The organism is Rhodococcus sp. P4_B6 (genome assembly GCF_056402215.1).
Window position 1 is genome coordinate 113,158 of sequence record NZ_JBFUHV010000020.1, and the last position, 51,604, is coordinate 164,761.

The 51,604-nt window shown below is 66.5% G+C and carries 48 protein-coding genes (1 of these 48 cut by a window edge); 34 read left to right on the forward strand and 14 right to left on the reverse strand.

Going from position 1 to position 51,604, the window contains the following annotated elements; genetic code table 11:
- Positions 1-729: the 5' portion of a 2-hydroxyacyl-CoA dehydratase subunit D gene (locus AC1DWT_RS12895; protein WP_477920837.1), read on the reverse strand. The gene continues 444 nt to the left of window position 1, outside the view; 729 of the gene's 1,173 nt are visible here — the first part of the coding sequence; it begins with the start codon at positions 727-729; its stop codon lies beyond the left edge, outside the window.
- Positions 730-890: 161 nt separating this feature from the next.
- On the opposite strand from AC1DWT_RS12895, the gene AC1DWT_RS12900 reads away from it, so the two are divergent.
- From AC1DWT_RS12900 to AC1DWT_RS12950, 11 genes are all read left to right on the forward strand, one after another.
- On the forward strand, positions 891-1,988 hold the full coding sequence (locus AC1DWT_RS12900) for a CaiB/BaiF CoA transferase family protein (protein ID WP_477920839.1): 1,098 nt from the start codon (positions 891-893) through the stop codon (positions 1,986-1,988).
- A 59-nt stretch (positions 1,989-2,047) separates the two neighbouring features.
- The gene (locus tag AC1DWT_RS12905; RefSeq protein WP_072937078.1) at positions 2,048-2,938 is read left to right on the forward strand and encodes a PaaX family transcriptional regulator; all 891 of its coding nucleotides are present in this window, start codon (positions 2,048-2,050) and stop codon (positions 2,936-2,938) included.
- 51 nt (positions 2,939-2,989) lie between these two features.
- Entirely contained in the window at positions 2,990-4,336 is a 1,347-nt protein-coding gene (locus AC1DWT_RS12910) for a PucR family transcriptional regulator (protein ID WP_477920842.1), read from the forward strand.
- Between the two features lie 216 nt (positions 4,337-4,552).
- Positions 4,553-5,662, forward strand: a complete 1,110-nt coding sequence (locus AC1DWT_RS12915) for an ABC transporter substrate-binding protein (RefSeq protein ID WP_072937080.1) — start codon at positions 4,553-4,555, stop codon at positions 5,660-5,662.
- A gap of 4 nt (positions 5,663-5,666) precedes the next feature.
- Positions 5,667-6,557 carry a branched-chain amino acid ABC transporter permease gene (locus AC1DWT_RS12920; RefSeq protein ID WP_072937081.1) on the forward strand — a complete coding sequence of 297 codons (891 nt, stop codon included), beginning with the start codon at positions 5,667-5,669 and terminating at the stop codon, positions 6,555-6,557.
- A 7-nt stretch (positions 6,558-6,564) separates the two neighbouring features.
- The gene (locus tag AC1DWT_RS12925) at positions 6,565-8,211 is read left to right on the forward strand and encodes a branched-chain amino acid ABC transporter ATP-binding protein/permease (RefSeq protein ID WP_387491210.1); all 1,647 of its coding nucleotides are present in this window, start codon (positions 6,565-6,567) and stop codon (positions 8,209-8,211) included.
- Positions 8,180-8,938: an ABC transporter ATP-binding protein gene (locus tag AC1DWT_RS12930; RefSeq protein WP_477920846.1), complete on the forward strand. Its 759-nt coding sequence runs from the start codon at positions 8,180-8,182 to the stop codon at positions 8,936-8,938. The genes AC1DWT_RS12925 and AC1DWT_RS12930 overlap by 32 nt, the downstream gene beginning before the upstream one ends.
- 47 nt (positions 8,939-8,985) lie before the next feature.
- Positions 8,986-9,984, forward strand: a complete 999-nt coding sequence (locus AC1DWT_RS12935) for a DUF7064 domain-containing protein (protein ID WP_477920848.1) — start codon at positions 8,986-8,988, stop codon at positions 9,982-9,984.
- A complete protein-coding gene (locus AC1DWT_RS12940; RefSeq protein ID WP_477920850.1) occupies positions 9,981-11,213 on the forward strand; it encodes a phosphotransferase family protein in 1,233 nt (410 codons plus the stop codon). The genes AC1DWT_RS12935 and AC1DWT_RS12940 overlap by 4 nt, the downstream gene beginning before the upstream one ends.
- A complete protein-coding gene (locus tag AC1DWT_RS12945; RefSeq protein WP_378676446.1) occupies positions 11,210-11,755 on the forward strand; it encodes a hypothetical protein in 546 nt (181 codons plus the stop codon). Before AC1DWT_RS12940 ends, AC1DWT_RS12945 begins: the two co-directional genes overlap by 4 nt.
- A complete protein-coding gene (locus AC1DWT_RS12950; protein ID WP_477920852.1) occupies positions 11,752-12,582 on the forward strand; it encodes a 5'/3'-nucleotidase SurE in 831 nt (276 codons plus the stop codon). The genes AC1DWT_RS12945 and AC1DWT_RS12950 overlap by 4 nt, the downstream gene beginning before the upstream one ends.
- Positions 12,583-12,739: 157 nt before the next feature.
- Here the strand turns inward: AC1DWT_RS12950 and AC1DWT_RS12955 are convergent, their stop codons facing one another.
- From AC1DWT_RS12955 to AC1DWT_RS12970, 4 genes are read right to left on the reverse strand one after another with little or no spacing between them, the layout of a single operon-like run.
- Positions 12,740-14,176 (reverse strand): aldehyde dehydrogenase, encoded by a 1,437-nt coding sequence (locus tag AC1DWT_RS12955; RefSeq protein ID WP_095862120.1) that lies wholly within the window; start codon positions 14,174-14,176, stop codon positions 12,740-12,742.
- A 38-nt stretch (positions 14,177-14,214) separates the two neighbouring features.
- The gene (locus AC1DWT_RS12960) at positions 14,215-15,321 is read right to left on the reverse strand and encodes an NAD(P)-dependent alcohol dehydrogenase (RefSeq protein WP_206013595.1); all 1,107 of its coding nucleotides are present in this window, start codon (positions 15,319-15,321) and stop codon (positions 14,215-14,217) included.
- A gap of 59 nt (positions 15,322-15,380) precedes the next feature.
- On the reverse strand, positions 15,381-16,610 hold the full coding sequence (locus AC1DWT_RS12965; RefSeq protein ID WP_477920855.1) for an NAD(P)/FAD-dependent oxidoreductase: 1,230 nt from the start codon (positions 16,608-16,610) through the stop codon (positions 15,381-15,383).
- Positions 16,611-16,614: 4 nt separating this feature from the next.
- Positions 16,615-17,937: a cytochrome P450 gene (locus tag AC1DWT_RS12970; RefSeq protein WP_095862123.1), complete on the reverse strand. Its 1,323-nt coding sequence runs from the start codon at positions 17,935-17,937 to the stop codon at positions 16,615-16,617.
- A gap of 345 nt (positions 17,938-18,282) precedes the next feature.
- On the opposite strand from AC1DWT_RS12970, the gene AC1DWT_RS12975 reads away from it, so the two are divergent.
- A complete protein-coding gene (locus tag AC1DWT_RS12975; RefSeq protein ID WP_072937091.1) occupies positions 18,283-18,603 on the forward strand; it encodes a 2Fe-2S iron-sulfur cluster-binding protein in 321 nt (106 codons plus the stop codon).
- A 20-nt stretch (positions 18,604-18,623) separates the two neighbouring features.
- Here the strand turns inward: AC1DWT_RS12975 and AC1DWT_RS12980 are convergent, their stop codons facing one another.
- Positions 18,624-19,595 (reverse strand): helix-turn-helix transcriptional regulator, encoded by a 972-nt coding sequence (locus AC1DWT_RS12980; protein WP_477920858.1) that lies wholly within the window; start codon positions 19,593-19,595, stop codon positions 18,624-18,626.
- Positions 19,588-20,712: a LuxR C-terminal-related transcriptional regulator gene (locus tag AC1DWT_RS12985; protein ID WP_477920860.1), complete on the reverse strand. Its 1,125-nt coding sequence runs from the start codon at positions 20,710-20,712 to the stop codon at positions 19,588-19,590. The genes AC1DWT_RS12980 and AC1DWT_RS12985 overlap by 8 nt, the downstream gene beginning before the upstream one ends.
- A 249-nt stretch (positions 20,713-20,961) precedes the next feature.
- Here AC1DWT_RS12985 and AC1DWT_RS12990 point away from each other — a divergent pair, with 249 nt between their 5' ends.
- Together AC1DWT_RS12990 and AC1DWT_RS12995 are read left to right on the forward strand one after the other, a co-directional pair.
- Entirely contained in the window at positions 20,962-21,741 is a 780-nt protein-coding gene (locus AC1DWT_RS12990; RefSeq protein ID WP_477920862.1) for an enoyl-CoA hydratase/isomerase family protein, read from the forward strand.
- 108 nt (positions 21,742-21,849) lie between these two features.
- The gene (locus tag AC1DWT_RS12995; protein ID WP_477920863.1) at positions 21,850-23,532 is read left to right on the forward strand and encodes an AMP-binding protein; all 1,683 of its coding nucleotides are present in this window, start codon (positions 21,850-21,852) and stop codon (positions 23,530-23,532) included.
- Positions 23,533-23,596: 64 nt separating this feature from the next.
- On the opposite strand, the gene AC1DWT_RS13000 is transcribed toward AC1DWT_RS12995, so the two are convergent.
- Together AC1DWT_RS13000 and AC1DWT_RS13005 are read right to left on the reverse strand one after the other, a co-directional pair.
- Positions 23,597-24,013 (reverse strand): MaoC family dehydratase, encoded by a 417-nt coding sequence (locus AC1DWT_RS13000; protein ID WP_072937095.1) that lies wholly within the window; start codon positions 24,011-24,013, stop codon positions 23,597-23,599.
- Positions 24,010-24,462 (reverse strand): FAS1-like dehydratase domain-containing protein, encoded by a 453-nt coding sequence (locus tag AC1DWT_RS13005; protein ID WP_095862128.1) that lies wholly within the window; start codon positions 24,460-24,462, stop codon positions 24,010-24,012. Before AC1DWT_RS13005 ends, AC1DWT_RS13000 begins: the two co-directional genes overlap by 4 nt.
- Before the next feature lie 62 nt (positions 24,463-24,524).
- On the opposite strand from AC1DWT_RS13005, the gene AC1DWT_RS13010 reads away from it, so the two are divergent.
- The gene (locus tag AC1DWT_RS13010) at positions 24,525-25,700 is read left to right on the forward strand and encodes an acyl-CoA dehydrogenase family protein (RefSeq protein WP_378442073.1); all 1,176 of its coding nucleotides are present in this window, start codon (positions 24,525-24,527) and stop codon (positions 25,698-25,700) included.
- 2 nt (positions 25,701-25,702) lie between these two features.
- Positions 25,703-27,658: an AMP-binding protein gene (locus tag AC1DWT_RS13015; protein WP_477920866.1), complete on the forward strand. Its 1,956-nt coding sequence runs from the start codon at positions 25,703-25,705 to the stop codon at positions 27,656-27,658.
- A 75-nt stretch (positions 27,659-27,733) separates the two neighbouring features.
- Here AC1DWT_RS13015 and AC1DWT_RS13020 read toward each other — a convergent pair whose 3' ends face one another.
- Positions 27,734-28,495, reverse strand: coding sequence for a FadR/GntR family transcriptional regulator (locus tag AC1DWT_RS13020; protein ID WP_174705440.1), 762 nt, complete (start codon positions 28,493-28,495; stop codon positions 27,734-27,736).
- 117 nt (positions 28,496-28,612) lie between these two features.
- Between AC1DWT_RS13020 and AC1DWT_RS13025 the strand changes: the two genes are divergently transcribed.
- The 15 genes from AC1DWT_RS13025 (at position 28,613) to AC1DWT_RS13095 (ending at position 44,303) form a co-directional block, all read left to right on the forward strand.
- Positions 28,613-29,692, forward strand: a complete 1,080-nt coding sequence (locus tag AC1DWT_RS13025) for an acyl-CoA dehydrogenase family protein (RefSeq protein ID WP_477920868.1) — start codon at positions 28,613-28,615, stop codon at positions 29,690-29,692.
- A 72-nt stretch (positions 29,693-29,764) separates the two neighbouring features.
- A complete protein-coding gene (locus AC1DWT_RS13030) occupies positions 29,765-30,931 on the forward strand; it encodes an acyl-CoA dehydrogenase family protein (RefSeq protein ID WP_005250871.1) in 1,167 nt (388 codons plus the stop codon).
- The gene (locus tag AC1DWT_RS13035; protein ID WP_072937101.1) at positions 30,931-31,680 is read left to right on the forward strand and encodes an SDR family NAD(P)-dependent oxidoreductase; all 750 of its coding nucleotides are present in this window, start codon (positions 30,931-30,933) and stop codon (positions 31,678-31,680) included. The genes AC1DWT_RS13030 and AC1DWT_RS13035 overlap by 1 nt, the downstream gene beginning before the upstream one ends.
- On the forward strand, positions 31,680-32,873 hold the full coding sequence (locus AC1DWT_RS13040) for a thiolase family protein (protein WP_206013585.1): 1,194 nt from the start codon (positions 31,680-31,682) through the stop codon (positions 32,871-32,873). Before AC1DWT_RS13035 ends, AC1DWT_RS13040 begins: the two co-directional genes overlap by 1 nt.
- Complete coding sequence (locus tag AC1DWT_RS13045) at positions 32,873-34,111, forward strand: acetyl-CoA hydrolase/transferase family protein (RefSeq protein WP_477920871.1); 1,239 nt, start codon at positions 32,873-32,875, stop codon at positions 34,109-34,111. The genes AC1DWT_RS13040 and AC1DWT_RS13045 overlap by 1 nt, the downstream gene beginning before the upstream one ends.
- A 19-nt stretch (positions 34,112-34,130) precedes the next feature.
- The gene (locus AC1DWT_RS13050; protein ID WP_477920873.1) at positions 34,131-35,054 is read left to right on the forward strand and encodes a hydroxymethylglutaryl-CoA lyase; all 924 of its coding nucleotides are present in this window, start codon (positions 34,131-34,133) and stop codon (positions 35,052-35,054) included.
- A 38-nt stretch (positions 35,055-35,092) separates the two neighbouring features.
- Positions 35,093-35,851: an SDR family NAD(P)-dependent oxidoreductase gene (locus AC1DWT_RS13055; RefSeq protein WP_072937269.1), complete on the forward strand. Its 759-nt coding sequence runs from the start codon at positions 35,093-35,095 to the stop codon at positions 35,849-35,851.
- Positions 35,852-35,955: 104 nt separating this feature from the next.
- Entirely contained in the window at positions 35,956-36,813 is an 858-nt protein-coding gene (gene menB / locus AC1DWT_RS13060; RefSeq protein WP_072937105.1) for a 1,4-dihydroxy-2-naphthoyl-CoA synthase, read from the forward strand.
- Positions 36,814-36,929: 116 nt separating this feature from the next.
- Positions 36,930-37,715 (forward strand): enoyl-CoA hydratase-related protein, encoded by a 786-nt coding sequence (locus AC1DWT_RS13065; RefSeq protein WP_477920876.1) that lies wholly within the window; start codon positions 36,930-36,932, stop codon positions 37,713-37,715.
- Between the two features lie 5 nt (positions 37,716-37,720).
- Positions 37,721-38,692 (forward strand): EamA family transporter, encoded by a 972-nt coding sequence (locus tag AC1DWT_RS13070; RefSeq protein WP_072937106.1) that lies wholly within the window; start codon positions 37,721-37,723, stop codon positions 38,690-38,692.
- Positions 38,693-39,883 (forward strand): CaiB/BaiF CoA transferase family protein, encoded by a 1,191-nt coding sequence (locus AC1DWT_RS13075; protein WP_477920878.1) that lies wholly within the window; start codon positions 38,693-38,695, stop codon positions 39,881-39,883.
- 84 nt (positions 39,884-39,967) lie between these two features.
- Positions 39,968-40,777 (forward strand): enoyl-CoA hydratase/isomerase family protein, encoded by an 810-nt coding sequence (locus AC1DWT_RS13080; RefSeq protein WP_095862145.1) that lies wholly within the window; start codon positions 39,968-39,970, stop codon positions 40,775-40,777.
- Positions 40,778-40,782: 5 nt separating this feature from the next.
- A complete protein-coding gene (locus AC1DWT_RS13085) occupies positions 40,783-41,634 on the forward strand; it encodes an enoyl-CoA hydratase/isomerase family protein (RefSeq protein WP_072937109.1) in 852 nt (283 codons plus the stop codon).
- A gap of 36 nt (positions 41,635-41,670) precedes the next feature.
- The gene (locus AC1DWT_RS13090; RefSeq protein WP_477920880.1) at positions 41,671-42,705 is read left to right on the forward strand and encodes a phosphotransferase family protein; all 1,035 of its coding nucleotides are present in this window, start codon (positions 41,671-41,673) and stop codon (positions 42,703-42,705) included.
- 68 nt (positions 42,706-42,773) lie between these two features.
- On the forward strand, positions 42,774-44,303 hold the full coding sequence (locus tag AC1DWT_RS13095) for a long-chain-fatty-acid--CoA ligase (protein ID WP_477920897.1): 1,530 nt from the start codon (positions 42,774-42,776) through the stop codon (positions 44,301-44,303).
- Positions 44,304-44,319: 16 nt separating this feature from the next.
- Here AC1DWT_RS13095 and AC1DWT_RS13100 read toward each other — a convergent pair whose 3' ends face one another.
- From AC1DWT_RS13100 to AC1DWT_RS13115, 4 genes are all read right to left on the reverse strand, one after another.
- Positions 44,320-45,129 carry a PaaI family thioesterase gene (locus tag AC1DWT_RS13100; protein ID WP_477920882.1) on the reverse strand — a complete coding sequence of 270 codons (810 nt, stop codon included), beginning with the start codon at positions 45,127-45,129 and terminating at the stop codon, positions 44,320-44,322.
- A gap of 100 nt (positions 45,130-45,229) precedes the next feature.
- Positions 45,230-46,126 (reverse strand): SDR family oxidoreductase, encoded by an 897-nt coding sequence (locus AC1DWT_RS13105; RefSeq protein ID WP_095862155.1) that lies wholly within the window; start codon positions 46,124-46,126, stop codon positions 45,230-45,232.
- Positions 46,127-46,155: 29 nt separating this feature from the next.
- Entirely contained in the window at positions 46,156-47,292 is a 1,137-nt protein-coding gene (locus tag AC1DWT_RS13110; protein WP_477920884.1) for an acyl-CoA dehydrogenase family protein, read from the reverse strand.
- An 89-nt stretch (positions 47,293-47,381) separates the two neighbouring features.
- Positions 47,382-48,176, reverse strand: coding sequence for an enoyl-CoA hydratase-related protein (locus AC1DWT_RS13115; protein WP_072937114.1), 795 nt, complete (start codon positions 48,174-48,176; stop codon positions 47,382-47,384).
- A 352-nt stretch (positions 48,177-48,528) separates the two neighbouring features.
- On the opposite strand from AC1DWT_RS13115, the gene AC1DWT_RS13120 reads away from it, so the two are divergent.
- From AC1DWT_RS13120 to AC1DWT_RS13130, 3 genes are all read left to right on the forward strand, one after another.
- Positions 48,529-49,773, forward strand: a complete 1,245-nt coding sequence (locus AC1DWT_RS13120; RefSeq protein WP_206013578.1) for a phosphotransferase family protein — start codon at positions 48,529-48,531, stop codon at positions 49,771-49,773.
- Positions 49,773-50,318 (forward strand): hypothetical protein, encoded by a 546-nt coding sequence (locus tag AC1DWT_RS13125; RefSeq protein WP_477920887.1) that lies wholly within the window; start codon positions 49,773-49,775, stop codon positions 50,316-50,318. The genes AC1DWT_RS13120 and AC1DWT_RS13125 overlap by 1 nt, the downstream gene beginning before the upstream one ends.
- 36 nt (positions 50,319-50,354) lie before the next feature.
- On the forward strand, positions 50,355-51,604 hold a 1,250-nt coding region (locus AC1DWT_RS13130; RefSeq protein ID WP_477920889.1), incomplete at its 3' end, for an MFS transporter.

Consider the following 51,604-nt stretch of genomic DNA (forward strand, 5'->3'; position numbering starts at 1 on the left):
GCAGAAGTGACCGGAGAGATGCAACCGCACCAGATCGCCGGGTGCGTCGGCATTCGGATCGAGTCGGACGAGAAGACCGTTCAGGGCGGCGTTGTGTTCATCGATGTCCATCACCATGCTCGACTTCACCAATACCTGCATGTCGCTCGCGGTGATACGCGCACGGCCGGTGCGCCGCAGGTCGTAGAGTTCCCGGAGCAGGCGACGATTCGTGTTGAACAGCCGAATGCTCTCGGCGAGCGACTCGTCCGTGATCGTCGTCCCGACGACCGCCTCGATCTCGTGCTTGAGTTCGTGCACACGGCCCGCGACCCGCGGCTTGGTCCACGGATCGTCCATCGCGCTGGTGAACTGCGCGAAGTGCACCGGTTTCTCCGGCCGCGCCCAGCGGATCACGTCGACGGCGCCGAGGAGTTGCACGCAGTGATCGGCGGCGACGAAGCCGTCGAAGACGTCGAGTTCACCGACTGCGGCCTGATCGGCGACGCTCCGCGTGTAGCCGCAGTAGAACTCGGCAAGCAGGTTGCGGCCCTCCGTGATCGGGGTGCGGCTTTCCTGGACGATCACCGGCAACGCACCGGCGGCGTGCACGATCTCGGAAGGAAAGTTCATCGGAAAGGAACCGATCACGCGGTTTCCGTTCTTCGTTTTCCATGCCTGCGCGTAAGTGACCGGGTCATCGGCCGCCGCTCGCAGCGACGACATGACGGTCGGATCCAGTTCGTTCACATCCAGCCCTTCGACTTGGTGGACGGATACACCGCGGCGACTGACGAACTGCGCCGCGGCGACCTGACTTGAGATATTACGTTATTGGATAGATAGTATCCATAGTTGTCAAACATTGGTTGTGGGGAGAACCCACGCCGTCCGTTGTTCGGAGGCTCCTGATGAAACATGTGCTCGATGGATTGCGGGTCGTCGAACTCGCCGGGATCGGCCCGTCGCCCCACGCCGCGATGCAGCTCGCGGACCTCGGCGCCGAGGTCGTGCGAATCGAGCGTCCGGGGGGTGTGACGCAGTTGCTGCCCGTGGACAAGGATGCGGGACTGCGTAATCGGCGCTCGGTGAGTGCCGACCTGAAGGATCCCGCCGACCTGGCAAGGATCCTGAAGCTCGTCGACAAGGCCGACGTCCTCATCGAGGGCTACCGGCCGGGTGCGGCGGAGCGACTGGGCATCGGTCCCGACGTGTGCCGTCAGCGGAACCCTCGGCTCGTGTACGCCAGGATCACCGGGTGGGGCCAGGACGGCCCGCTCGCGCCCTATGCCGGGCACGACATCAACTACCTCGCGCTCACCGGTGCGCTGAACGCCATCGGACGGGACGGTGAGAGGCCACTCGCACCGCTCAACCTGGTCGCCGACCTGGGCGGCGGTTCGATGCCGGCGGTCACCGGCATTCTCGGCGCCCTCTACGCGAGGGAACAGACCGGTGTCGGAGACGTGGTCGATGTCGCGATGGTCGACGGGGTGAGTGCGCTCATGACGATGTTCTGGACACTCACCGAGAACGGGCTCTGGTCCGATCGGCGCGGGACCAACGTCATCGACGGCGGGGCGCCCTTCTACGACACGTACGAGTGCGCCGACGGTCGGTACATCGCGGTCGGCGCAGTCGAGCCGGTCTTCTACGCGCAGCTACTGACGGGACTCGAACTCGACCCCGCGGGTCTGCCGGACCAGTACGACGAGTCGGCATGGTCGGCGCTCCGGAACACCTTCGCCGACGTCTTCGTCACGCGGAGCCGAGAGGAGTGGGTGCAGGCGTTCGCGCACCTCGACGCGTGCGTGACGCCGGTGCTGGCCCTCGCCGAGGTGCCGGATCACCCGCACATCGCCGCGCGCAACACGGTCGTGACCGCGTTCGGTCAGCGTCAGCCGGCGGCGGCGCCACGCTTCGCCGAGGCACCACCCGCAACCTATGCGTCGCCCCGCACACCCGGCGCCGACACCGAGGCGGTTTTCCGGGACTGGGGTGTCGAATGACGATCGCTGACCGGGGCCTCGAGGGGTGTTGTGGCAACGGGCTGACGTGATGCGCGACGATGGCACTTATGTCTGACTCGAAGCCGTCCGACTCGAAACCGGAGTCCACCCCCGACAAGGAAGTGGCGTCGACCGGAAGCGCGCGGTCGGTCCTCGTCACCGTGCTCGGCGAACTCGTCGAACCGTACGGACAGCCGGTGCGGACGGCCGCGCTTCTCTACGTCCTCAAAGGGCTCGGGTACGGGGAGCATGCCGCCCGGCAGGCGATCGCGCGCACAGGTTCCGCAGGTCTGATCGCCGCCGGCCGGAACGGACGCGAAACGCAATGGACGTTGACGGACAAGGCGCATCGGCTCTTCACCGAGGGTGAACTTCGTGTCTTCTCCACCGACGTGGACACCACGCAGTGGGACGGCAGGTGGCTCGTCGTGAACGTGCCGATTCCGGAGTCTCACCGCTCGACCCGCAAGAAGCTCTATGCCGCGCTGCGGTGGGCCGGGTTCGGGAATCCGACACCCGGCGTCTGGGTCACTCCCCACGTCGACCGTGCCGCGGAAGCGGAACGAACCATCGAGTCTCTCGGATTGACCGCCAATACGGTCTCGTTCGTCGGGACGCTCGCCGTGCCCGGGATTCCCGAGAGCGAACTCGTCCGCCGTTCATGGGACCTGGAGGCCGCCGAGAAGGAGTACGACGAACTGCTCGACCGCTTCGATGCGCGAACCTTCCAACCGGGCGACGAGTTGCTGTTCGCGCACCTCCAACTCGCGGACGCGCTACGGCGCATGCCCTATATGGACCCCCGTCTGCCCGAGGTGCTGCTGCCCGACTGGCGCGGGCTGAAGGCCGCGCGGCGGCTGCGAGACCTGCGCGCGGAGTGGACCCCCACCGCGCACGCGCAGTGGCGTCGGATCGCCGGTCTCGACGTACCCGCCGCTCAGGTGCCGTAGGCGGTTTCGGGGACCTTCCCATGTTCGGTCCAATAATTTACAGTGTGGTCTGTGACACACAGGGCGAAGCAGGCAGGGAACGGGTCGTCCGCATTACGGCCGGGCGGCGAGCCGGAGTCGGCCGCCGATTCCCGAGAGGAGACGCCGGCCTCGTTGTCCTGGAAACTGAGACTGGAAACCACGCTTGCCGACCGCGCGGCAGCGGTCGGGACACTGTCCTGCCTGATCAGCGCTCTGTCCGACATGCTGGAGGCAACGGTATTCCTGATAGGTCCCGCCGGGCAGGTGATCAGCCGGGCCGTCCCTCCGGGTGCTTCGTCTACCGCGATCCCCACGCTGGAGCGGCTCGAGTCGCCGGAAGGACCGGTAGCCGCCGGCGCGGCTGCCGGCGTTGTGCGAGTGGATGGTGGGCGGACGGGTGGCCGCGACTACATGCTCGGTTCGGTTGTCGACGGCGACCACCTCTTCGGATGGGTAGTCACCCCGATCGAAGGATCCGTGTCCGTTGCACATGTGCAGTGGGCCGTGGACCGGGCAGTGGTCCACCTGACGGCCGAGTTCGTCTCCCAGCGGCGGATCGCCCGCGTGGCCTGGAATGCACGTGCGAACCTGGCGCGGCAGATGGTTCGGTCGACTACCTACGATGCAGATCTTCGGGCTTGCGCGGAGTACCTCGGCGTCGATCTGGCCGCGGACCGGGTCATCGCGTTCGTCCTGGAGCGGGGCCGGTCGTCGGGTTCGGCAGTCGATGCGGGCCGCCTCGGTGATCTGATCGCCGAAGATCTCGACGTCGACATCCTCACGATTCGTGGCACCGAGGGCGTCATCCTCTCGATCGAGGCGCCGGCAGGGGTCGGGAATGCGACGGTGATCGCGCGCTGCAAGGCGGCAGTCAACAAGGGCCTCGACCGGATGGGTGACCGATTTGCCGTTGCGGGCATCTCGTCGGTGACCCGGCCCGGTCAGCTCCGACGGGCATACCGGGAGGCATTCGAGGCTGCCCGGTGCCTTGACCGATACCCCTCGGAATCGAACCGCGCCATCGCCTGTGACGAACTCGGGCCTGCACGATTACTCGTAGCGAACAGCAACGAACAGTCCGTTCGGATGTACGTGTACGACGTTCTCGGGGATTTACTTGCGGGGGGAGTGTCGAACAACGACCTTCTCCGTACCCTGCAGGAGTTCTTCGACAGTGGACGGAGTGTGCGTGACACCGCAGTGCGGTTGGATGTGCACGAAAATACTGTGCGACACCGACTGGGGCGGGTGCACGACATCACCGGTCTCGACGTGGCCGCAAACTCGAACGATCAGCTCAGTGCCCAGACTGCACTGTTGATTCTCCGACTGCAGGGTCACCACGCGGTGCCGGGCTTCGACCGGGTAGCGCGTTGAACGTGAGGCAGATTCGAGGGAGCTGAACCCCTCCTTGTCGACTTCTCCAATGCGGCGACGTGAATCCGGGCCGAAGTTCTTGACCTTCGAATCGACGACGGCTTTAACTGGCGCCCAGCGTGTTCCAACTCACATGCTTCGGAGTACGAATAGCAAGGAGTCCCTATGCGATCCGTCAACTGGACGAGAAAGCGACGACTAGCGGGTGCAGCCGCGATGGTTGCTGCGCTTCTGGCACTCACCGGATGTGGCGGCCCGGCTGGTGACAACTCTGGTGCCGTCCGGATTGGGCTCCTCGCCAATCTCACCGGTGACGCGGCGATGTCGTTCGGCAAGCCCTTCGAGCGAGGATTCGAACTCGCTCTGCACGAGGCCGAACCGATACTGGACGAGTCCGGTGTATCGATAGAGGTCCTCACCGAGGATGCCAAATCGGCCGTACCATCGGCGGTAACCGGGTACAACAAACTCCGTCAACAGAGTGTGCCGCTCGTTGTCCAGGACTCGCAGAGCCCACTCGGTCAAGCGGTGGCGCCCCTGGCGAACGAAGACCGGATCACCCTGGTCAGCGGGGCCGGGAGCGCATTGGAGAACTCGGGCGGGTACTCATTCCGATTCACCGATCTGAGCACCCCCACGATGTCGGTCGGCAGTCGCCTGGCCGAGGAGGGCCACACCCGTATCGGTCTGGTTGTGGCCGGCGACAATCCATCCTTCACCACTCTGGCGGAGGCAACCGAGAAGGGGCTACCGGCCGGATTTGCATCTCGGCAGGAGGTTTCGTCCCAGGACACCGACTTCTCCGCTGTGCTGGCGAATCTCAGGCGGGATCGCCTCGATGCCGTGGTTCTGTCGGTCCTCCCGGCCCAGGCCGGAAATCTCATCCTCCAGATGAAGAACGCCGGTGAATTCGAGCACGTGAAACTGATCGGAACGGTTGCGATCAGCGGTGAAACCTACACGGTGGCCCGGGACTCGGCCCGAGGCTTCGAGTTTCCGCAGGTGTGGGCTCCTGGCGGAACCAATCCCACCGCCTTCGAACGACGGTACACGGAGAAGTACGGTGAGGTCCCCACTGCCTACGGTGCCCTGGGTTATCAGGTCGGCTGGACGACAGTGGCTGCCGTGATCCAGGCAGAGAAGAGTGGAACCGTGGACGGTAGTGCTCTGCGTGATCTCCTTCCCGCTGCCTCGACTTCGGACCTGGTACGAGAACACGGGATTCTCGGGCTCGAAATGACTGCGGACGGTCTCGCGATCTCGAGCGGGGTCATGGCCACGTTCGCAGACGGAGGAGCCATGGTCCTCGCCGGATCGGACGGGTGAATCCATGGACTTCCTGCTTCAGCAAACCGTCAACGGGATCGTTCTCGGCAGCGTATATGCCCTCTATGCATCGGGTTTCGGTCTGGTGATGGCAAACCTCCGGATCTTCCACGTCGCGCATGCAGCGGTGTTCACCTGGGGAGCAATCTTCGCCTGGGAGCTCACATCACGACTCGGCTGGTCCCTCCTGGTGGCCTTGCCGGTCGTCGCGGTGCTGGCGGGATTACTCAACGTGCTGGCCTACTTCCTGCTGATCCGCCGTGTCCTTCATCGCCGGGGCGGCGAGATGGCCGCCTTCATCTCCTCGATGGGCGGCCTCATCGTGCTCGTCGAGCTGGCACACCACCACCTCGACGGTGCCGTCGTGCGAATGAACGCCGACGCGTTCACCAGTGCACCTCTGTCGATCGGCCCGGTTCGGATCACCACCCTGCACCTGATCATGGTGTGCCTGGTGCTCGTCATCGTCGCCGTGACGAGTTGGCTACTCGCCCGAACGGAGCTCGGCCGGGAGATCCGCACCGTTGCTTTCGACAAGGACACCGCCGCGATTCTCGGCGTCAACGTGGATCGCGTCAGCGCCGGAGTGTTCTTCGCGTCAGGCGCCATGGCAGGTGTCGCCGCGTCGTTCGTCGCCATCGCGTTCAACGTCATCGATGCCGGACTCGGCTCGACCTACCTGGTGATCGCGCTCGGAGCCATGGTGGTCGGCGGCTTCGGCAGTGTCGGCGGCATGCTCGTCGGCGGTCTGGTCATCGGGATCGCGTCCACCTATGCGACGGGGTACCTGTCGAGCACCTATCGCGATCTCGTCGTCTTCGTCTTGATGCTCCTCTTCCTCGCTCTGAGGCCCGAAGGTCTGTTCCGGACCCGCGCAGAACTGACAAGGGTGTGACCCGACCATGACAGAGTTCTTTTCGATCTTCGGTGCGTACGACTTCGTGATCAGGGACGGAATCGTCCTCTCACTCGTTGCCCTGTCGCTCTATGTTGTGCTCAGCGCCGGAATCTTCGCTGTGCCCCAAGTCGGTTTGATGGCTGTCGGGGCGTACGTCTCGGCTGTACTTTCCGTCGACGCAGGGGCCCCGTTCGTGGTCTCTCTCATCGGGGGGACGCTCGCATCCGGATTCGTCGCCCTGCTGCTGGCCGGTCTGTTGCACCGGCTCAACGGCATCTACCTGGCCATCGCGAGCATCGCGTTCGCGGAAATCGTGCGGGTGGCGGTGCTGAATCTGCCACTGACCGGGGGCGCACAGGGCAAGGTGGGCATCCCACGGACCACGACCGATCTCGTGATCTGCATCGTGGTCGTCGTCGCCGTTGCGGGTCTCATCGCACTGAAGCGTTCGCGATTCGGGCTCGCGATCAGTGCCATGCGGGAGGACTCCCTCATGGCGAGCCACCAGGGAATCGACGTCGTCCGCTACCGGACCGCGTTGTTTGCGCTCTCGGGGATCCTTGCGGGAGCCGCCGGCGCCCTCCACGTCCATATGTCGGGCTTCGTGGAGCCGGGCCAGTTCAGCTTCGAACTACTCACCCAGCTACTTGCAATAGTGGTCATCGGAGGGACGGTGTTCGTCACCGGCTCGCTCGTCGGCGCCCTCGTCATCATCGGCCTGCCCGTCGCCTTGACCGGTCTTGCCTCGTATGAGGCACTGGTCAACGGCGTGCTGATCGTGCTGATCGTCGCCTTTGCGCCGAGCGGAATCCTCGGGAGTCTCCGCTCGTGGTGGCCGGTCCGCAGCAGTCCCTCCCCACCGGACAGCGCGGACGAGACATCCGCGGAGCGGGTGCTCCCACTCGTGCGAGACGACGGGCCCGCAGGCGACACCGTCCTCGAGGTGCGAGATGTGGTCATGTCATTCGGGGGTCTGCGCGCGCTGGACGCTGTCAGTGTCGAAGCACGATCCGGGGAGGTACTCGGCATCATCGGCCCGAACGGGTCGGGAAAGACGACTCTCCTGAACGTGTTGTCCGGCGTCTATCGTCCGGAGAGCGGAACCGGCACCTTGCTCGAGCACGACTTCTCCGAACTCTGGGGTCACCCACACGTCACGGCTCAGTCCGGGCTCGCCAGGACTTTCCAGAACATCCGACTGATGGACGAGGAGACTGTGTCGACCAACGTCCGGCTGGGCATCGCGCGGCGTCCGGGCGTCGATGTGCACGAGCGGACCCGAAATCTGCTCACCGAAAATCGTCTCGACTGGGCCGCCGACATCCCGGTGGGCAGCCTGCCGTACGGGGTGCGACGACGGGTGGAGATCGCGCGTGCCCTTGCGCGAGAGCCCCGCGTACTACTGCTCGACGAACCAACTGCAGGTATGAATCCCACTGAGCGGCAAGACGTGTTCGACACGATCTCGGACATCAGATCGGGTGGCGTCGCTGTGATCGTGGTGGAGCACGACGTGGCGATGATGCGTTCCTTCTGCGATCGGCTCGTCGTATTGGACTTCGGCAGGAAAATCGCCGAAGGCAAACCCGACAACGTACTCGATTCCAAGGAGGTCATCCGTGCCTACATCGGATCCGGTTCTCTCGCTTGAGGATGTCAGCATCTCCTACGGGCACGTATCTGCGGTCACGGATGTGACGCTGACACTGTACGCGGGGGAGACCCTCGCTCTCATAGGTCCGAACGGGGCAGGCAAGTCGACGTTGCTCCGCGGAATCACCAATCAGGCCCGTAAGGGCAACGGCAAGATTCGCTTCGGCGGACGGGACATCTCCTCCACTCCGACGCACCGGATCACCCGCGCCGGGATCGTCCATGTCCCCGAGGGCCGCCAGGTCGTGGCGCCACTGACCGTCCGGGAGAACCTGCAGCTCGCGGCACATGCAGCGGGACGCTGCCCCCGACGGGAAATCGAAGCCTCGATAGACCGTGTCCACGAACTCTTCCCGCCCCTCGCGCGCTTGCGCAATACTCCCTCCGGCCTACTCAGCGGCGGCGAACAGCAGATGGTTGCGATCGGACGGGCGCTGATGGCGCGACCCGCGGTGCTGCTGCTCGACGAGCCCAGCATGGGGCTGGCCCCGGTCATGGTCGAGGTGATCTACGAATTCCTCGGCGAACACCGGGACGCACTCGGTGGGGCAGCCGTCCTCCTCGCCGAGCAGAGCCAGATCGCGCTCCGAGTCGCCGACCGCGCAGCGGTCCTGTCCCGTGGCCGGCTGGGCTTCGTCGGGCCGAGCTCCCAGATAGACGAATCCTTGATCGCCGAAGCGTATCTCGGCACCGGCCGGACTGCCGGTGTGCCGGAAACGGCCTAGTTCCAACACTGTCCATTCCACAACCGCACCTATCGAGGAGAACCACGATGATCACAGATGCAGACTCCGAGTTTCATCCCAGGGACCCGGACGATCGGACCTGGACCGAGACGATGTTCCTGCCATTCGCCATCCCCGACGAGGGCATCTTCGGCAATGTGTACGTTCTCGCCCGCCCGAATGTCGGAATTGCCACGTCGTCGATCCTCATCGGCAAGGGATTCTGCACACAGCCGTACGAGATCGCATTCACCGATCCGCAGGTGCACCTGCCCTGTCCCGAATCCTTCGCCAAATTCACGCTGGGGAACGGGCTCAGCGTGAACGCTCCGACACCCAAGGAGTACGACGTCAGCTACGAGAACACACTGGGTGCGTGCTCACTGGACCTGTCGTTCCGGGCATTGCACGAGCCGTTCGATCCGGGCGATCCCGAGCAGAATCCGCTCCTCGCGGCGGACCGGAGTACGGGGGACAGTCGACACGGTGACGAATGGGAGAACGGCCATTTCGAGGTGAAGGGGCACATCACCGGAAACCTCGAGCTGCGCGGCAAGAAATACAAGGTTGATTGCTACGACGGGATGGACCACAGCTGGGGCCCCCGTACGGAGACAGGTACCCGCTCGGTGGCGTGGGTATCGGTGAACTTCGGGCCCGAACTGGCCGTTCACCTCGCCGTCCTGATCGACCTGCGGGACGGTCAGGTCAGATACGAGAAACTCCGGTTCGGTTTCGTCGTGGAGAACGGTGAGGTCCATCCCGTGGTGGACGCCGACATCCGAGCCGAACACACGCAACTCCTGGCAATCAACAATCACATCCGGATCACCGATGCGCGAGGAAAGGAGTACGAGTTCTTCGGCACGGCGATCTCGAGCCACCCCTGGTACAACTTCAACCCCTCCCACGTCAGTTATCAGGGGGTCTTCCGCTACCACTGGGGTGACAAGGTGGGATACGGGGAGATGGCCGACATCTACGGGTTGGACTATCTGGCAGAGCGGATGTCCAGCCACGGCCGTGCACGGGGGCTGAACGCATGAACGATCACGACCTGACGTGGGGTCTCGACTTCGACGACCGCGACGACCCCTCACCGGATTTCATCGACGCAGTCCGTCGGGAGTACCCGACGGAGCGTGAGGTCGACACGATGCTCACACGCAAGATGAGCCGCCGCAAAGGCCCGTCGTATCGCCGCCCGGATCTCGCCGAGATGGCCAAGATCCTCGACGAGTTTCTCGGCCACGAACTCGGTTCGTCCAACTTCGAGATACGAGATCTGCACTGGTTCACCGGGGGAGTGTCGAAGATCCAGATCGGTTTCACACTCGACCGTGACGATCCCGCGGGGCGCCGTCGGTCGGAACATCTCGTGCTTCGGATGGACCCCAGTGAGGGATCGAATGCGACGAGCCGCGCTCGAGAGCACGAATTGTTGACTCTCATGAACGGTGTGATCCCGGTGCCGAGACCGCATTTCCTCGACGCCGAGGGGGAATGGTTTCCGGAACCGGCGCTGATCTACGAGTTCGTGGAAGGGGTCACCAAACCTCGGGCCACGGGGACCGGGCGGATCAGTGGTCTCGGTACGGATTTCGGGCCGGACCACCGGAGGGTGCTGGCACCTCAGTACCTCGACCACCTGTCCAAGATCCACAACACCGATGTCTCGGACCGGTCGTTCACTCATCTGCAGGTTCCCCGCACCGGTTCCACCGAGTCGGCGGAATGGATTGTCCACCATGCGCTGCGCTGTTGGGAAGAGGACCGGGGCGAGGATTCCCCGCTCATGGAGATCACGGCGAACTGGTTGCTGAGCAATCTTCCCACCCTGGATGTCGCCGGTGTCGTCCACGGCGACTTCCGCAGCGGTAACTTCCTTTTCGACGAGGAATCCGGTCGGATCCTGGGATGGCTGGACTGGGAGCGTGGCCTCATCGGTGACCGGCACCGTGACCTGGCGTGGATCACTCTCCCCACGATGGGCCATTACGACGCCGACGGCCGCTATTTCGTGTGTGGCCTCATCCCTCTGGACGAGTTCTTCGATCGATACACCGAGGTCTCCGGTCTCACCGTCGATCCGGAGCGGCTGCGGTTCTACCAGATCCTGAACTGCTTCACCATCATCGTGTCGACGATGGCGTCCTCCTACCGCATCGCCCGGCTGGGGAAGTCACACCAGGACATCCTGCTCACCCGTGTGGAGGGACTGGTCCCGGTGATCTCTCGCCAACTCATCACGCTTCTGAAGGGGAAGAACACATGATGGACCACAGTGAGAACACCCTCCGTGCTGCGATCAAGTCGCTGCGTGACACCGTCGCGCCGGCGGTCGACCCGCTGGATCCGCAGGCAGTCGAGCAGCTTCGACTGACGATCGATTTCCTCGAATTTCTGCGGACCCGCGTGTACGACATCCATGCCCGGCAACGCTACGAACTGGGCCGCCAGATGGACATCGCACAGGCCCTTCTCGACGACGCCGCRCTGATCTCCCCGGATGTCGGCGACCGACTCACCCGCGCCGTATCCGATGCGCGATCCGTCCACGCCGATGCGGACGCACATACCCAGGATCTGCGCGCGTCCTCGCAGAAACTCTGGGCGGTCGTGCGCGGTGTCCTCAGAACCGCCCGGCAGGCGCCTGAAGACGTCCGCGAACGAATCAGCACCAGAGTGATCGGGGGAATCGAGCCTCTGGTCGAGATGGAAAGTGCGTGGTATCTCCCGTTCGGGTTCGAACCCGATCCCGGATCGGTTCCGCAGTTGGAGGAACTCCTCGGCCGTGCCTCCTCTGACGCCCGATGAGAATCCTCGTCACAAATGACGACGGCATAGAGGCCGCCGGACTCGCGGCACTCGCTGCCGCAGCTGGGGGCGGCGGCCGCGAACTCGTGGTCGTCGCTCCCAGCGCCGAGTCCAGCGGCAGCGCGGCCAGCCTCGGCGTGATCCGGGACAGGAATCGCGTGACGGTGTCGGTGCCCGGCGACGAATGTTTCGCTGGAATCGAAGCCTATTCCGTGGACGCGCCACCTGCGCTCGGGGTCCGGGCCGCCTGCAGCGGGGCATTCGGGTGGAAGCCGAATCTAGTTGTGTCGGGGATTAATCCAGGCTTCAACACCGGCCGGCTCGTACTGCATTCGGGGACGGTCGGCGCCGTGCTCACGGCCGCATCCCTCGACGTCTGTGCTGCGGCATTCAGCACCGAAGCGCACTCGGTGCTCGGCCTTGACACGACCCGTCGGGTAGCCACAAGTGTCATCGGCGGACTGGTCGATGCCGGGCTGCCACCGGTCGCGGTGAACGTGAACGTGCCCGCGCTTCCGTTCCAGGAACTGAGAGGCCTGCGTTTCGCCGATCCAGGCACCGTGAGTTGCGATGACGTCGCCTTCGACTTCGAAGGCAATAGTCTCGCGCTGCGCAGGCGGCGGAATCCGCCGCCTTACGACGACCGATCGGACGCTGACCTCGTCGCCTGTGGCCTGATTTCGGTTACGGTGCTCGCACTCCCCTGGAGGACGGACACGAATGCCGAAAGCCGTGTCGTGGCAGCCATCGAGCGGCGTTGGATCCTCGCTAGTGCATCGTGCGAACGCGCGAATACGACCTCCGCCTGTCGGGGCGCGCGGGTGTGAGTTTCACGGTGCACAGTTCGTCGAGCCGCCGCCGAAGGGTGCCCATGTGACCGCGAAGTCGAGCATGGCGAGTTCTTCGTTGGTCACCGGCGTCTTCCGCTCTCTCGTGTGGAAGTGGGTGCGGCCGTGCGTGGTGTCGCACGGCCGCACCCGGGGGTCATCGCACGTCGAGGTAGATGCTCTTGAGCTGCTGGTAGCTCGCGAGGCCCTCGGGTCCGAGTTCGCGGCCGAGGCCGCTGTTCTTGATGCCGCCGAAGGGGGCGGTCGGATCGTTGGAGTAGCCGTTGATTCCGACTGTTCCGCTGGCGATGCCCCGGGCGAATTGGGCGCCGCGTTCGGGGTCGGCGGTCCAGATGGAGCCGCCGAGGCCGTAGTCGGAGTGGTTGGCGATCGTGACGGCTTCGGTCTCGTCGGTGTAGGGGATGACCGACAGGACGGGCCCGAAGATTTCCTCCTGGGCGATCGTGTGGCCGGTCTCGACGTCGGCGAAGACGGTGGGTTCGACGAACCACCCGTATTCGGCGTCGGCGGGTCTGCGGCCGCCGGTGGTGACGCGGCCGCCGTCCGAGCGGCCCTTCTCGATGTATCCCTCCACCCGGTCGCGTTGCCGGGACGACACGAGCGGTCCCATCTGGGTCGTGTCGGACAGCGGGTCGCCGACCGACAGGCCCTTGGCGAGGTCGGTGATGGTGTCGACGATCTCGTCGTAGCGGGAGCGGGGTGCGAGGACGCGGGTGCCGAGCCAGCAGATCTGCCCGTTGTTGAGCAGGGTGGCGGCGTAGAACGATTCGATGTTCGCGGCGAGGTCGGCGTCGTCGAGGACGACGGCGGCGGACTTTCCGCCGAGTTCGAGGGTGACGGGGCGCAGCAGTTCGCCGCAGGTGCGGCCGATGGCGCGTCCGGCGCCGGTGGAGCCGGTGAAGGAGACCTTGTCGATCCCGGGGTGGGCGACGAGGTAGGCGCCGAGGTCGCGTCCACCGGGGACGATGTTGACCACACCGGCGGGGAGTCCGGCGGCGATGGCGGCTTCGGCCATCAGGAACGCGTCGAGCACGGTTTCGGGGGACGGTTTGAGGACGACGGTGCAGCCGGCGGCGAGGGCGGGGGCGAGTTTGAGGAATGTGATGGCCTGCGGCACGTTCCACGGGACGATGGCGCCGACCACACCGATCGGGGAGCGGGTGACGAGTGTGGAGCCGCCGAGCATGCCGGGCCGGATCTCGTCTTCCTGCTTCGCCGCCATGTCGGCGTAGTAGCGCAGCAGGACGGGTGGGAACCCGCCCTCGAACTGCCGGGCGAGGGTGATGGGCATGCCGTTCTGGCTGCTGACCCGGGTGGAGGTGTCCTCGGCGCGGGATTCGAGTTCGTCGGCGAACCGGTTCAGCACCTCGGCGCGTTGGGCCGCGGTCCACGACGCCCACTCGGTGAGCGCGGCGCGGGCGGCGTCGACGGCGTCGTCGATGTCGGTTTCGGTGCCCTCCGGCACGGAGCCGATGCGCTGCTCGGTGGTGGGGGAGATGACCGGGATCGTCGAGTCGCCGGCGGGCCGGGTCCATCCGCCGCGGATGTAGAGATCGGGGTAGTCGATCGTCATCGGGGTGTCCTTCTCAGAAAGGTTCGGTGGTGGGGTCGTCAGTCGTGCAGGAGCACGGGTTTGAGGACTTCGCCGCGGTGCTGGGCGTCGATCGCGTCGTTGATCTTCGCGAAGGGGAAGGTGGTGACGAGTTTGTCGAGCGGGAACTTCCCGGCCTTGTACAGCTCGACGAGTTCGGGGATGAACTCGTCGGGGACGCTGTCGCCCTCGATGATTCCGGTGATCGTCAGCCCCATGGCGAGGGAGTTGATGATGTTGAGCGGCACCGAGGCTGCGGGGTCGGCGGGGACGCCGATGAGGCCGATCTTGCCGTGGAAGGTCATGGCGCCGACGAGTGATTCGATGACGGCGGGGACGCCGGAGGTGTCGATCGCGTAGTCGACGCCGGCGGGGATGATCGCGCGGACCTGCTCGGCCAGCGGACCGGCACCGGGGTCGATGACGTGGGTGGCGCCGAGTTCGAGGGCGAGGTCGCGGCGCGACTGGTGCGGTTCGACGGCGATGATCGTGGCGGCGCCCTGCACGACGGCACCCATGACGGCGGCCAGTCCGACCGATCCGGCGCCGGCGACGAGGATCGCGGATCCGGGTCGGCAGTCGAGGGAGCGCATGACGGCGCCGGCGCCGGTCTGGATTCCGCAGCCGAGCGGAGCCAGAAGTTCGGCGGGAACGTCGACGGGAACCTTCACGACGTTGCGTTCGAACGCGAGGCTGTAGGTGGCGAACGAGGACTGCCCGAAGAACAGGCCGGTCAGGGACTCGCCGTCGGTGGTCGACAGCGGACCGGTACCGTCTTCGCGGACTCCGTCGTAGGCGAGGTGCATGAACTGGTGGCAGTAGGAAGGGGCCCCGGTGGTGCAGGAGGGGCAGGTTCCGCAGCTGTTGAAGGTGATGGCGACGCGATCGCCGGCGGCGACCTTGGTGACACCGTCGCCGACTGCGCGGACGAAGCCGCAGCCTTCGTGGCCGAGGACGGCGGGCAGCGCGGTCGGGAGGGCGCCGTCGCGTGCGGCGAGGTCGGTGTGGCAGATGCCGACCGCTTCGATTTCGACGAGTACCTCGCCGGCCTTCGGTCCGTCGATGGTGATCGTTTCGAGCGAGAACTCGGTGTGGGGTTCTCTCGCGACTGCTGCGAGTGCTTCCATCGTCAATGACTCCATGTCTGTGGGGGCCGGCCCGAGAAGGACCGGCGTGGATCGAATGCTCAGAGAGCGGCTTCCCGCAACGGCGTCGCGGGATCGGCGAGGGCGGTGCGGTCGACCTTGGTGCGATTTCCGATGAACTTCTTTCCGGCCATGAATTCGCCTGCGGCATTCACGGTCTCGACGGCCACCGGTATCCCGTCGCTGTCGAGATGGAACAGTGCGAACGAGGTGGCGGAGGCGTCGCCACGCAGGATCGGCTGCGTGTCCGGCCCGATCATGCCCGCCATCTTCATCTTCAGATCGAACTGATCCGACCAGAACCACGGCACCTCGTGCGGTGGGAGCGGGGCGCCCATGATGACCGCCGCCGCCTGCTTCGCCTGCTCGACCGCACTCGGAATGCTTTCCAGCCGCACCATCTTCCCGAGCGTGTCGTGCAGCCGATAGGTCACGTCCCCGATCGCGAGAACGTGCGGATCGCTGGTGTGGGCCGACCCGTCGACGACGATTCCGGCGAGGCACTCGAGGCCGGACTCGCGTGCCAGCGCGTCGTTCGGGATGGCACCGACCCCGACCAGGACGACGTCGCAGGCGATTTCGGTTCCATCACCGAGTTCGATCCCGGCGACGCGGCCGTCGGAGCGGGTGATTCCCCGGACCTCGGCCCCGGTGAGAATGCGGGTGCCGCGGTTCCGGTGGAAGTCGGTGAGTGCCGTCGACAGTTCCCGGCTCGCCACCCGGGCCAGCACCCGGTCCTCCCGTTCGATCACCGTGACGTCGCATCCGCGGGCGCGGGCCGACGCCGCGACCTCGAGTCCCACGTACCCACCGCCGATGATGGCGAGCGCCGATCCGGAGTGCACGGCCTCGCGGAGCATCGTGGCGTCGGCGAGGGTGCGGAGGCTGAGCACACCCTCGAGATCGCTTCCCGGGAGCGACAGCGTCCGCGGCGCGGCGCCCGTCGCGAGCACGAGTGTCGTGTACTCCAGCACCGTTCCGGATACGGTCGTCGCGGTTCGCGCGTCCCGGTCGATGCGGCTGACCGGATCACCGAGCAGCGTGTCGATCTCGTTGTCGGCGTAGAACGATTCCGGTTTGAGCCACTGCACGAACTCGTCGTCGGCGTATTTCTTCGACAGCGGCGGGCGGTGATAGGGCGGATGGGTCTCGTCCCCGCACAGGACGATGCGACCGCCGAACTTCTGCTGCCGCAGCATGCCGGCGAGAGTGCCGCCGGCGTGACCGGCCCCGACGATCACCACGGTGGGTGACGCATGTGACGTGACCATGGTGTTACCGGGTGAACGCGATCTGGACGGGCATGTTCTTGAGCCCGCCGACGAAGTTGGTCTGGATCATCTTCGTGTCGTCGGCGAGTTCGAGGGACTCGATGTGGGGGAGCAGTTCCTCGAACATGATCCGCAGTTCGAGCTTCGCCAGGTGCTGGCCGATGCACATGTGCGGGCCGTAACCGAAGGCGATGTGCTTGTTGGGCCTGCGGGTGATGTCGAAGGTGTCGGGGTCCGGGATGACGTCCGCGTCGCGGTTGCCCGACTGGTACAGCAGCATGAAGCGGTCGCCCTTCTTGATGTCGCGGCCGCGGAGTGTGTAGTCCTGCGTCGCCTGACGCATGAAGTGCTTCACCGGCGAGGCCCAGCGCAGCGATTCGTTGACGATGTGCGGGGCGAGCGCCGGATCGGCCTTGGCCTTCGCGAGGAGCTCCGGGTTGCGGCCGAGTTCGAGCATGCCGCCGGCGAGGGTGCTCGAGGTGGTGTCGTGACCCGCGGTGGCGATGGCGATGAAATAGCCGTAGGCCACCTCGTTCGGGTAGTACTCGCCACTCTCGTTGCGTGCCACCGAGATGATGGTCGCGAGATCGTCGCGGGGGTTGGCCCGCCGGTCCTGCAGCAGCCTTTCGAAGTAGGCGTAGAAGTCCTGAATCGTGGCCACCCACTGCTTCGCGGCGGCGTCCGGGGTGAGCGGTTCGACGTCCTCCCGCGCGGCATCGGGATCGGCCGTGCCGAAGAACTCCTGCGTGAGGGCCATCATGCGGGGCTCGTCCGATTCCGGCACCCCGAACAGGCTCATGATGACGTGCAGGGGGTAGTGGAGGGCGAAGTCCTTGACGAAGTCGATCCGGCCGTCCGTCTTCAGAAGCCGGGCGACGGCAGCCTTCGCGAGGTCGCGGATGGTCGCTTCCCACTGGGCGAGGTTGGTGGGCCGGAACCAGTCCAGCGCGATGTCCTTGATCGCGGTGTGCTCCGGCGGGTCGAGGTAGGTGAGAGTCTCGAGGATGCGGAGGCTGCCGTTGTTGATGCTCTTGGTGAACTGATCGCCGGCCTGGTTCGCCAGGATCGGGTTGACGGAGCCCTTGTCCTCGGCGCCCGCACTGGTGAAGATGTCGGGCTGACGCTCGATCTCCATGATGTCGGCGTGCTTGCTCACCAGCCAGATGGGGTCGTACCCCTCCACCACGGCACGGCCGAGGGGATTGTTCTCGCGCAGCCAGCGGTAGGCCTCGAACAGTGCGTCGTTGTCCCGGTGTCCTTCGGGTAGAACGATCTGACGGGCGACGGTGTCCGGAATAAGTTCCGTGACCTGCTCTGTAGTGCTCATCGATTCCCCTTCGTGGTGCAGTGTGGTGCGGCGCCGAACGTCGCGGCGCCCTCGCCGACTGGAGTGACTTCAGCCTGTCAGCCGCGGGAGTGAGGGGCATCACACCATCGATCGAAAGTTGTCCACCTAACGGGGTATGTGTGCTGGGTCACGCGGTCGCCGGACGACTCCTGCCGCGCAACTTCACCCCACCGGAGGGGGGTAATCCGTCGAAGTGGTGATGCGCCAGATGAGTGACCCGCGACACAATTTTCGTACAGAACGCGGCCGGGATCGCAGGGACTGCAACCCGCTCGGCGAGACGGTCCGCGCAGATGTTCACCGGTCAACCTGAAGGAGATCACCATGCCCACCGTCGTGTACCAGCTTCCGGACGGCTCGACGTCGTCCGTCGACGTTCCCGCCGGCCAGAGCGTGATGGACGGGTCGGTCCGCAACAACCTTCCCGGCATCGTCGCCGAATGCGGCGGTAGCTGCTCGTGCGCCACCTGCCACGTGTACCTGGACGACGATTCCAGTGCGGCATTCGGCGAACCGACGTTGGAGGAACAGGACCTCCTCGAATTCCTCGACGGAGTCCAGCCGTGCTCGCGTCTCGCCTGCCAGCTCGTGCTCACGCCGGACGTGGACACCGTCACCGTGACCGTGCCGTCCTCGGACGCCTGAGGGGCCTTCCACCGGCCGCGTCACCGGGTGCCGGACTGATACTTCGCGATCAGTTCGGCACGGTTGGTGGCACCGAGTTTCCGGAGGATGCGTTTCACGTGCGACTTGACCGTGTCGACGGTGATGACCAGTTCCTCGGCGATCGCCGAGTTCGACGCCCCGGTGAGAATCAATCGGACGACGTCGGATTCGCGGTCGGTCAGGGGGTCGAGCAGGCGCTGCTCGGCGGCGTCGCGGTCGGCCTGCGCCGGGGCGAGTTCGGATGCGCCGCGGGGAGGCGCCGTGTCGACGTCGGTGTCGCCGGCCCATCGCCGGGCGCTGTCGTGCAGGAGCGCGTTATGGCGCTCACGGCGGGATTCCAGGCCGACTCGCTCGAAGCACCCGCCGAGCACTTCGGTGAACACCCCCAGTGCGCGGCGGCGGGTGTCGTCCACAGGTGTGTCGATGTGCACGAGCGCGGCGGCGCCGCCACCGACCACGACCGGAACGGTGGTGAAACCGTTGGCGCCCAGCAGTTCTTGCAGTGCGGCGGGGACGTGGGTGCCGACTCTGACCGTGTTCGTCGCGAGCGCCTGTTCCTCCGGCGAACCGTCCGCGACGTCGAATTCGGCCGGTGGTGACGGCATCGTGCCGCGGTCTGCGCTGAACCAGGTCACGGGAACGATCCGGTCCCCGTCGAGGCGGGACAGGACAAGGCTTTTCGCAGAGCACAATTCCGCGACCCGTTCGCACGCGCGCCGCATCAGTTCCGGGCTCGAGGCGGCGTCGTCGAGTGCTCGGACGGCGCGATCGATGCCCGTCGCGATCGCACCGATCTCGGCTGTCCGGTTCGCGTCGGCGGCGTTTCTGCGGTCGAGGAGGTCGACGAGGCGTCTCCCGAGTTCGGTCGACTGTGCCGGGCCGGCCACCCGCATCTCGGTCAGGACGTCCGCGATGGCGCGATCGAGTTCGGTGTCCGTGGTGTTCTCGTCGAGGTGGGGCGCGTCAGCCACCGGACACCGTCTTGGCGTTGGCGCACAGCGCCGCCACCTCGGCCCGCGTCGAGACGCCGAGTTTCTTGAAGATCCGCTGGACATGGGATTTGACGGTGCCGTCGGAAATGCACAGGCGACGGGAGATGGCCGCATTGGTCGCTCCCGTCGCCATCAGGGTGAGCACCTCGCGCTCGCGAGCGGTCAAGGTGTGCGCGCGGGGCACGACCGGCGCCTGCGACGTGTCTTCCCCGCTGTGCGCGCCGGAGCGGGGGAGGTCGCACGTGGTGAGTTCCGGCATCGTCAGGGGCTGCTCGAGGTGTCGCAGTGCCTGGGTGAGCCGCTGGATCTCGGCGTCGACGTGCTCGTTGCGGGTGTGGATCTGGCGACGCAGGTCGGCGCGTTCCTTCGACGAGGCGCACGCGCCCGCCAGTACTCCGACGATGTGGACGTCGGTGTCGGACAGGCTGTCGCTCTGGCGGTCGACGTGGATCATCGCCACCGCGCGGGCGTCGACGACGATGGGAACCGCGAGGTATCCGGCGGGCCGCGACAGGTCGATGAGGGGTCGGTACGTATGCCGGTAGGTGTCGGCGGCGTCCACCGCGTAGGGCCGGCGGCGCCGGACGAGTTCGGCCTCGCGGGGGGCCTCGCGCAGCGAGATCTCGCGTCCGTCAATGGCCGTGATGAGTTCGTGGAAGTCCCCTGTCAGTTCGGGGTTGACGGCTAGCGCGACGGGAGACCAGGTGGATCCGCGGACCACGGAGAACATCGCCTTGCCGTATCCCAGGCTCGTGCACAGTTCCTGTGTCACGACTTCGGCGATGCGGTCCGAGCCGGTGTCGAGCGCACGCACGACCCGCTGTAATGCCTCGAACTGGGCAGTGTGCACGCGCAGTCGGCGCGCGATGTCGTCGCGGCTCGCGGCGTCGAGTCGCGTCACGAGTTCCGCGAGGCGCAGCGTGTGCTCGGGGGAGGCGACACCTTCACGCAGCTTCCGGGCCGCGAACGCACGGATCACGGTGAGGTCGGGTTCGCCGTCCGCCAGCCGGATCAGGTTCGGCTCGCTCCCGAGAAGCTCCTGCAACTCTGCGACTGCCTGCTCGGCAAGCTCGAACGAACTCGTCGAAATGACCACTCACCACTCCTTGCGCCGCGGCCGCCGCACGGATGACGACGACACCGTCGCCCATTCCTGTGACGTACCGCACAGTATAGGAGGTGCCACCTGGGACGTTTCCGCGCCGTCGGCGACCTCACTCCAATGTATATGGTCAGTCCAAATACGTCACGCGTTCCGCGAAAGTGATGCGGACAGGTTCTTGTCGCGGATACCGTCGTCGTACTAGGGTCGAATGGTAAGACCAAAATTGAAAGGATCGGCCCTATGGCGCACCCCGTGCGATACGACGTCGACGAGCACATCGCCGTCCTCACTCTCGATCGCCCCGAAACCCGCAACGCGCTGTCCGACGACGTGCTCGACGAGCTGCTCGCCGCACTCGAACGTGCGCGCGGGGACGGCGACGTGCGGGTTGTCGTGCTCGCGTCCTCGCACGAGAAGATCTTCTCGGCGGGCGGCGACCTCAAGGCGTTCGCGAGCGAGACGCCCACGATCGTCAAATACGCCGGTCTGGATCGCTTCCCGCGGCTGTATCAGCTCATCGGCGGTCTCGGGAAGCCGGTGATCTGCGCGGCGGGCGGCGACGTGCTGGCCGGTGCGTTCGGTCTCGCGCTGGCGTGCGATTTCGTGCTCGCCAAGGAGTCGGTCCGGTTCGGGTGCCCGGAAATCAACGTCGGCGTCTTCCCGTTCATGATTTCCGCCCTCATCTACCGGAACGTCGGGCGACTCAAGGCGAACGAGCTGATGATGTACGGCGAGCTCATCACGGCCACGGACGCACTCGAACTGGGGCTGGTGAACCGCGTGATCCCGGACGACGACTTCGAGACGGAGGTCCGCGCGTGGGCGCGGCGGCTCGCGGGCAAATCGCCGCTGCTCATGCGGCTGGGCAAGGAGGCGATCAACAACACCCGGGACATGTCGCTGCCGGATGCACTCACGGCGCTGCAGTCTCAGCTCGCTCTCGCGTTCACGACCGAGGACATCGTCGAGGGCGTCACCGCGTTTCGCGAAAAGCGTTCTCCCGTATGGAGCATGCGGTGATCGCCGGCCCGGGAGCTCGTTGCGGTTTCGGTCCAACCATTATATTGTGAGGGCCAACACAGAGTTTTCTATTCCCTCTTCACATCTGCGCACAGAGGAAGGCTTCCCATGGCGTTCGCATCGGTCACCGATCGCTATTCGGACGAACAGATCCGAGAGTTCTATGCCACCGGGCAGTGGCACCGCGACACCTTCTTCGACATGCTCGAGGCTCAGGTCGCCGAGCGGGGCGACCGTGTCTTCCTGACCGACGACACCAGCGGCGGCATCACCTTCCGGGAGTTGCGCGACAAGGCGCTGAGTCTTGCGGTGGGCCTTCGGCGCCACGGCATCGCTGCCGGCGACCGTGTGTCCGTGCAGGTTCCGAACTGGATCGAATTCGCGATCATCGCCGTCGCGTTGTCGCGACTGGGCGCCGTCCTGGTGCCGATCATGCCGATCTACCGCCGCGACGACGTCGAGTACATTCTCGGTAACGCCGGTGTGCGGCTGGCGATTACGCCGCAGAGTTTCAAGAAGTTCGACTACGCCGGCATGTACACCGACATCGTGGGTGCCGTCGAGTCGCTCGACGATGTCGTGGTCGTCCGCGGGAGCGGCGAACTCCCGCATCGTGCGGTGTCGTTCGAGTCGCTGTTCGCGGACATCGGCCCCGACGAGGCGATCGACGAACTCGGGCCCGGTGTCGGTCCGGACGAGCCGTTCGTCATCGTCTACAGCAGCGGCACCACGTCCCGTCCCAAGGGCTGCATCCACACGTTCAACACGTTCGCCTGCGGATCCCGTCTGCTGGCCAAGGGGTTCGCGTACACGCCCGACGACGTGCAGTTCGGCCCCTCGCCGATCACCCACACCACCGGCCTGGTCACCAGCATCGTCCTCCCGCTCATGCACGGGGCGGCGTCGCATCTCATCGAGGTGTGGGAGCCGGTCCGGGGCATGGAACAGATCAAGGAACGCGGCTGCACGGTCGCGGTGAGTGCCACGACGTTCCTGCAGATGGTCATGGACGTCTACGACCCCGCCGTGCACGACATCGGCAGCATGCGGTTGTGGGTGGCGGCCGGCGCCCCGATTCCCGCCAGCTTCGTCACCAAGGCGGCCGAATTGTTCCCCGGCCTGCAGGTGCTCAGCCTGTACGGCCGTTCCGAGAATGTCACGACCACCATGTGCACGGTTGACGACGAGCCCGAGCGGTCGCTCACCTCGGACGGTCGTCCGCTTCCGATGCAGTCGGTCAAGATCGTCGACGAACTCGGTAACGAGGTTCCGCGCGGCGAGGAGGGCGACGTCGCCTACAAGGGCGCCATGCACATGCTCGGGTATCTCCACAATCCCGAGGAGACGGCCAAGCTGTTCACCCCCGACGGCTACTCCCTCTCCGGGGATCTCGGCCGGATGGACGAGGACGGCTACGTGCGGGTCACCGGCCGGACCAAGGACATCGTGATCCGCGGCGGCATGAACATCAGTGTGCGTCAGGTCGAAGACCTCCTGGCCGCTCATCCCGCCGTCCGCGGTGTCGCGGCGGTCGCGATGCCGGACGAGCGCCTCGGGGAGGCGGTGTGCCTCTACCTCGTCGCCGCGCCCGGGTACGGCGACGTCACGCTCGAGAAGATCAAGGCCTACCTGCTCGAGCAGGGGGTGGCGATCCAGAAGGTTCCGGAGCGGCTGGAGATCGTCGAGGCGCTGCCGACGACGGCCACGGGCAAGATCCAGAAGAACGTGTTGCGCGCCCAGATCGCGGCGAAGATCGAGGCCGACCGGGAACGGGCACAGGCCGTCAGCTGATCGAACAAGGAAGGGGGCGAAGCCGATCGGCTTCGCCCCCTTTCGCATTGTTCGACAAGGGTGATCAGGTCGAGGCCACCACGACCGTCGCCGATCCGGTGACCACCGGGCCCTTGTCTCCGGAGGCGACGAGATCGAGCGTTGCGAGCGACTCGCCCTCGGTCTCGTCGATCGACACCACCGTGCCACCCAGGGTCAGTGTGTCGCCGAGGAAGACCGGAGCGACGAACCGGACTCCGAAGGAGCGCACATGCTCGACACCGAACGTGTCGGACAGCCATCCGGCCAGGATCCCGGCCTGCATCTGACCCATCGCGATGACGCCCGGAAAGCCCGACGTGGCCACGAAGCCGGGATCGTGGTGCAAGGGGTTGAAATCGCCTCCCGCCCCGGCGAACCGGACGATGTCGGTCTGGGTCACCGGACCGACCACCCGGACGTCCGGAGTATCGCCGACGCGTACCTTCGCCGGTGTTCTCATCGCTGCTCTCCTCGTTCGATCAGGACTTCCTCGAGCCGGACCACGGGCTCGCCGCCGGTGTCGACGTACTCGGTCTCGAGGGTCACGACGCGCATCGTCCCGCCGCGCTTGCCTTCTCGCAGCTCGTCGGCCACGACGCGGCGGGTGCCGACCACGTGGTCGCCGGCGGTGAGCGGTCGCAGGTACGTCCACGTGACCGAACCGACCACCACCCGGGCGAGGGCCAGGCCCAGCGAGTCGACGAACGCGCGCTGGTCGCGCTGGTGTCCGGCGACGACCGTGTGCGTGAGAGTGGCCGGCACGTCGGGGAATCCGGCGTCGCGCGCGACGGCCGGATCCGTGTGGACGGGATCGGTGGTGAACGTGGCGCGCGTGAATTCGCGGATCTTGCCGCGTTCGACGTCGTATTCGACGCGGTCGACGACGCCGGCAGGGAGTGGGTCGGACATCCGGGCCTCCTTTTTGGACTGACCTATAGTATCATTGAGCCTAAATTCGTGAGGAGGGTGCAATGGAGCTCGCTGATTCCCCAGACGAGGCCACATTCCGTGCAGAAGTCCGGGAGTGGGCCGAAAAAGCGGTCCCGACGCTGCCGTGGCCGGAACCGGTCGATCTGGTCGACAAGGTGCCGTTCTGGCAGCAATGGCAGCGGCTGCTCTTCGACGCCGGCTACGGCGGGATGTCGTGGCCGAAGGAGTACGGCGGCCAGGCCGCCGACCCGATCCGCAAGGCCATCTTCACCGAGGAGATGGACCGGGTGGGCGCACCCGAGCGCCTCAACACCATCGGTGAGGACTTCGCCGGCCCGACCATCATCGACTTCGGGACACCCGCACAGAAGGAACGGTTCCTTCGACCGATCCTGGCCGGTGACGAGATCTGGTGCCAGCTGTTCTCGGAGCCGGATGCCGGGTCCGATCTCGCCTCCCTCCGCACCAAAGCCACCAAGGTGGACGGGGGCTGGAAGGTCAACGGGCAGAAGATCTGGACCAGCCGCGCGCACATCGCCGCCCACGCCATCCTGCTCGCCCGCACCGGTGGCGGTCCGCGGCACAAGGGCATCACGTACTTCCTCGTCCCGATGGACAGTGAGGGAATCACCGTGCGACCGCTCGCGCACATGCTCGGCGAGGCGGAGTTCAACGAGGTATTCCTCGACGACGTGTTCATCCCTGACGACCTCGTCGTCGGTGAGGTCGACGGCGGCTGGAAGGTCGCGATGGGCACGCTCGCCTACGAGCGGGTGGCGATCGCGACGGGCCGCGTCAACACCAAGCGTGCCGTCGACGACATCGTCTCCGACATCGCGGGAATGACCGACGACGCCGGTCGTCCGCTCGGCGAGGACCCGGTGATCCGGCAGAAGGTCGCCGATCTCTACGGCCGGGCCCTCGTGCACTACCTCATCGGTCAGCGCGTCATCACCCTCGCGGCCAACGACGGCCCACCGGGGCCGGTCACGTCCATCGGCAAGCTGTTCTTCTGCCCCCTCGTCGAGGAACTCGCCGACTTCCGGCTGTCCCTCGAGCCGGTGGGCGGGCAATTCGCCCTCGACGACGAGCCGCAGAAGACGGCGCGGTGGCAACGGCTCGCATATCAGGCCCGCGGCACCGCCATCGCGGGCGGTTCCACCTTTATCCAGCGCAACATCGTCGCCGAGCGCATGCTCGAAATGCCGAGGAGCTGACCGTGTCCGACTACACCTGGCGCCCCACCGACGAGTACGTCGAGAACGCCAACGTCACCCGGCTCGCCCGCGCCCACGGTCTCTCGGGCCTGGGTGAGCTCCGCGCCCGCTCCGTCGCCGACGTGCGGTGGTACTGGGATGCCGTGGTCCGTGACCTCGGGCTGCCGTTCCGATCGCCGTACCGCGAGGTGCTCGACATCTCACGCGGAATCGAGTACCCGGAGTGGTTCGTCGGGGGCACGTCCAACGTCGTCGACGCGTGTCTGGAGCGGTGGCTCGCCGATCCCGCGGTCGCCGACCGGACGGCCGTCGCGCACGAGGCCGAGGACGGCACGGTCCGCAGCCTCTCGTATCGCGAACTCGCGGCGGACGTCGAGCGGGCCGCGGCCGGACTGCGGGAACTCGGCGTCGGCAAGGGCGACGCCGTCGCCCTCTACCTGCCGATGATCCCCGAGGCGGTCGTGTCGGTGTATGCCGTCGCGCGGCTCGGTGCGGTGCTGGTTCCGCTGTTCTCCGGGTTCGCTCCGAGCGCGATCGCGTCCCGCATCCAGGACGCGGACGCCAAGGTGGTGATCGTCGCGGACGGAACGGTCCGCCGGCGCAAGTCCGTCACGATGAAACCGGCCCTCGACGACGCGCTGGCCTCGTGCCCGACGGTGCAGTCGGTCGTCGTGGTCGAGAACATCGGCGTCCCAGTCGATTCCACGGATCGCGACATCTCCTGGGGCAAGCTCCTCGGCAACGCCGGTGACCCGGGCCGGGTGGAGGCGATGGACGCGGGCGAGCCGTTCGCGCTGGCGTACACGTCCGGTACCACCGGCAAGCCGAAGGGTGCCGTCCACACCCACGCCGGGTTCCTCGTGAAGACGGCCAGCGAGGTCGCGTACTCGTTCGATCTGAAGCCCGGCGGCGTGTTCTGCTGGATCACCGACATGGGCTGGATCATGGGCCCGCTGTCGATCATCGGCACCCACGCCAACGGTGGAACCCTCGTGCTGTACGAAGGTTCGCCGGACGTGCCGGACACCGACCGGTTGTGGCAGCTCGCACAGCGTCACCGGGTGACGATGCTCGGTGTCTCACCGACGCTGATCCGTACCCTGCGCGGACGGGACACGGACGTCGCGGCACGGTACGACCTGTCCTCCGTGCACACGATCGGGTCCACCGGCGAGCCGTGGGACCCGGACTCGTACGAGTGGCTCGCGCGGGACGTGTTCGGCGGCCGGGTGCCGATTATTAACTTCTCCGGCGGCACCGAGGTCGGCGGCTCGTTCCTTGCACCGTATCCGGTGGAGCCGATCCACAGCTGCTCGCTGGGCGGTCCGTCCCTGGGTATGGACGTCGACGTCGTCGACGACGCGGGACGCTCCTTGCGCGGGGAACAGGGCGAACTCGTCTGCAGGCAACCGTGGCCGTCGATGACGCGCGGGGTGTGGAAGGACGAGGAACGCTACCTGGAGGCGTATTGGTCCACGTTCCCCGGCATGTGGCGGCACGGCGACTACGCCCTCGTCGACGACGACGGTCAGTGGTACATCCGCGGCCGATCGGACGACGTCATGAACGTGGCGGGAAAGCGTCTCGCGCCCGCGGAGGTCGAGGCCGTACTGACGGCGCACCCGGCGGTGTCGGAGGCGGCGGCGGTCGGTGTCCCCGACCCGAAGAAGGGCGAGGCGGTCTGGGCGTTCTGGGTTCCCCGCGCGGACACCGACACGACGGACATCTCGGCCGAACTCGTCGCCAGCGTTGCCGCGGAACTCGGGAAACCGTTCGCGCCGAGCGCTGTTCACCGGGTGTCGCGCCTGCCGAAGACCCGGTCGGCGAAGATCCTGCGCCGAGCGGTGCGGGCCGCCGCGCTCGACATCGATCCCGGGGACCTGTCGGGTGCCGAGAACCCGGAGGCCGTCGACGAGATCCGCGCAGTGGTGGCGGGGGCAAGCAACGCAGCGTCGTGAGTACAACGAAGGCCCCACACCGCRCGGTGTGGGGCCTTCGTCGTCGAAGCAGGAAAGAAGCAGGAAAAAGGAAAGCTATTCGTCGAGCGGAATGTCGGTGCGCTGCTCGAAGTCCTTGATCGACTCGGCGTACGAGTGGACGTGCCTGCTCATGCGTCGTACCGCGGCCTCGGCGTCCTTCTCGCGAATTGCCCTGGTCACCGAGCGGTGCGCCTTGACGGTGATCTCGCGAACCTTGTCGTCGATGAATCCTTCGTTCTCGGTCGCGGCGTAGATGGCCCGCGAGAGCGAGATCATGAGACCTGACAACAGTTCGTTGTGGCTGGCGCTCGCGACGGCGACGTGCCAATCGATGTTCGCCTGAAGGAAGTCGTCGAGTTTGTCGCCTGCTCCGGCGATGTCGTCGTTGGCGGCGTCCAGTCGGGCGAGATCCTCGTCGGTGCGATGGCGGGCGGCGAGTTGTGCGCAGAACGGTTCGATCGCCTCGCGGGTCTCGAGCAGTGCGGCGAGGCGGATCTGACGACCACGGATGAGCAGTGCCACCGTGTCGGCCATGGACTGTTCACCCGGTCGCTGAACGAAGGCGCCACCGGCCCGGCCCGCCTTGATGCGGACGAGTCCCTGTACTTCGAGGATTCGCAGGGCCTCGCGCACCGTGGTGCGGCTCATCTTCGTCTGGACGACGAGTTCGCGCTCCGGTGGCAGCGGTGTGCCCTCGACGTAGTCCCCGCTGAGAATGCGCTCGCGCAGTTCGTTGGCAAGGACGTCCGACGCCTTCGGTACCTCCATCGGTGTCAACTGAATGGAGGAACGTCCGTTCCGGGTGGTGTTCGGCACGGCTGGTGGCATGGCTCCCCRCCCTCTCTGGTCTAACGGTCAGACCTAATATACCATTGGGTTCTCGCTGCACTTGTCTTGCAGCCTATTCTTCGTCTCATCGAGAGGACCAGTTGTATGCGCTGGGAACTGTCAGAAGAGCAGGAAATGTTCACCGAAGCCCTCGACGGCTGGCTCGGACGGTTCGCCGCTCCGGCGAATGTCCGCAAGTGGGGTGAATCGGGAGATCCTGCCGAATTCGAGCAGAAATTCGTCGAGGAGGGCTGGTTCTCCGCCGGTCTCGACGAGAAAATCGGTGGTCAGGGCGGTGGTCTGCTCGAACTGGCATTGACTGCCGAGGCGCTGGGCCGGTACGCCGCTCCGGCGAGTGCCTGGACCGCGTCGGTTCTCGCGGCACCCATGCTGCCCGTCGACGTCGCCTCCGACGTGCTGGCCGGAGGTGGGTTCGCCGCGGTTGCCGTCGACGCGACCCGTCCGTTCGGCGTCGCCGACTCGGTGCGCGCCGACGAGACCGGCGCACTGACCGGTCGCGTCGCGACGGTGCTCGGCGCCGAACGGGCGAAACTGCTGGTCGTCCCCGCGACGGACCCCGACGGAACCGCCGCCCTGTACCTCGCGCGCGTCGGCGACCCCGGCGTCGCGGTCGAACCGCGGCGCCTCCTCGACCCGTCCCGTGCGGCCGCGGACGTCCGGTTCGACAACGCCGCCGGACAGCGTCTCGACGTCGACGCGGCCACCGCGCTCGAGGACGCCGGACTGCGGGCGGCCGTGCTCGTGGCCGCGGACTCGCTCGGGGCGATGGACCGCATGCTGCGGCTCGCGGTGGATTACAGCAAGCAACGCCACCAGTTCGGCGTCCCGATCGGGTCGTTCCAGGCTGTGAAGCACGCTGCGGCAGGCATTCTCGTCTCCGTCGAGGCGGGACGTTCCATCGCCTACTACGCCGCGGCCTCGGTCGATCTCGGCCTCGCCGACCGTGCGATCCACGCCGCGGTCGCCAAGGCTCAGGTGCCGCGAAATGCGGTGCAGGCGGCTGACAGCGCCCTCGTGATGCACGGCGCGATCGGCTACACGTGGGAACACGATCTGCACCTCTACTACAAGCGCGCCAAGCTCGACGAGAAGTTGTTCGGGGGCCCGGGCGTGTGGAACGAGCGCCTGGCGCGGGATCTGCCCCTCCTGCCCGCCGCCGGGTGATCTGCCGTTGACTTTTTGGTCTGTCCTTTAGTAACTTAAGTCCAAACGGAACCAACGACGACGGGACGTGCTGTGGACTTTGATCTGACCGAGGATCAGGCGACGATCCGAGATGCGGTGCGAGAGCTGGCCGGCAAGTTCGACGAGCAGTACTGGGTGGAGAAGGACAGCGAGCACGAGTTCCCCACCGAGTTCTACGACGCGTTCGCCAAGGGCGGCTGGCTCGGCATCACCACGCCCGAGGCGTACGGCGGGCACGGTATGGGAATCACCGAGGCCTCGATCCTGCTGGAGGAAGTCGCCGCTTCCGGCGCCGGCATGAACGGCGCGAGTTCGATGCACCTGTCGATCTTCGGAATGCACCCGGTGATCGTGCACGGCTCCGAGGAACTCAAGCAGCGCACCCTTCCGCGGATCGTCGACGGCGACCTGCACGTCTGCTTCGGTGTCACCGAGCCCGGCGCCGGCCTCGACACCACCAGGATCACCACCTTCGCGCGGCGTGAGGGCGACAAGTACATCGTCAACGGCCGCAAGGTCTGGATCTCCAAGGCGATGGAGTCGGAGAAGATCCTTCTCCTCACCCGCACCACGAAGTTCGAGGATGCGAAGAAGAAGACGGACGGTCTGACGCTGTTCCTCACCGACCTGGACCGCTCGAAGGTCGACATCCGCCCGATCAAGAAGATGGGGCGCAACGCGGTCACGTCGAACGAATTGTTCATCGACAACCTCGAGATCCCCGTCGAGGACCGCGTCGGCGAGGAAGGCAAGGGCTTCAAGTACATCCTCGACGGCCTCAACCCGGAGCGCATGCTCGTCGCATCGGAGGCCCTCGGCATCGGCCGGGCCGCCCTGCGCCGCGGCGTCCAGTACGCCAACGAACGTGAGGTGTTCGGCCGCCCCATCGGCATGAATCAGGGACTGCAGTTCCCACTCGCCGATTCGCTGGCCCGACTCGACGCCGCGGAACTCGTCCTGCGCAAGGCGACGTGGCTCTACGACAACGGGAAGCCCTGCGCCCGCGAGGCCAACATGGCCAAATATCTCTGCGCCGACGCCGGTTTCCAGGCCGCGGACCGCGCACTGCAGACCCACGGCGGAATGGGCTACTCGGAGGAGTACCACGTGGCCCGGTACTTCCGCGAAGCCCGCCTGACCAAGATCGCCCCGCTCAGCCAGGAGATGGTTCTCAACTACCTCGGCGAGCACGTCCTCGGCCTTCCCAGGAGCTACTGATGTTCGAACTCACCGAAAAATCCGCCCTCGTGACCGGTGCCGGCAGCGGCATCGGTGCCTCGGTCGCGCAGGCCTACGCGCGAGCAGGCGCGGCCGTGCTCGTCACCGACGTCGACGGCGAGGCCGCTGCGGCCGTGGCCGCGGAGATCACCGCGGCCGGCGGTTCGGCGAAGTCCGCGGCCCTCGACGTCCGCGACGGCGACGCGGCCGCCGCGGCGGCGGAGCAGGCCGCCGCCCTGAACGGCGGCACGCTCAACATCCTGGTCAACAACGCCGGCGCCATCGCGCCCGCAATGTTCCCGAACCTCGAAGAAGACGACTTCCGCCGCATCGTCGACATTCACCTCGTCGGCAGTTTCGTCTGCAGCAAGGCCGTCCTCCCGTACCTGCCCACCGACGGCAGTGGGCGCATCATCAACGTGACCTCCGCGGCCGGCCTGGTGGGCACCATCGGGCAGGCCAACTACGGTGCCGCGAAGGCGGGCATCATCGGTCTCACGAAGTCGCTGGCGCGGGAACTCGCCAAGAAGCAGGTGACGGTCAACGCGATTGCGCCGCTCGCCGCCACCAAGATGACGGAGAACATCCGGAGCAACGAAAAGCTCGCCGCCAAGACGCTCGCGCGGATCCCGTTGGGCCGCTGGGCGGAACCGGACGAGATCTCGTCCAGCTTCGTGTTCTTCGCGTCCGACGGCGCGGCGTACATCACGGGCCAGGTGCTGCCCGTCGACGGCGGGACGGTGATCTGATGGCCGAGAAGCGCAACCCCTTCCAGCGTTCCGCCCGCGAGGTGATCATCGCGGAAGCAGCGCGCACCCCCATGGGCAAGTCGCACCCCGACCGCGGCTGGTTCCGCGACACCCATCCCAACGACATGCTCGGCGCGGTGTACACGGAACTGATCCGCCGCAGCGGGCTGGCTCCGGCGACGGTCGAGGACCTCGTGATCGGGTGCACCGCACCGTTCGGCGAGCAGTCCCGCAACATCGGCCGCAACGCCTGGTTGCAGGTCGGCTACCCGCCGGAGGTCCCGGCCGTCGTCCTGGACCGCCGCTGTGGATCCGCCCAGACGGCTGTCGAGATGGGCGCCGCCCTGGTCGGCTCCGGTACCCACGACGTCGTCGTGGCCGGCGGTGTCGAACACATGGGCCACGTGCCGATGAACTCACCGGCCAAGATCTCCGAACTGTACGGCGACCCGTGGCCGGAAGCGCTGCGCGACCGGTACGACTTCGTGAACCAGGGCGAGAGTGCCGAACTCATCGCGGACCGGTGGGAGATCTCCCGGCAGGAGATGGACGAGTTCGCCGTCCGCTCCCATCGTCTGGCGACCGAGGCCATCGAGGCGGGCCGTTTCGACGCCGAGATGATCCCCCTCGATCTTGCGGGCGAGACCCGGTCCACCGACCAGACCATCCGCCCCGGCACGAGCCTGGACAGCCTGGCCGGGCTGAAGACGGTGTTCCGGGAGAACGGCCGGATCACGGCGGGCAGTTCGTCGCCGATCTCGGATGGGGCGGCCGGTGTGCTGCTCGCTTCCCGCGAGGCCGTCGACGCGCACGGACTGCGGGCCCGGGCCCGGATTCTCGATCAGACGACCGTCGGGGTGGACCCGATCATCATGCTGACCGGTCCGATCCCGGCCACCCGGAAGTTGCTCGACCGCAACGGAATGAGCATGAACGACATCGATCTCTTCGAGGTCAACGAGGCGTTCAGCTCGGTGGTTCTGGCCTGGGAGCGGGAACTGAAGCCCGACATGGACCGGGTCAACGTCAACGGCGGTGCGATCGCGCTCGGTCACCCCGTCGGCGCGACCGGTGCCCGGCTCATCGCCACCATCGTCGCGGAACTCGAGCGGCGTGACGCCGAAATCGGTCTGGTGACCATGTGCTGCGGCGGCGGCCTGGGAACGGCGACCCTGATCCAGCGGATCGACTGATGATCGACCTGACGCCGCACATCCGGCCCGGCGACGGAATCTGGTGGAGCCAGACGAGCGCGGAACCCACCCCGCTCGTCCACGCCCTGCTCGACCAGGTTTCGTCGATCGGCCCGGTGCGGGCATTTGTGGGACTGACCTGGAATCGGCGGTTGACGAGCGAACTGCCCGACGAACTCTCCGTCGTCTCCTATGGTGGCCTCGGCGAACTCCGCCGCCTCGCCCGACTCGAGGTCGTGCCCTGCCATTACGGGGCACTGCCGCGGCTGTTCGCCGAACGGCGGCTCCCGTGCGACGTCGGGTTCGTGCAGGTGTCACCGCCGGACTCGGCCGGGAACTGCTCGCTCGGGGTCGGTGTCGACTACATCGCGGACGCCCTCGACCACACTCCGGTTCTCATCGCCGAGATCAACCGGCGTATGCCCGTCACGCTGGGCGCACCACGTATTCCGTTGTCGCGGTTCGCCGCGGTAATGGAAACCGACCGGCCGTTGCTCGAGGCGCCGGACCGTGAGCCCGCCGCGGTGGAACGGGCGATCGCGCGGAACGTCGCCGATCTCGTGGCGGACGGAGACACGATCCAGATCGGCGTCGGGACGCTGCCCGCCGCCGTCCTCACCGCTCTCGAGGGTCACAAGGACCTCGGGATGCATTCCGGCATGATCTCCGACGCGGCGCTCCGACTGATCGACCGGGGCGTGCTGACCGGGGCGCGTAAGGAGATCGATCCTGGGCTGCACGTGACGGGCGCCGCGCTCGGAACGGCGGCACTGTACGACCGGCTGCCCGGTCTTCCGGTGGCCTTCCGCCCGGCGAGCTATACCCATGCGCCGCAGGTTCTCTCGCAGCTGCGATCGTTCGTGTCGATCAACTCGGCGATCGAGGTGGACCTGACCGGGCAGGTCGGCGCGGAACTGCGCAACACGACCTACGCCGGTGCCGTCGGGGGTCAGGTGGATTTCTCCCGGGCCGCGGCGATGACCGGCGGCCGCTCGATCATCGCGATGCGCGCGGATTCGCGAGGGGAGTCGACGATCAAGACTGCTTTGGAATACGGCGCGGTCACCACCGCCCGCGCCGACGTGGACTTCGTGGTCACCGAACACGGTGCCGCGGCACTGCGCGGATGTTCCCTGGGCGAGCGTGCGCGGCGCATGATCGCCGTGGCGCCACCCGAGCACCGCGAAAGGCTGGAATTCGATCTCGAGGAGTACGACCTTGCATCCGCAACGGAGTGAGGGGAAAGGAGTCAACGCCATGGCACGTCCGCAGCGGGTCCAGATCCGGGAGGTCGGACCGCGTGACGGCTTCCAGAACGAACCGGAGCACATCCCGACCGACGACAAGGTGCGGTTGATCAACGCCCTCGGGCGGGCAGGGTTCACCCGGATCGAGGTCGCCAGTTTCGTGCGGCCGGACGTGATCCCGCAGTTGGCCGACGGCGTCGAGGTCCTCGAGCGCATCGAGGTGCCCGACGACACCAAACTGATGGTGCTCGTCCCCAACAGCAAGGGCCTCGACAACGCACTGAAGGTGCGCGACAAGTTCCACGAGGTCGCGATCTTCGTCAGCGCGTCGGAGACCCACAACAAGAAGAACGTCAACCGCACCGTCGACGAGACGATGGCCGACAACGACGTCATGGCCAAGCGGATCGTCGCCGAGGGCCTCGACTGCGCCGCGGTGATCGCGACGTCGTTCGGTTGCCCGTTCGAGGGCAAGGTCGAGTTGGGACGCGTGCTGGACCTCGCCGAACGGTTCGCCGAGGTCGGCGCCACCGAGATCGGATTCGGCGACACCACAGGCATGTGCAACCCGGCATACGCGTCGGAATTCTTCGCCGCGGCGCTCGACCGGCTGCCCGGCGTGGAGGTCACCGCGCACTTCCACAACACGCGTGGCCAGGGCCTCGCCAACGCGTACGCTGCACTCGAAGCAGGTTGCGCGAGCTTCGAATCGAGCTTCGGAGAGCTGGGCGGCTGCCCCGTTCCGGCAGGCTCGACGGGCAATATCGCCACCGAGGATCTGGTGAGCATGTTCCACGAGATGGGAGTCGAGACGGGTCTCGACCTTCCGCGGGTCATCGAGGCCGCGCGCGAAGCTCAGACAGTGCTCGGCCGCAAACTCACCAGTCACTCGATCGTCGCGGGCCCCATCGAATGGGCCGCGAGCCCGCGCTGACCGCTTTCCACCACGAACACCACAAGACGGAGAAGAACATGAGTAATCGAGTCGCATTCGTAACCGGCGGTGCACAGGGCATCGGCAAGGGCATCTCCGACGCCCTCGGGGCAGCGGGCTTCCGCGTCGCGGTGGCCGACCTCAACCTGGAGGTCGCCGAGGAGACCGCCGCCGGAATCCGCGACGCCGGCGGCCAGGCGATCGCCGTGCCCGTCGACGTCACCGACACCGCGTCCGTGCAGGCCGCGGTGAAGCAGGTCGCCGAGCAGTTCGGGCCGGTCGAGATCGTCGTCAACAACGCCGGCTGGGACGACTTCATGCCGTTCCTGAAGACCGACGAGGCGTTCTGGGACCGGATCCTCGACATCAACTTCAAGGGCCAGCTGCGGGTCATCCAGGCGACCGTCCCGGGCATGGTGGAGCGCGGCTTCGGCCGGGTCATCAACATCGGTTCGGACGCCGGCCGTGTCGGCTCGTCGCTCGAGGCCGTCTACTCGGGCGCCAAGGGCGGCATCATCGCCTTCACCAAGACCCTCGCCCGTGAGATCGCGACCAAGGGCGTCACCGCGAACACCGTGTGCCCCGGCCCGACCGACACCCCGGCGCTCCGCAAGTTCGCCGACAGCTCGGGTCAGGAGGCCGACAAGGTGATCGGAGGCATGACCCGCGCCGTGCCGATGAAGCGACTCGGGAAGGCGGAGGACATCGGTGCCGCGGTGGCGTACTTCGCCTCCGATGCAGCAGAATTCGTCACCGGACAGACCCTGTCCGTCAGCGGTGGTCTGACGATGTCCTGACGGCATATCCGTTCGGAAGGTGCGGCCCGTTTCCGGGCCGCACCTTCGTCGTTATGCGGGCTCCGTTGATAACGATCGTTTGCGCGTGTGCCTATGATCGCCTCATGACGAACAATAGTGATACAACGGATTTCGTATCCTGGACGGCAGTCGGTGAGTTCGAGGACATCCGATACGAGCACAGCGGCGACGGGATCGCGAAGATCACGATCTGCCGTCCGGAGGTGCGCAACGCGTTCCGTCCGCAGACGCTGATGGAAATCTCCGAGGCTCTGGTCGATGCCCGTGAGGACTCCTCGGTCGGCGTCATCGTGCTGACCGGTGAGGGTCCCGACGCGTTCTGCTCCGGCGGCGACCAGCGCGTGCGCGGCGACACCGGCTACCTCACCGAACCGGGCAAGGCGGGAAGTGTCGGCCGTTTCCACGTCACCGACCTGCAGATCCAGATCCGGCGCCTGCCGAAGCCGGTGGTCGCCATGGTCGCCGGTTACGCGATCGGCGGCGGRCACATCCTGCACCTGGTCTGCGACCTGTCCATCGCGGCGGACAATGCCCGGTTCGGCCAGGTCGGCCCGAAGGTCGGGTCGTTCGACGGTGGCTACGGTGCGGGATTGCTCGCCGAACTCGTCGGGGTGAAGAAGGCCAAGGAGATCTGGTTCCTGTGCCGTCAGTACGACGCACAGCAGGCGCGCGAGATGGGGCTGGTCAACACCGTCGTCCCGCTCGCCGACCTGGAACGGGAAACCGTGCAGTGGTGCCGCGAGATGCTCCAGCTGTCGCCGTTCGCGCTGCGGCTGATGAAGGCGAGCTTCAATGCCGCCGAAGACGGGATGGCCGGCATTCAGCAGCTCGCTCACGACGCGAATTTGCTGTTCTACTCGACCGAGGAGGCGAAGGAAGGGCGCGAGGCGTACAAGGCGAAGCGGCGCCCCGAGTTCGAGAAGTTTCCGCGGCGGCCCTGATCTTCCATTTCGGTCCGACAATTAGTATGGTTGGGTCAATACCTCAGGTGAGTGGCAAAGTGTGCCCGCGCACACTTCGCCGCTCACATGGGACTGGACCGAACAGGATGGTGTGCATGTCGGAAACCGCAACGCCCGCAGTCGCGTGGAGCGACGTCGACGCCGGCGTCATGACGATCACGCTGCAACGCAGGCCGGCGAACGCGCTCGGGCTGCCGATCATCGACGGGTTGAACGCCGCGCTCAACGCGGCGGACGCCGACGGATCGGTGAAGGTGATCGTCGTCCGCTCGGACATTCCGGGCTTCTTCGCGGCCGGCGCCGACATCAAGCACATGTCGTCCGTGGACGCGGAGTCCTTCACCGCGTACGGCGATCGACTCCGTGGGGCGCTCGACCGACTCGCGTCCGCCGACCGCATCTCGATCGCCGCGGTGGACGGCCTCGCACTCGGCGGCGGCCTCGAACTGGCAATGGCCTGCACCCTGCGGGTCGGCGGGGCGGACGCGAAGTTCGGGCTGCCCGAGGTGAAGCTCGGCCTCATCCCCGGAGCCGGTGGAACGCAGCGACTTCCGCGTCTCGTGGGTCGTGGTCGCGCCCTGGACATCATGCTGAGTGCCCGGCAGGTCCTCGCCGCCGAGGCGCATGCGATCGGACTGATCGACCGACTCGTCGACGCCGGTACCGCCACCGATGCAGCGCAGGCGCTCGCGGCCGAGCTGTGCACGATGTCGCTGCCCGCGCAGCGCGCCGTCATCCGCACGGTCGACGCGTCGTTCGACACCCCGCTCGAGGAGGGCTTCCGGTTCGAGGTCGCCCAGGAGCAGGACCTGTTCGAGAACGGAGAGGCGAAGGAGGGCATCACCGCCTTCCTCGAGAAGCGCGCTCCGCGATTCTCCTGAGCGTCGTGACGTCGGGGCGTGCCGGGAGGGGTGCGATCGCGCTGGCCCTTTTCCTCGTCTATGTGATCTGGGGATCGATCTATCTCGCGATCCGCCTGGTGATCGACGAGGTCCCTCCGCTCGGCTCGATGGGTGCGCGGTTCCTCCTTGCCGCTCTGCTGATGGCCGCCTTCCTGGCCTGTCGCGGTGGCCGGCGGCGGCTGCGCCTCACCTGGCGGGAAGCGGCAGGCGCTTCGTTCCTGGGCGTGCTGCTACTCGCCTGCGGAAACGGCCTGACCTCGGTCGGCCAACTGCACGGCGTGCCCTCCGGGGTGACGGCGCTCCTCGTGGCCATGGTGCCGCTGTGGATCTGCATCTACCGCACGCTGTCCGGTGACCGTCCACGGGTTCTCGAATTGGCCGGCGTCGGTGTGGGGCTGGTCGGTCTCGCAGTCCTGGTGCTGCCGCACGGTGGTGAGCACTCGGGACTCCCGCTCGTCGGCGTGGCGGTCATCGTGTTGTCCAGTGTGTCCTGGTCGTTCGGGTCGTGGATCAAGCCCCGAATCTGGCTGCCTCGTGACGTGTATGTCAGTGCGACGTACCAGCTTCTGGCGGCCGGTGCGGCCATGACGCTCGCGTCGGTAGCGACAGGGGAACGGCTGCACGGTGACATCGGACTCCGCGCGTGGGGCGCGTTCGGCTACCTCGTGGTCTTCGGCTCGATCGTCGGCTTCACCGCGTACGCGTGGCTGCTGCATCACGCCCCGCTGTCGCTGGTCGCCACCCATACGTATGTGAATCCGGTGGTGGCCGTGGCGCTCGGGTCGGTGGTCCTGTCCGAGCCCGTCACGCCCGTCCTCGTCATCGGGGGAGCGGTCGTACTGCTTTCGGTCGTACTGGTCGTCAGTGCACACGCCGGGCCGCGGCGTCGGGGGTATTCCTCCGTGAACGATTCCAAGGTATTATTATCAGACCAAAGATCGACAGGAGGTGGGTAGATGGTGCGGGACGACTCGAAACGCTCGTTCACCGGGCCGCTGTTGGGCTTGAAGGTGATCGAAATCGGTTCGATCGGGCCGGGTCCGTTCTGCGCCATGCTCCTTGCCGATCTGGGCGCCGACGTGATTCGAGTGGATCGCGCCACGGGTTCGGGACTGGTGGGGCCGAATGCTGACTTCCGGACGGAATTGCTGCACCGCGGACGTCGCTCGCTCGCCGTCGACCTCAAGCATCCGGACGGCGCCGCGGTGGTGCTCTCTCTCGTAGCGGACGCAGACATCTTGATCGAGGGCTTCCGACCCGGGGTCGCTGAGCGACTCGGCATCGGACCGGACGACTGCGCCGCACGTAATCCCGGGCTGATCTACGGCCGCATGACCGGTTTCGGTCAGGACGGACCGCTCGCTCAGCACGTCGGCCACGACATCAATTACGTCGCGCTCAGTGGTGCCCTGTCGTTGATCGGACGCCACGGCCAACCGCCCACCCCGCCGCTCAGTCTGATCGGCGACTTCGGCGGCGGGGGAATGCTTCTCGCGATGGGCGTCCTGTCGGCGCTGTTCGAGAGGCAGCGCTCGGGACTCGGACAGGTGGTCGACGCCTCGATGGTCGAGGGGTCCGCACTCCTTGCGACACCCTTCTTCGGGTTCGCGCAGACGGGAACGTGGAACCCTGAACGCGGCACCAACATCGTCGACAGCGGTGCGCCCTACTATGACGCCTACGAGACCGCGGACGGTAAGTGGTTGGCCGTCGGGGCGATGGAACCGCATTTCTACGCCGACCTCGTTGCGCTGCTGGAGTTGCCCGGCGATCTTCCGGAGCAGAATGACCGCTCGCAGTGGCCGCAGATGAAGAAGATCTTCGCGGACGCCGTGCGCGGCCGCACGCTCGCAGACTGGCTCGAGGCGGGCGAGGGGCTCACACCCTGTATATCGCCTGTTCTCGAGGTCGACGAGGCGCCGTCGCACCCGCATCATGTCGCCCGAAAGGCATTCGTCGACGTCGACGGTCTCGTCCAACCGGCGCCGGCGCCGCGCTTCAGCCGCACCGCGGCCGCAGTAGATCGCCGTCCGCCGATGCCGGGCGAACATACCACCGAGATCCTGACCGACTGGGGGATCGACCCCGGCCGTGCCGCCGAGTGGCTGCGCTCGGGTGCTGTGCGCGAGGCCGCCGCGGAGACCTGACCTGCCGGACCATCGGCGTCCGGACCACCACCAAAAAACTTGCGGCGACCACCTGGGATCGCCGAACTGAGAAGGAGTGACCTCGTGACCGAGCCCACGACATGGGAGACGTTCACGCTCGACCGGCCGGAACCCGGCATCGCCGTCGTGACGTTGAATCGCCCCGAACGAATGAACTCGATGACGAACACCATGTTCGTCGAACTCGAGAGGGTTGCGCTGCAACTGGATCACGAACACGACCTCCGCGTCGTGATCCTCACCGGCGCAGGCAAGGCGTTCTGCGGCGGATTCGACCTCGACGACGCCGACGGTTTGTCGTCGATGACGCCGATGGGCATGCTGGACCAGCAGGAACTGGCCGCGCGGGCTCTCTCGGCGATCCGCAGCATCCGGGTCCCGGTGATCGCCGCAGTCAACGGTGCGGCCGCCGGTGGCGGGCTGTCCCTGTCCCTCGCCGCCGACATCCGGATCGGTTCGCCGGCGGCACGGTTCAACGCGGCGTTCGTGCGGATCGGACTGTCGGCCGGCGACCTGGGGGCGTCGTGGCACCTGCCCAAGCTCATCGGTCCGGCGCGCGCAGCGGAGTTCGCTTATACCGGCCGCTTCATCGAGGCCGTGGAGGCGGAGTCCCTCGGACTGCTCAACGCGGTCGTGCCCGCCGAGTCGCTGCTCGACGAGGCGCTCGCGATGGCCCGCCTGATCAGCGCGAATTCGCCTGCCGGAGTCCAGCTGTCGAAGCGTGCACTCCACGCGAACATGGAAGTGTCCTCGTATGCGGCGGCGCTCGAACTCGAGAACCGCGGGCAGGCGCTGCTCACTCGTGGCGACGACATGCCCGAGGCGCTGGCCGCGTTCAAAGAGAAGCGCAGCCCGAAGTTCACGGGAAGGTGAGCCAGATGACGCAGACCGAAGTGCGGGAGAATACGGCGGTGCTGAGTAACTACGAGCCGCCCCAGTTGGAGACCCTCACCCTCGAGGTGCTCGACGGCAAGATCGTCGTCCTCACGATCAATCGGCCCGAGCGGATGAACTCGATGGTCGTGAAGATGTTCGAGGAGTTCAACACCGTCGCATACGCCCTGCGCGACACGGACGCGCGGGCGCTGATCATCCGCGGTGCGGGCGATCGCGTGTTCTGCGCGGGTTTCGACCTGGACGAGATCAGTGTGATCACCGAAATGGGTGTGCGTGAGTTCCTCAGGTTCCAGGAGACCGCGACCGGTGGCCTGGCGGCGCTGCACCACTTGCCGTTCCCGGTGATCGCCGCGATTCACGGTGCGGCGTCCGGGGGCGGGCTGTCGCTCGCGCTCGCCTGCGACATCCGGCTCGTGGCGCCCACCGCGAAGTTCAATGCGGCGTTCGTCAAGGTCGGACTGTCCGTCGGAGAGCTCGGCACGTCGTGGCAGCTCACCCGGCTCGTCGGGCCCGGCCGGGCGGCGGAGATCGCCTACACCGCGCGTTTCGTCGGTGCGGAGGAAGCCGCCCGAATCGGATTGGCGAACCGGGTGGTGCCGAGCGAGGACCTGTTCGACGAGGCAGTCGCGGTGGCCGAGGCGATCGCATCGAACTCGCCGGGCGGCGTCCGGATGTCGAAGCGTGCGCTGCAACGGAACCAGGAAGTGACGTCGTATGCGGCGGCACTGGAGTTGGAGAACCGGGGGCAGGCGCTGCTCACCCGGTGCGCCGACATGCCGGAGGCGCTTGCGGCGTTCAAGGAGAAGCGGGCGCCGCGCTTCACCGGCCAATAGGAATCAACGAATGACGAGATGGATGGAGGCGAGCGCATGACCTGGGAATGGACTCCCGATACGCTCGGTGCGCTGGAGGCGTTTCTGCGCGAGCGCGGGATCACCGAGGGTCCGCTCACGACCGCGGGGATCGGTGACGGACATTCCAACCTGACGTTCCTCGTGTCCGACGGGGTCCGTCAGGTGATCGTCCGCCGCCCGCCGCCTCCGCCGATTCCACCGGGCGCCCACGACATGCTGCGGGAGGCCCGTCTCGTCGGCGGCCTCGCCGGCAGCGGCGTGCCGGTGGCGGACGTCCTCGCCGTCGGCCAGACCGGTGAGGTGCTCGACGTCCCGTTCTACGTGATGGACTACGTCGCCGGACCGGTGGTCACCACCGAGACCCCGTCCGCGCTGAGCGCGCCGGCAGACCGCCGCCGGATCGGGGAGGCGTTGATCGACACGCTCGCCGCACTGCACGCGGTGGACTGGCAGGCCGCCGGCCTGGGCGACCTGGGCCGCCCGGAAGGATTCAACGAACGTCACCTGCGCCGCATGGGCAGGCTGGTCGCGGCCGAGGACGGGACACCGCCGCCGGAGTTCGCGGACATCGACGCGTGGCTCGGCGCCAACGTGCCTGCCGAATCGGGTGCGGCGATCATCCACAACGATTACCGCATCGGCAACGTCATCCTTGCTCCCGACTCGCCGGGACGCATTGCCGCAGTGTTGGACTGGGAGCTCGCGACGATCGGCGACCCGCTGTTCGATCTCGGCTATTTCCTCGCGTCGTATCCCGTCGAGGGGGAGGAACGCACACCGACCGAGGACCTCGGTACGGCCGTCCTCGAGGACGGATACCCGCCCCGGGACGAACTGGCTCAGCGGTACGCGGCCGCCACCGGCGCCGACCTGTCGAACCTGAACTGGTACACGGCACTGGCCCTGTGGAAACTGGCGGTCCTGTACGAATACGGGCGGCGCCGCGCCGTCGCCGGCGTCGGCGACCAGTACTACCGCGACGAGGCACTGGTGCGCTCCTTCCTCGACGCCGCACACCGGACGGCGGGATTGAAGACCGTCTCCGCCTGAGTCACGGGCAACCGCGGACACCAGCCGACGGGAATCGCCCCCGGCCTTCGACGTCGAACAGAGTAATGATGAACCCGATTGGATTGGCCACGTGGTTGCGTCGGCGCGCCGAGCGCGACGGAGATCGGTCGGCGCTGACGTTCGCCGGTGAGACCCTGTCGTTCGCGACGCTACAGCGAGAGATCGAATCCTTCGCGGATGTGTTGTACGGGTGTGAGATCCGCTCCGGTGACCGTGTCGCCTACGTGGGCTTCAACCACAGCCGTTTCCTCGTGGCGCTCTTCGCGACGGCGCGACTGGGCGCGATCTTCGTGCCTCTCAACTTCCGGTTCACAGGAAGTGAACTTGCACAGAATATTCAGGACAGTGATGCTCGCCTGCTCATCGCTGACGACGCGCACACCGGCCCCGTCGACGAGGTGCGCACCGATCTCGGCGTGCGGCGCTATCTACGAACCGGCGAAAGTACTGACGGTTGGGATGGCGTCGACGACCTCCTGACCCTTCGTCACACCCATGTCGAGGAGGCCGCCGTCGATGCGGATTCGCCGGCCCTGATTCTGTACACCTCGGGAACGACGGGACGACCCAAAGGTGCCGTACTCACCCACCGAAATGTCTGGACCAGCAACGTCAACTGGATGCTGGCGGTGAACTACAACGCCGACGACGTCGCACTCACATCGGCGCCGCTCTTCCATTCCGGCGGAATGTGTGTCATGACTCTTCCGACACTCATGGCAGGGGGCCACGTCGTCGTCCACGAACATTTCGACGCCGGGTCGCTACTCGACGACATCGAGTGTTACCGGGTGACATCGCTGTTCATGGTCCCGGCCATGATGCTGTTCGCGAGCAAGCATGAGCGCTTCGACACCGCGGACTTGTCCAGCGTCCGAATCATCGTCGCGGGCGCGGCGCCCGTCCCGGAACCGATGCTGCGGTTGTATGGGGCACGCGGGATTCCCGTGAGTCAATGTTGGGGTCTGACCGAGGCCGCCACAGGGGCGACCTTCCTGGGGACGGACCGCGCCCTGGAGAAACTCGGCTCATGTGGCACCGCCGGCATGCTCAACGAGGTGCGGTTGATCGACTTCGAGGGAAACGTTCTCACCACGCCTGGTGTTCACGGCGAACTGTGCGTGCGCGGCGACACAGTGTCCCCGGGCTACTGGAACCTGCCCGAGGCCACGGCCGCGGCGCTGGGTACAGATGGTTGGTTCCGTACCGGTGACGTGGCCTATCAGGATGAGGACGGCTACTACTACATCGCGGACCGACTCAAGGACATGATCATCAGCGGTGGCGAGAACGTGTACCCCGCCGAAGTCGAGAGCGTGCTGTACGGCCACCCGGCCGTCGCCGACGTTGCGGTGGTTGGTGCCCCCGACGATCGCTGGGGAGAACGTGTGGTGGCGGTGGTGGTGCTCGTACAGGGAACGCATCTCGACCTGGAGGAACTCCGGGCCTTCGCCGGCGCCGAACTGGCCCGGTACAAGCTTCCTCTCGAATTGCGCGTCGTCGACGTCTTGCCGCGCAACACGACCGGAAAGGTGCTCAAGCACGAATTGCGTGCGATGTCCGGTGCCGGTCACTGACCGTCATCGGTCCGGATCACACGCGATGACACGTGACCGTCGCTGTGGTGCAGGTCTTTCCGGCTTGATTGCGCGCGGCGACCTGGACGACGGCGAAGCTGCGGCCACGGTAGATCACCCGGGGAGCGAAGGTGAGTGGCTCGGTGCCCGGGCAGGGGCGCACGAACGCCATGGCGATCGAGGTCGTCTGGAACTCCGCCTCCGGTGTTACCGCGGAGTTGCCGGCGATCTCGGAGGCGCACAGGAGTATGCCGCCGTGGACGTTGCCGAGCGGATTGCAGTGCGATTCCGCGGCTTCCAGTTCCAGCCCTGCGGCGGCGTTGCCCCGTCGGTGGTGGGCGCCGAGCAGTTCGATGATCGAGGATGCGCCCGATCCGACGGGAGGCCAGTCCTCGGGAGCGGATGCCGCCGGCATCTCCGCGGCGACGAACCGGAGCCGGGCGCTGGCGATGGCCACTGCCCGCCCGGACTCGTCGACGACCCGGCCGGTTGCAAGGCCGCCATCCGCGTCGGACGTGACGACTCGGCTCTCCGCATGGAGGATCGAACCGTCGAGCGCCGGGTTTCGTGAGAAGTCGAGGTGAAGTTCCGTCGTGACGGCCCAATGTCCGGCCGGGGCGCGGGCGGCGATCGGGTACCCCGAGACGTCGTCCATCAGGACGCCGAGAGCGCCGCGGCACGGAAGGCCGCGTTCGTCGGACATCCACGGTCCCGTCTGCATCTGAGACTTGCCACGCGTGGCGTCGCCGATCACGGGAGCCACACGGAACAGTGCTTCGGCACCCGCCGAGATGAACGGAAGTGCCTGGAGATTGTCGGTTGTCATGTCTCTCTCGGCGGATACGGCGCGGACTACGGGCGCACATGAGAAGGGCCTGCCGGCCGGGACTTGTCGTCACCGACTGGCAGGCCCGGTCTGTGAGGGGTCAGACTCCGCGCTGCGACTTCGCGGCTTCGCTGGCGGCCTTGCTCTTCTCCCGGGCGGTGGCCCAGTCCTCGTTGCTCATCGATGTCAGGCCGGCGAAAGTGCCGGGGCCGGCGAGCATCTGGCCGCCATCCATGGCGATGGTCTGGCCGGTGAGGTAGTCGCAGGCGTCCGACAGCAGGAAGATGGTGAGGTTGGCGAGTTCCTCCATCGTGCCCATCCGGCCCATCGGCACCTGGTCGGCCTGGGTCGCGCCGACTGCACTCTTTTCGGTCGGGTTGAGCATCTCCCACGCGTAGTCGGTCGGGATCGGTCCCGGGGCGAGCGCGTTGAGGCGGATGCCGTAACGCGCCCATTCGACGGCGAGCGACATCGTCATCGAGTGCACCGCAGCTTTCGCCATCGCGGACGGGACGACGAACGCGGATCCGCTCCAGACCCAGGTAGTGAGCGTCGACAGGACGACGCCCTTGGTCCCGCCTTCGATCCAGCGACGGCCCGCGGCGTGGGTGGTGTTGAACGACCCGTTCATCACCGTGGAGGTGACGGCTTCGAAGGCACGCGGGCTGAGCGATTCGGTGGGGGCGATGAAGTTCGCGGCGGCGTTGTTGATCACGCCGGTGAGCGGACCGTGGAGCGTCCAGATCTCGTCCATCGCGGCCGACACGAGATCTGCTTTGCGCACGTCGACGGTCTGCCAGTGGACCGAACCCGGCCGGGACACGGACGCCTCCGCCGCGGCTTCCTCGAGTACGGCGGGACGGCGGCCCCACAGGTGGACTTCGGCGCCGTGGTCCACGAGGTGGCGCGCGACGCCGCGGCCGAGTCCGGTGCCCCCGCCGGTGATGAGGACGCGCTTGCCCGCGAGGGCGTCGGAGGTGAAGGGAGAGGTGGTCATGCGATGGTCCTTACGATGGGGAACGAGGGCTACAGGCCCAGGCTCTTGCTGATGATCTCGCGCTGAATCTCGTTGGTGCCGCCGTAGATCGGTGGTGCCAGAGAACGGCGAACCTGCTCCTCCATGCCGTACTCGCGGGTGTAGCCGTAGCCGCCCATCATCTGCATCGCCTCGAGTGCGGTCTTCTTCGCGATCTCGGTACATCTCAGCTTGGCCATCGAGCCCTCACGGTTGAGGTTGTCTTCCTCGCCGGCATCGATCCGCTCGGCGACCTCGTACACGAAGGACTTCGCGAAGGCGATGTCGGTCGCGAGGTCCGCGATCCGGTGCCGGATGGCCTGGAAGCTGCTGATCTTCTGGCCGAACTGTTCACGCTCGGTGACGAACGCGATCAGGTCGTCGAGCGAACGTTGGGCGCCGCCCAGTGCCATCGTCGCGATGATGAGGCGTTCGACGCTCAGTCCGCGCATGAGGTGGCGCCACGCCTGGTTCGGTGTGCCGACGACCGCGCTCGCCGGGACCGCGACGTCGGTGAAGTACAGGTCGTTGCAGGTCCGGGCCTCCATGGTCTTGATCTCGTGAATCTCGAGCCCCGGCGCATCGGCCGGCACCATGAACAGGGTCAGGCCCTGGTGCTTGTTGCCGGTCGTGTCGGTCCGGGCCAGGAGGAGGATGTGCTCGGCGATGTGGGCCGCGGAGATCCACGTCTTCTGCCCGTTGATCACGTAGTGGTCGTCGACCAGTTCCGCCTTGATCCGGACGCCCCCGAGATCGGAGCCGGCGCCGGGCTCGCTGAGGGCGATCGCCTCGAGCTTGCCCGCCGCCATGTTGCCGACGATGGTGCGTTTCTGCTCCTCGGTGCCGTAGCGAAGATAAGTCTGCGCGGCGGTGAGACCGGTGGAGTAGGCGATGATAGGTGCGAGGCCGCGGGCGGATTCCTCGAGGAAAATGCATTCCTCGACCATTCCGGCGCCGCCACCGCCGTACTCCTCCGGCAGCGAGACGGCGAGCCAGCCGAGGCCGGCGAACTTGTCGAGGATGAGGGGGCTGTTCGCCAGGGTGCCGCCCTCGGTCAGCAGGTCGCGTTGCTGGAGGGTCTTGCATTCGGCGGCGCAGAACTCGCGGACGGCGACCGCGAACTCTCGTTGCTCTCTAGTGAAACGCATAGCGGCGGATGCTCTCTCGCGTGAGGGGTGGGCTTCGGTCGACGCGGCGGGCGGGAGGCGAGGCGCGTACGCCCCGCCTCCCCGATCCGTCAGGCCCCGCGGAACTTGGAGAAGTCGGGCTTGCGCTTCTCGTTGAACGCGCTGATTCCCTCGATGGCCTCGGCGGACTCACCGAACAGCTTGAGCGTGGAGTACGCCATGTTGCCCTGTGCGATGAAGTGCTCGGTGTCGGCGTTGAGTGACTGCTTGAGCACCTTCAGCGACGTCGGCGACAGCTGCAGGATCTCGTCTGCCCACGCCCGAACCTCGGCCCGCAACTGGTCACCGGGCACCACCTTGTTGACCAATCCCCAGTCGAGAGCCTGCTCGGCGCTGTAGCGGCGGCACAGGAACCAGATCTCACGCGCCCGCTTCTCGCCGATGGCCCGCGCCAGGTAGCCGGTGCCGAGGCCGGCGTCGAACGATCCCACGCGCGGCCCGTTCTGCCCGAAAATCGCGTGCTCGGCGGCGATGGACAGATCGCACAGCAGGTGCAGCACGTGCCCGCCACCGACCGCGACACCGTTGACCGCGGCGATCACGGGCTTGGGCACGTCGCGGATCACACGGTGCAGAGCCTCGACCTCGAACAGGCCGCTGTCGGACGGGCCGTAGTCGCCGGTCTCCATCCGCTGCTTCTGGTCGCCACCCGAGCAGAACGCCTTCTCCCCGGCGCCGGTGAGCGCGATCGCCCCGACCTCGGAGCTGCCCCACGCCTTCTTGAACGACTTCACCAACTCGTCGACCGTCCGCGCGCGGAACGCGTTGTACCGCTCGGGCCGGTTGATCGTGATCCAGGCGAGTCCGTCCTCGACCTCGTACGTCACATCCGTGAAGTCACTCATCGACCTGTTGGTCCTTTCATGCTGCCCGCGGAGCGTGAGCCACCCGCGAAGTTGTTTTGGTCTTACCTTATGACGAACGTAGCGCTGATAACGAGCGTTTTCAAGAGCGACGGTGAAGAACGCTGTGACCTGCAGTGATATCGGAGCGAAGGTCTGCAGTATTCGTCCGAGGCCTGGTCGTCGCGTCCCCATCCTCTGCACAGCAGAACCTTCTGTACGTGTGTGCCCGGTCACATTAGTGTTCGGGTCGTCGAGGTGACGACCACCCGACTCGCAAGCCCCAATCTCCCGGAGAGCCGTGCTGTAGCGCTCCGGTCACGGCGTGACCCGCCAAGAGCGTGATGAGGAAATCATGAGTGCAACCATCCAACGGGATCGGCAGATACCCGGACTGATCGCAGACTCCGATCGAGACGAGCCCACGCCGGACGTCATCGAGGGGATTCGCGCGCGGTTCCCCACCGAAACCGAATACGACCGGATGCTGACCCGCAAGATGGAGCGGCGGGCGGGCCAGGGTTATCGCAGCTTCGATCTGGACCTTCTCACCGCGGCGCTCGAGAACATGCTGAGGGACGTACTGTCGTCTTCGCGGTTCGAGGTCCGAAACGCGCGGTGGCTGACAGGTGGGGCGTCGAAGATTCAGATGGGTTTCACGCTGCGCTACGACGACTCCGTAGCCGGTGAGGTGACCGAGGATCTGGTCCTGCGGATGGAGCCGCCCGAGTCCCTGAACGCCACCAGCCGGATGCGGGAATTCGAGGTGATCAACGCCCTCGCCGGAACGGTGCCCGTGCCGACGGTCCGGTGGGTCGACGAGGACGGCAGGTGGTTCCCGGAGCCGGCGCTCGTCTATACGTGGGTGCACGGATCCGCGAAGCCCAGCCGCGCCCAGAGCCGGATCGCCGGCATCGGGATCAACTTCGGTCCCGAACTCCGAGAAGTCCTGGCGCCGCAGTTCGTCGATCTCCTGGCACGCATTCACACGCTCGACGTGACGGCGGCAAAGCTGGATCACTACGAGAAGCCCGCCGTAGCCGGTACCGAGAGCGCACTGTGGCAGTTGAATCGGGCGAGGCGGGTGTGGGAGGAGGACCGTGGCGAAGACTTTCCGCTGCTCGATGTGGCGGCGGGTTGGCTGGAGGACAACCTGCCTGTTCTCGACCGTGTTAGTCTCGTCCACGGCGACTACCGGGGCGGAAATTTCCTGTTCGACGAGGACACCGGATCCATCACGGCCATTCTCGACTGGGAGCGCAGCTTCCTCGGCGACCGCCACCGCGACCTGGCATGGGCGACGCTGTACCCGTTCGGCCATCCGTCGGAGGACGGTTCCGCATTCCTCGCGACCGGACTGCTGCCGACCGCCGTCTTCTTCGAGATGTACGAGCAGGCGTCCGGCCTGACCGTCGATCCGGAGAAACTGACGTTCTACCGGATTCTGAACGAATACCAGTCCGTCGTCACCGCGCTGGGCTCGGCCTACCGCGTCTCGAAGCTGGGGAAGACCCACCAGGACGTTCTGCTGACGGGACTCGAGGCGACCGGATATCTGATGGCCCATCAACTCGGCCAGGATCTCGAGGAGGTTCTGTAATGGTGAACAAATCCGCGAACACGTTCGACGCTRCCGCCCGCTCCCTCCGCATGACGGTGACACCGGCGCTGGGCGAATCGAACTCGCTGGCCGCAGAGCAGGTGAGGGTCATCGCCGGTGTCCTCGACTTCTACCGCGACCGCGCACACCACGAGTATCCGCGGAAGCAGTACGAGTTCCGAACGTATCTCGCTCTCGCTGAACGGCTCAGCGACCACGAGAAGGTCGATCACGCTGCCCGGTCACTGCTCGCGGACGCACTCGAGAATGCGCGCCGCACCGATCTGCTCGCCGTTCCGGAGTACGGACAACTCGACCGGGCCACGGACGAGTTGACGCGTGCGATTGCCGGGATCGTCCGATCGGCGCGCACCACCGACCCGGACACGGGCGCCGAGGTCAGCCGCATCGTGCTCCAACACTCACGACCACTCGTCGAGTTGCAGCGGTCGTGGTTCCTCCCTCAGGGTGTCGATCCGGACCCGCATACGGTCCCGCCGCTCCGCTCTCTGCTCGGAGCCCAGACCGCCACCCGCGCGCACTAGCCAACGCACCGTCTGCCTCATGGATCAGGAGAAAACATGTCATCCGAGGTGATCACCACCGCCCCCTACCGTACGGTCTCGACAGCCGTGCGTCGGCGCGCGATCTCCGCCGCCAGTTTCGGAACCTTTGTCGAGTACTACGATTTCGTCATCTACGGCTACGTGGCGACGTACATCGCGCAAGCCTTCTTTCCCACCGGAAACTCGTTCGTCAGCCTGTTGCTGACCTTCGGTGCCTTTGCCGCCAGCTTCATGGCGCGCCCCCTCGGTGCGGTGATCTTCGCGCCGCTGGGTGACCGGTACGGCAGGCGAACGGTCCTCTCCGTCGTCATCACCCTGATGACGCTCGCCACGGCGGGCATCGGAGTGCTGCCCACGTACTACCAGATCGGTCTTGCCGCACCGGTTCTCCTGACGGTGCTGCGTCTCGTGCAGGGAGTCTCCGCGGGAGGCGAGTACGGCGGGGCGACGTCGCTCATCGCGGAGTTCGCGCCACCGGCCCGGCGGGGCTTCTTCGTCGGATTCATCTCGCTGACCGTCGGCGGCGCGATGCTGTTCGGATCGGGAACGGCGATGTTGCTGACCCGCACCCTGTCGCCCGAGTCGATGTCGTCGTGGGGTTGGCGGTTGCCGCTGCTGCTGTCGCTGCCACTGGGGCTGATCGGCCTGTACATCCGTTACAGGCTCGAGGAGACCCCGGCGTTCACCGCCCTCTCCCGGGAGGGGCGGGTGCAGAAGTCACCGCTGCTCACGACGCTGCGACGGGACTACCGTTCGGTTCTCATCGGTATCGGCATCGCGGCGACCAACTCGTGCATGATGGCGTTGTACTTCATCTACATGCCGTCCGCGCTGAAGCAGTTCACTGACTTCTCCGCCGCTGATGCACAGTTGATCACGTTCGTCGGTCTGGTGGCGTATTGCGCTGCGGTGCTGCCCTTTGCCCGGCTGTCCGACCGAGTGGGGCGGATCCCGCAGCTGCTCGTCTCGTCGGCCACGTTGATCGTGCTGATCTACCCGTCCCTCGTGATGCTGTCGAGCGGGGTGCTGCCACTCGCGGTCGCCGCGATGGTGGTCGTCACGCCCGTCGTCGCGGCGAACATCGCGGCGGTGACACCCTTGCTGTCCGAGATGTTCGAGACCGACACCCGGTACACGGGTTTGTCTCTCGGGTGGCAGATGTCGACAACTCTCTTCGCCGGCCCCACCCCCATCATCCTGGCGGCACTCGCCGGACTCGGCGGCTCGACCGTCCCGGCCTTCTATGCGATGGCCGTCGTGGCACT

Bases quoted from the DNA above. Each gene is read 5' to 3' on its own strand.
- AC1DWT_RS12900 (WP_477920839.1), top strand. From the start codon at position 891: ATGAAACATGTGCTCGATGGATTGCGGGTCGTCGAACTCGCCGGGATC.
- AC1DWT_RS12905 (WP_072937078.1), top strand. From the start codon at position 2,048: ATGGCACTTATGTCTGACTCGAAGCCGTCCGACTCGAAACCGGAGTCC.
- AC1DWT_RS12915 (WP_072937080.1), top strand. From the start codon at position 4,553: ATGGTTGCTGCGCTTCTGGCACTCACCGGATGTGGCGGCCCGGCTGGT.
- AC1DWT_RS12920 (WP_072937081.1), top strand. From the start codon at position 5,667: ATGGACTTCCTGCTTCAGCAAACCGTCAACGGGATCGTTCTCGGCAGC.
- AC1DWT_RS12925 (WP_387491210.1), top strand. From the start codon at position 6,565: ATGACAGAGTTCTTTTCGATCTTCGGTGCGTACGACTTCGTGATCAGG.
- AC1DWT_RS12935 (WP_477920848.1), top strand. From the start codon at position 8,986: ATGATCACAGATGCAGACTCCGAGTTTCATCCCAGGGACCCGGACGAT.
- AC1DWT_RS12940 (WP_477920850.1), top strand. From the start codon at position 9,981: ATGAACGATCACGACCTGACGTGGGGTCTCGACTTCGACGACCGCGAC.
- AC1DWT_RS12950 (WP_477920852.1), top strand. From the start codon at position 11,752: ATGAGAATCCTCGTCACAAATGACGACGGCATAGAGGCCGCCGGACTC.
- AC1DWT_RS12955 (WP_095862120.1), bottom strand. From the start codon at position 14,176: ATGACGATCGACTACCCCGATCTCTACATCCGCGGCGGATGGACCCGG.
- AC1DWT_RS12960 (WP_206013595.1), bottom strand. From the start codon at position 15,321: ATGGAAGCACTCGCAGCAGTCGCGAGAGAACCCCACACCGAGTTCTCG.
- AC1DWT_RS12965 (WP_477920855.1), bottom strand. From the start codon at position 16,610: ATGGTCACGTCACATGCGTCACCCACCGTGGTGATCGTCGGGGCCGGT.
- AC1DWT_RS12970 (WP_095862123.1), bottom strand. From the start codon at position 17,937: ATGAGCACTACAGAGCAGGTCACGGAACTTATTCCGGACACCGTCGCC.
- AC1DWT_RS12975 (WP_072937091.1), top strand. From the start codon at position 18,283: ATGCCCACCGTCGTGTACCAGCTTCCGGACGGCTCGACGTCGTCCGTC.
- AC1DWT_RS12990 (WP_477920862.1), top strand. From the start codon at position 20,962: ATGGCGCACCCCGTGCGATACGACGTCGACGAGCACATCGCCGTCCTC.
- AC1DWT_RS12995 (WP_477920863.1), top strand. From the start codon at position 21,850: ATGGCGTTCGCATCGGTCACCGATCGCTATTCGGACGAACAGATCCGA.
- AC1DWT_RS13000 (WP_072937095.1), bottom strand. From the start codon at position 24,013: ATGAGAACACCGGCGAAGGTACGCGTCGGCGATACTCCGGACGTCCGG.
- AC1DWT_RS13005 (WP_095862128.1), bottom strand. From the start codon at position 24,462: ATGTCCGACCCACTCCCTGCCGGCGTCGTCGACCGCGTCGAATACGAC.
- AC1DWT_RS13010 (WP_378442073.1), top strand. From the start codon at position 24,525: ATGGAGCTCGCTGATTCCCCAGACGAGGCCACATTCCGTGCAGAAGTC.
- AC1DWT_RS13025 (WP_477920868.1), top strand. From the start codon at position 28,613: ATGCGCTGGGAACTGTCAGAAGAGCAGGAAATGTTCACCGAAGCCCTC.
- AC1DWT_RS13035 (WP_072937101.1), top strand. From the start codon at position 30,931: ATGTTCGAACTCACCGAAAAATCCGCCCTCGTGACCGGTGCCGGCAGC.
- AC1DWT_RS13040 (WP_206013585.1), top strand. From the start codon at position 31,680: ATGGCCGAGAAGCGCAACCCCTTCCAGCGTTCCGCCCGCGAGGTGATC.
- AC1DWT_RS13045 (WP_477920871.1), top strand. From the start codon at position 32,873: ATGATCGACCTGACGCCGCACATCCGGCCCGGCGACGGAATCTGGTGG.
- AC1DWT_RS13050 (WP_477920873.1), top strand. From the start codon at position 34,131: ATGGCACGTCCGCAGCGGGTCCAGATCCGGGAGGTCGGACCGCGTGAC.
- AC1DWT_RS13055 (WP_072937269.1), top strand. From the start codon at position 35,093: ATGAGTAATCGAGTCGCATTCGTAACCGGCGGTGCACAGGGCATCGGC.
- AC1DWT_RS13065 (WP_477920876.1), top strand. From the start codon at position 36,930: ATGTCGGAAACCGCAACGCCCGCAGTCGCGTGGAGCGACGTCGACGCC.
- AC1DWT_RS13075 (WP_477920878.1), top strand. From the start codon at position 38,693: ATGGTGCGGGACGACTCGAAACGCTCGTTCACCGGGCCGCTGTTGGGC.
- AC1DWT_RS13085 (WP_072937109.1), top strand. From the start codon at position 40,783: ATGACGCAGACCGAAGTGCGGGAGAATACGGCGGTGCTGAGTAACTAC.
- AC1DWT_RS13090 (WP_477920880.1), top strand. From the start codon at position 41,671: ATGACCTGGGAATGGACTCCCGATACGCTCGGTGCGCTGGAGGCGTTT.
- AC1DWT_RS13095 (WP_477920897.1), top strand. From the start codon at position 42,774: ATGAACCCGATTGGATTGGCCACGTGGTTGCGTCGGCGCGCCGAGCGC.
- AC1DWT_RS13100 (WP_477920882.1), bottom strand. From the start codon at position 45,129: ATGACAACCGACAATCTCCAGGCACTTCCGTTCATCTCGGCGGGTGCC.
- AC1DWT_RS13105 (WP_095862155.1), bottom strand. From the start codon at position 46,126: ATGACCACCTCTCCCTTCACCTCCGACGCCCTCGCGGGCAAGCGCGTC.
- AC1DWT_RS13110 (WP_477920884.1), bottom strand. From the start codon at position 47,292: ATGCGTTTCACTAGAGAGCAACGAGAGTTCGCGGTCGCCGTCCGCGAG.
- AC1DWT_RS13115 (WP_072937114.1), bottom strand. From the start codon at position 48,176: ATGAGTGACTTCACGGATGTGACGTACGAGGTCGAGGACGGACTCGCC.
- AC1DWT_RS13120 (WP_206013578.1), top strand. From the start codon at position 48,529: ATGAGTGCAACCATCCAACGGGATCGGCAGATACCCGGACTGATCGCA.